Raw genomic sequence first — 57,671 nt, 5'->3', positions numbered from 1 at the left:
CGGGGTCCCATCAACCACTATTGGTGTCTGTGCACGTTACATCCACTCTCACCAAACCCTCTATGCCATGGATGATTTCTTGCAAGCACAAGCCTTCTTGCAAGCATTGGTTAAGAAATTGGATCGCTCTACAGTTGATTTGATCAAACACTATTAAGTAGCATCGATCTGAAGCCCCGTAAGGGGCTTTCAGATCGAGGATAAAATCCTCTTAAAAACTTTCCTTAGGTGAGTACGGACGTCTGCGAACTTCTCCGAAGTTCCAAGACTAATTATTGAGCCTGAGGTCTCAATAATTCCGAGTGCCTGAAACTGAGTCGTTTCAGGCACTTTTCTCACAGCGGAAAGTTTAAGTACACCCTGCAATGACCTTAATAGACTACCTCATTTTATTTGTTTAGCATCACTTAGGTTATTTTATGTAAAAAATATGCCTGAACAATCAAATTCTATGATGTCTAACCTCATCTTAGGAAAGTATCTTAGAATATTTTATCTTCCATCTGTTTTCTGATATAATATGAAAGAATGAAATGGTAGGGAACGGAACACTCATCCTTGGATTTGTGTGGTAGACCCTTCCCTTATATACAGGAGTTTTACATGAAAAAACAAGCTTTTAGTTCTGAAAAGTATTTGAACTTGCAACGTGACCACATTATTGAGCGGATCAACCAATTCGATGGCAAGCTCTACCTTGAATTTGGTGGTAAGATGTTAGAAGACTTCCACGCTGCTCGTGTCCTCCCTGGATACGAACCAGACAATAAGATCAAGTTGCTCCAAGAATTGCGCGACCAGGTGGAAATTGTCATTGCCATCAACGCCAACAACATTGAGCACTCAAAAGCCCGTGGGGATCTAGGAATTTCTTATGACCAAGAAGTGCTACGCTTGATCGACAAATTCAATGAATTGGGGATCTTTGTAGGCTCTGTCGTCATCACCCAATATGCTGGACAAGCTGCAGCAGATGCCTTTCGCAAACAACTGGACAAGAGCGGGATCGCCTCTTATCTCCACTATCCGATCAAGGGCTATCCGACCGATATGGACCACATCATCTCTCCTGAAGGTATGGGGAAAAATGACTACATCAAAACTAGCCGCAATTTGGTCGTTGTGACAGCTCCTGGACCTGGTTCTGGTAAGCTGGCAACTTGTATGTCCAATATGTACCATGACCAATTAAATGGGATCAAATCAGGTTATGCCAAGTTTGAAACCTTCCCAGTATGGAATCTTCCTTTGCACCACCCAGTCAACTTGGCTTATGAAGCAGCGACTGCAGATCTAGACGATGTCAATATGATCGATCCCTTCCACCTCCAAACCTACGGAGAAACAACGGTCAATTACAACCGCGATATCGAAATCTTCCCTGTCTTGAAGCGCATGTTGGAACGCATCTTAGGAACCTCTCCTTACGCTTCTCCAACAGACATGGGCGTCAACATGGTTGGCTTTGCCATTGTGGACAATGACGCTGCGATTGAAGCTTCCCAACAAGAAATCATCCGTCGCTATTACCAAACCATCTTGGATGTCAAAGCTGAACGCGTCGGTGAAGGAGCTGTCAAGAAGATTGAGCTCTTGATGAATGATTTGGGCATTACTCCAAATGACCGGAAAGTGACTGTTCTTGCTCGTCAGAAAGAAGAAGAAACAGGGGAGCCAGCCTTAGCCCTTGAATTGCCAAACGGCGAGATGGTAACCGGAAAAACCTCCGATCTCTTTGGCCCAACCGCAGCCCTCTTAATCAATGCGATCAAGAAATTGGCGCATATTGATAAAGAAACCAAATTAATCGAGCCAGAATACGTCCAACCTATCCAAGGCTTGAAGATCAATCATTTGGGTAGCCGCAATCCTCGTCTTCACTCAAACGAGATCCTCATTGCCCTAGCCATTACAGCTATGACCAATGAAGACGCTAAGCTTGCTATGCAAGAATTAGGCAAGTTGAAAGGCAGTGAAGCCCACTCAACCGTAATGCTGACAGACGAAGACAAGAATGTCCTTCGCAAGCTCGGTATCAACGTCACCATGGACCCTGTCTACCAGTACGATCGTTTGTATCGTAAATAAACTCAGACAAACAAAAACAATCCCTGTTTTAGGAATTGTTCAGATTGAAGACAAAGTCTTCTTAAAAAACTTTCCTTAGGTGAGTACGGACGTCAGCGAACTTCTACGAAGTTCCATGACTAATTATTGAGCCTAAGGTCTCAATAATTCCGAGTGCCTGAAACGGTATTGTTTCAGGCACTTTTCTCACGGCGGAAAGTTTCATTAGATGACTGAATAACTATAACGAGTATAATTTTTAAAGAATTGATTAGATTCTATTAAAGATTCGTTTATCTACGCTCTCAACAATCCCTGCTCGAGGGATTGTTTTTTTATAATGCAAAGAAGAGAAACTATTTGACAGCATCCCATAATTGGCGAATGGGCTTTCTTTGAACAGGGTCCACAAAATGAGGAGCAATTTCATTCAAAGATTCTAGGACAAAGGCACGTTCTGCCACATAAGGATGTGGCAAGATTAAGCTAGGACTGTAACAAATGGTGTCATCCATATAGAGCAGATCTAAATCAATCACACGTGGCCCCCACTTGATCTCACGGACACGCCCCATTTCCTGCTCAATGGCAAGTAAGGTCTCTAATAAATCCTCTGGGGTCATCCATGTTTCAACCTCTGCCACCTGATTCAAAAAGGTGTCCTGCTCCACTCCTCCCCAAGGTTCTGTTTCAATCCTTGTGGATGTCTGGAGAAGGCGAATGCCTCGATCCTTGAGTTTTTCTAGCGCCGTCTCTAGTTGCAGTTGTTTATCTCCCATATTGGTGCCAAGCCCAATAAAGGCCCGTTTTTTCTCCCGTTCGATTGTCACCGAACAAGTCTCGAGTGGCAAGGGAACAGGAGCCCAAGGTTTTTTCAACTCCAGGCGAACTTTTTCTACGAAGGCATAACTTTCGAAAATCTTTTGAACCAACTGAAAGGCCACCGTTTCAATCAGATCGATTTTTTCTGCCTGCATCCACTCGGTCAATTGTTCCGCTAAGATCCCGTAATGGATCGAAGCTTCCAAATCACCTGTGCGGGCAGCACGGGTCATTTCATAATCCACCCATAGGTCTAGGACAAAGCGTTGTCCCAATTCTTTTTCTGCTGGAAAAACACCATGATAGGCGTATACCTCTAAGTCCTTGATCCGTAATTGATCCACTCTCTTCACCTCTTATAGCCAGCCATTAGTGGCCCATGAGTTTATAGGCTTCATTTTTCAAGTCTTTATCTGTCGCAAGCAATCCACGCGCAGCAGTTGTCACTGTAGCAGTCCCAGGTTTACGGACACCCCGCATGTTCATACACATATGTTCTGCTTCTACCCAGACAAGGGCACCTTGCGCTCCAAGATATTCCATCAAGGCATCTGCGATTTCTACCGTCAAACGTTCCTGAATCTGTGGTTTTTTAGCATAAACTTCGACCGTACGAGCCAGTTTTGAAAGCCCAGCCACACGGCCATTTGGAATGTAGGCAATGTGCACTTTTCCATAAAACGGCAAAAAGTGATGCTCACACATGGAATGGAAGAAAATATCCTTCTCAACCACCATATTGTTATCAATGATTTCAAATGATTTAGACAGGTGCTCTTCTGCTGTCTGCCCTAGTCCTGAAAAGATTTCTTGGTACATCTTGGCAATGCGGGTCGGCGTTTCCTGAAGTCCCTCACGGTTCTCATCTTCACCGACTGCCTCGATGATCATTTTTACTGCTTCTTCAATTTTCTTTGTATCCATATCATCTCCTAGTTGGATTTTTCTGTTTTTAATAAATAAGGTCGTACCTGGCTAAGGAAGTAGAGCGACCCCGTTACAATGAGGAGCTCATTGCCTTCAGCTTGCCAGTTTTGTAGAAACTCTTGCCAGTTGACTTCCTCAAGCTGATGGTTTTTCGCAGCAGCTCTTATCTCTTCTTGAGAATAGGCTCTTGGATCTTCAAAGCTCGTGAGGATCAAGCGACTATTTTCTAGTTCCTGCCACTGAATGAGCATCTCTTCTAAGGCTTTGGTCCGGATGCAGGTAAAAAGAATGGTCTTATTTTGACTTGGGAACAGTTCCCGAAGACTTGCGATCAAAGGCGCAACGGCATGGGGGTTATGGGCCCCATCTAGTAAGATCATGGGATTTTGCGAGACCACTTCCATCCGGCCAGGCCAGACGACTTGATGCAAGGCCTCATCCACTAACTCTCTTGACAAGAGTTCACGCCCTTCTCTTTCAAAAAGTACATCACAGATACTGATCGCAAGAGCTGCATTTCTAGCCTGGTGATGACCTAAGAGCGCTACTTGATAGGAGGCTGTTTCTCTTTTGGAACTGTGATAAGAAAAGGATTGGCCCGATAGACAAGAGGCCTCTAGCTCAACTTGGTAATCTCTGTCATAGGCTGTTATCGGTGCCTGCTTCTGAATCGCAATGCCTTCAATGACTTGGCTGGCTTCTGCTTCTAATTTCCCTAGAACCAGAGGAATTCCTGGCTTAATGATGCCTGCCTTTTCACGGGCGATGGAAGCCAGATCTGGCCCAAGAAGGGCGACATGATCCAAGCCAATCGAAGTGATCGCAGTCAGAACAGGCTGACAGACATTGGTACTGTCTAGTCGTCCCCCCATACCGACTTCCATGATCACATAATCCAGCTCCTCGTGAGCAAAATAATCATAGGCGATGGCCGTCATCACTTCAAATTCAGTCAACCCTTGAAAGATGGCCCTTGATTCTTCAGCTTGCAGGAGCTGCTGGTAACTATCCAGGTAGGTTTGCAGGTCTTGATCCGAAATGGCTTCGCCATTAATGGTGATTTGGTCATTGTAATGGATCAGATAAGGAGAGGTAAAGACTCCAACTCGTAAACCTGCCTGCCTCAAGAGTTGGGACAAGGTGGCAATGGTAGAGCCTTTGCCATTGGTCCCCGCAATATGGATGACCCGACAGTCTAGGTGAGGATTTCCTCTCAAAGCCAAGAGAGCTTCCATGCGCTCCAAGCCGAAATGTGGATCTTGGGAACGATAGGCCTCTAGCCAACGAAGATCCAACTGATGTTCTTTTGTCTTCATTTACTTGTATTGTTTTAAATTGGTATCTGCTGCCTCTTGGGCTTGGAAAATAGCTTGGCCCAGACTGGCTGCCATCTTGTGAAGGGGAATATCATGCACCCGCACCACTTCGACTCCTTGACTGGCTGCAATACTGGTCAAATGGCTCGAAGCCAGGTCCCGATTCCAAAAACCAGTCTCCGTTGCAGGATCTGTCTCAAATCCAGCTTCCTCAATAATATTGACCACAAAACGTTTGCGGGAGACCCCTAGAAAGATCGGATACCCCTTTTGGTGAATCGTCCCGAGTTCTTGTAATAAGAGTAAGTTCTCTCGCTTGGTCAAACCAAATCCGATCCCAGGATCCAGCATAATACGATCCATCTGGACACCAGCTGCTTTCGCTACCGCAAGCGAGCGGTCAAAGAAGGTCCACATCACGTCTTGAATCGGTTCTTGAGCCATCTGTTGAAGTTCTTGCTCTGAAAAGACTGGTTCAAAACCAAAACGTGGAAAGATAGTGGAACTTGGATGATGCGGTCTTGCCATCACTGGATTAAACATGAGAACTGCGCTCGCTTCATGCTCCGAGACGACAGCAGCCATCTTAGAATCTCCAAGAAAACCAGTAATATCGTTGACTATATCAGCCCCAGCTTCCAGCGCCGCCGCCGCCACCTGGGACTTCCAGGTATCCACTGAAATCAAGACATCACTTTCTTTCCGAATGGCTTTAATTACTGGAACCACGCGGTCAATCTCTTCTTGGATTTCCACATAATGACTACCTGGTCTGGTTGATTCTCCTCCGATATCGAGGATCTGAGCTCCTTCTTGGATCAGTTTTCTCGCCTGCTGCAAGGCTGCATCCACACTCGTATACTTACCGCCATCAGAAAATGAATCCGGAGTGACATTTAAGATCCCGCAAAGAAGGGTCCCTTGGCCACTCAGCCATTTTTTATCAATCATTTTCGTTCTCCTTCGATTCCCTTCCTACAGCATGATTGCGAACAAAAGAGGCTAGAACAAGTGTTCTAAACCTCTGAGTCTACTCTCCATACGGATTTCTGACCTTCTGTAGGATGGTTCTGCATCAAAACTCATTGGTACCTACCATTTTATCATAATTTATCATGGAAGAAAACTCTCCATACTGGCAATAAACAAAGGAGTATGACCACCGGATAATAATAAGCCAGCGCATTCAAGGTCATATGAAGGCAAATGCTATACTCGATCCGCTTATAGCGATAAGCCACCCAAGTTAAGATCAAGGACATGCCTCCGTAAGCTACCCACTCCCCTAGGGTACTCGGTCCATGCAAGTACGTAAAAAAGAGAGCACCGGCTAGATAACCGATTGGTTCTGCCCCTCGAAAGATCAAACGAGGGATAATGGCCCGACAGAGCAGCTCTTCTAGAATCGGAGCAACAAGGATCACGACCATGCCCATAGCAAGAAAAGGAGCATGAGATTGTAGTTCATTCAGAGCCGCTTGGTTTGCCGTCGTACCACCTGCCTCTTGTTTCAACAAGGGATAGGCGAGCAGGTTATTAGCCATCAACAAGAGAAGAAAAAGAAAATTTCTCCCCAGAGCCGGCCAGGTTATGACCCGAACATCTAAGTTCTCCAGAGGGCTCATCTTGATGACCTTATAAAAAACAAAGAGCACCGCCACTGTTACCAAGAGAGTGAGGATAGTGACCCACCTTGCATCTACTCCTTCTTGAAGGGAATAAACCATGGTGATGAGGGGGAATTGTGAGAGAAAGAATAAGGGCACAAAAAGAAGGAGCCAGAGGGCATTCTGACATAATGGGTGCTCTCGAATAAAAGACTGTATGTTTTTCAATGGACAACCTCTTTCTTGTATAAAATAAGAAGACTGGGGCTTTCGCCTCCAGCTTTCTCACTTTATTTCAGTTTACTGATTTTTGAAACGTTCAACGTCACGCGCAATCACCAACTCTTCATCCGTTGGAATCACCAATACCTTCACACGTGAATCATCTGTGGAAATATCTCCGACAACTCCAAAGACGTTCTTTTCAGGGTCGACCTTGCAGCCAAACCAGCTGATTCCATTGATAATAGAAGAACGAACGTTTACTGCATTTTCACCGATTCCTGCTGTAAAGATGATGGCATCTGCACCATTCAAGACAGCTAAGTATTGACCGATGTATTTTTGCAAACGATCGATAAAGATATCGTAAGCCAATTTGGCTTTTTCGTCTCCATTGTGCATCGCTGTATGAATATCCCGCATGTCGCTAGAAGATTCAGAAACACCCAGAAGACCTGATTCACGATTGAGGATACGGCTGATATCTTCAGGCTTATTGAAATCCTCTGTATGCTCCATCAAGTAAGGAATAATCGCTGGATCGAGATCCCCTGTACGGGTTCCCATCATGACACCACCTAGAGGGGTGAAGCCCATTGAGGTATCGACAGAGATTCCCTTGTCAACCGCTGTAACAGATACACCATTTCCGACGTGGCAGGTGATCAATTTCAATTCTTCTAATGGTTTTCCAAGAAGTTTAGCAGCTTCACCCGCTACATACTGATGACTGGTTCCATGAGCACCGTACTTACGGACCTTATTTTCTGTGTAATATTTAGTTGGAAGAGGGTAACGATAAGCTTTTTCCGGCATAGTTGTATGGAAAGAAGTATCAAATACGACAACACTGGTAATATTTGGACAAATCTCTCTAAAGGCGCGAATTCCAGCTGCATTTGCAGGATTATGAAGAGGTGCTAACAAAGACAATTCTTCTACTTTTCGAAGGACTTCGTCATCTACCAAGGCAGAATCCTTGAAGTATTCTCCACCAGCAACGACGCGGTGGCCCACGCCTGTAATCTCATCGTAGGATTTGATAATGTCAAAGCGAATCAAATCATCCAACAAAATTTTAACAGCTTGTGTATGGTCCTGGATATCTAATACTTGTTTTTCAGAGCGTCCATCAAATTTAACAGTTGAAATAGAATCTTTCAAACCGATCCGTTCAATCAACCCTTTTGCAAGAACAGTTTCCTCTGGCATTTGGTACAATTGCCATTTCAAACTAGAGCTTCCTGCATTAATAGAAATTGTTTTCGACATATATTCACCTCATTAAGCGTTTTCACTTCCTCTATTATATCAGATCTTTGATCAAATTTCACTATCCTTTAACCAGTTTTGGAAACTTTCCATAAAGTGAACCACCTGGTCTTGATCCTGGAGATCGGTAAACGGATAAACAAAGGGCTGAACAGACTCTTCTTCTTGTTTTCGTAGGACGAAAATCGTCTTTGCATAGGCTGGATTTGAAAAGAGAGATTCTGGCAAGGTCAGCATGGCAAGGAGTTGAGCCTTGTCTGTTAGCCAAGCTTTCAACAGATCACTCTGAGGGCTTGTCAAGAGGTTATTTGGAGCTAAAAAGATGGCAACTCCTTGAGGTTTCAGGTATTTCAGAGCTTGTTCCATCATGAGGTGATGGGCATAGGTATGGCCTTCGGAGCTCGCCACCTGATAGCGCTGTGCAATCGCATCATCTGGATAATAGCCAATCGGTAAGTCACTAACGATCAAGTCACTTTCTTTCAACACTTGAGGACGCACCGCGTCTCCTTGTGCAAAGACAACACTGGATTCCATCACGTCTGCGATACTAGCAGATAGGTCAATCAAGAGATCATCCACTTCCAACCCTAAGTAATCGATCTTGAGACGGCTATTGTTGACAATAGTCTCAGCGAGATTTCCGGTTCCACTTCCCACTTCTAAGACATCCAGTTGGTCGCTTTTAGCCAACTGATCGATCAAAAATGTAATGATAAAACCAATCGCATCTGGTGTGAACTGGTGATTCGCTTGTAAAGGTTCTGTCTGAGCAGCTTTCATAAAAAGGAATTGGTAGGCTCTGCGCCATTCTTCCTTACTTAAACCTAGTTCTTTTAATTTTTTGCTATTGTTTTTAACAATGTCTAGATACGTCTTGCCATCCAAATACATGGCATTTTGTTCAATCAAGGCGTCATAAAAGTTGGTCGACAATTCATTTTGAATACTTTGAGTGTTTTCTAATAGATAGGTATAAGCTTGTTCAATTTTTTCGAAATTCATGATTTCCTCCGCACCCTATCATACCAAAAATTAGTCTTTTTCGCTATTTTCTGCTGGTTCCTTGGTCTCGTTTGGCGTCTCTTCAGAAGGCGTTTCGCTCCCTGCCTTCTCCTTATCTTTCTGTGTCTTCTTCTTTTCTTTTTGACTCTTCTTGCTTTCCTTTTCTTCCCTTACAGGAAGGACAAACTCATAGCTTTCGCCATCCATCTCAGCTTGGGCATGAAGAAAACCAGTATCCTTCTTTAGCTGAACTGTTCCAGACTTTAAATGAATCTCTGATGTCTTCTCATCACTCTTTCTCTTTTCAAGAGCCAATTGCACCAAAGCATAGGCCCGAAGGCGATCTTGACTCGTCTTTAAGATCCGTCTCTCCGCAACCTGACGATGCAGGTAAAACTGAAGCAAGAGACTAAAAATCGCTGCCATCAAGAGGGCGTAGAGCAAGACACCAGCCTTAACTTTTTTCATTTTGTATCGCTGGTACCACATGGTAGACATACTCCCTTTCTAGACCTTCTTCAAAATTCAACCGCAGATGAAGGAGCTCTCCCTCCTGCCAAATTTGGCTAGAGCGAACCCCTGAAATCATAGGCTGATAGCCTCTGCCCTTATCATCTGTTTTTCGGATATCATCTCCTTTAGATTGGCCAATAGCAATTGGTTTTTGATCCTGAACCAAGTAGATATGATTGTCCGCTACTTTTTCAAAATGACTCCGGTCCAATTCCACCTGCAATTGTTGCTGAAAAAGTACCCATTCTTCCTGCTTTTGATGCGCCTGGTAGTCCAATTCAGCATGCAGGAGCTTGGTCAAGCCTTGAAAGACCAACACACCCCCACTGAGCACCAAGAGAGCGACCAAGGCTTCGAGCAGGGTAAAGGCCTTGACCTTTCCGTTATTCCACATGCAGTACCACCTTCCCTTGATGATAGACCGTGAGCTGATCGGCATCTTTTTCGACTTGAACCTGAATACCATTGGCCTCCAGATGATTTTGCCCTGTCTGAAGCGCCATTTGAGCGACAGATAAGACCTCTACCTCTTTGAAATCCGCTAGTCGCTCCTTGCGCGAACGCCGGATCTCCGCTAACAATAAGGTCGTAATCATGGCAAATAAACCCAAGGCAACTAAGGATTCTATGAGAATACTAGCGGGAACGGATGCTTTTTTTAATTTTCCCATTTCCAAGCGACAGTTGATAGGTCACCACTCCTCTCTGTGTCTGAAAGTGAACATTGGCCAGGGATGAATTGCCACCTGCTCGGTCTAAACGAATAGTTTTAGGATCTTGCAAAATGACAGAATCAGGAATCTCCACCGTCTGGTAGGGCGTTTGAATCTTCCTTGCAGTCACTTCAACATCCAATTCCGTTTGCCTTGCCAATGCTATCTTTTGGCTTTCTTGATAGAGATGTTCAAACTCTGCAAAAAATACTTTTTCTTCCACCTGCTGAAAGCTCGTCTTGATCGATCCCGATAAGCCCAGATAGATAAAACTGACGATCATCAAGGTCAGAAGGGTCTCCACCAAAGTGAAGGCCTTAATCTGCAACCGCACGAGTTTCTCCACTATTTTTCGCATAATAGGCACGGTAGGATTCAGCTTGTTTGTTGGTAATATTTCCATCCGCAATCAGTTTTGCTAGAGTGGCTTGGTCATTGGTATGATTGAGCTCATACAATTCAGCCTGGCTTTCGACCACCTTCACAACCGCTGCATTTCCTGTCTCTTTCACGGAGTCTTTTTGCTTGGTCAAATTCGGCACAAAGAGCAATAAGAGCACACTGATGATCAATAAGACCACCAACATTTCAATAAGTGTAAAGGCTTTAACCTTATAGGTTTTTATTTTTTTCATAAATGAACCTCCATATTTTGATAAATCGGCAGCAACATGGCTGCATAGAGTAACACAATCACAAGAGCCACAAAGACAAACACCAAGGGTTGTATCACATTCATGGCCTTGTGAACCCGACGAAAGAAATCTTCCCATGTTTTTTCAGCGTAGATCTCTAGCTCACTTCCGAGCTTTGATTTGACTTCACCGTATTCAATCATAAGGGACAATTCTTTTTTGAAAAAAGGATACCCCCTGACCGTCTCTGAAAAGGACTGGCCACGATCTAAAGAAAGAGCTAAGTCCCTTCCAATTTCCTGAAAAAGCTGGGATTTTTGCCCCTGCATCATGGAAAAAATCTGAGACAATTCCAATCCTTGTCCAATCAGATTACCCCATTCTCTGGCATAATAGGCTGTCAAATAAGCTTGAATCATGCCTTTCCCGAAAGGCAGATGAGACAAGGTTCTAAAAACCTTGATCTTGCCTGACTTTCGATAATAGAGAAAGCTGAGTAAGAAGAAGATCACCAGTCCCGCTCCTAAGGCCAAAAAGAGTTGGGGGAAGGAACTGATCAATTGCGTCCCAATATTTTGAGCATCCATTTGAGGAAGCAAGTAATTGCGCAAGCCTAGCATAATCAGAACTAAAAATCCAAGCAAGATGAGAGGATAGGTGCTCACCTCAATCAGCTTTTTCTTGACCTTGCGCATGTTTTCTAGGTAAGCACTGATTTTCTCCAAGCTCAATGCAAGATTGCCATGGAGTTCAGCGAGAGACAGCTGTGTCATGGCCGCATCTGAAAAACCGATCCCCGCCATCATCTCTGAAAAACTCCGGCCCCGCGAGAGATCCTCTCGCATCTGGGAAACCAAACGACTCTCCACTAGGTGAGAGCGATCCAGAAAATCAACGATCTCCGACAGATGAAAACCACTCGAATAAAGATTCAAAAACAATTCAATGATTTGCTTTTGTTTAGCGGTAGATAATTTTTTCGGCTTGGGCCTGAGCCAGCTGGATATATCCCGATTGAGCCAAGAGATCCATTTGTTGGTTCCAGCGGCTGGCTGAGTGCTCTTGGTAGTTTTCCGTCGCAAAATCGACCACACCTCCTCCTGCAATTAATCGTTGGTAGCAAATACCTTGTAAAACAATCTTGAGCTCTTCCTCACTCACTCCAAGCTCTAAAAGGCGCTCATAAACACCTCGAACGCTCTTGGCATGAATCGTAGAGAAGACGGTGACCCCTGTCAAACTAGCTCGTACGACTGCACGAGCTGTTTCCTTATCTCGGATCTCTCCAATAATGAGAAGGTCCGGCCGATGGCGTAAGGAGAGTTTGATCAGGTTGTCATAGGTCATGCCGATCTGGTCATTCAGCTGAAGCTGAAGCATATTGTCCTGCTTGATTTCGACAGGGTCTTCAATAGACATGACTTGCTGGTCCGCAAAGCGCTCTTGCGCTAAAGCATGCATGAGAGTAGTCTTTCCCGAACCAACAGGACCTGCAAAGAGATAGAGCCCACGACCAGCCAATTTCTTCTTCAAGTCTGGCAATTGATCAAACCAAAACCGCAATTCACGTTCCTCATCATGCAAGAGCCGAATGACCAAGCTTTCATAACCACGATAATCCCCCACCGTCGACAAGCGAATCGAAACCACTCCATCCTCTAATGGGTAATCACACGACCCTAGCTGGCTGCGCCTTTTTTCTCCCACATTCATCCCTGCTACAAACTTAAAATGGCTAATCATAGCCGTCATCTCCTCAAACGGAAAGGATTGTACAAAGCGCCTCTCATCTCCGACCCTCATAAAAACCTGGTACTCCTCCTTTCGAGGGATGAAATAGAGATCCTGGGCTTCTTCCTTTTTCCCCATGCGGATCAATTTTTTTGCAATTTCTTGAACCATAGTTCCTCCTCTCACTTATACTATTCGAAAAAGAAGACAAAAAAAGAAGACTTTCTAGATCGCTCTAAAAAATCTTCCGAATTTCTCTTATGACAGGGTCGTCCCCTTTTTTGAATCGAGTGTATATTGACAAGAACGGTGTTTGCGACTGCCTCTTTCCTTTTCGTAGCCTGGGCGGAGCTTGCTTTTAGGGATCTTATGCTCGTCTTCTAGGAGGACAATCGAATGGAAAAACTGCACATCTTCACTGCAGTCCTCACACCACTCTTGCTCCTTGGTATCCCAAAAGATCGTCATGAGGTCACTCCGACTCTTATAACTTGGAAAGTGCTCATTTAACTCCAACCACTTCTGCTTGTAGTATTTCAAAGCCTGGTAATAGTCTTCAAACTTCCGACTACTCACGATATCTTCTTCCCAACCTTCTAAAAACCACCAGGGTTCACAGTCCCCGTACATTTCAATCACTCGATACATAAACTCTTCCATCCTTTGTATCCTCTATTATATAGAAAATCCTTTGAGAATAAAAGTTTTCTGCTCAGAGCATGATTTTTCAGGTAGTTTTCAGGTGATTTTCACAATTATTTTTCAAAAATAGACTGCCTAATTGCTATTGGTTCCTTTTTTCGAGAATCAAAAGAAGAGAGTCCCAACAAAATGGACAGACCATCCTGGGGAACTCTCTTTTCTCAAGTATTTAGAACAATTCTAGTGCAATCATAGTTGTCATGGTTGCATCGTAATAGTTATTCAGAGGTAGATCTTGTGTAAAGATATACTTGTTCTGTTGAACCAACTTCAAATAGCCTTTTTCATGTTCAGAGGCATAGACAATCGGTGCCAAAAAGCTTGCTGCCTGATGATTGTTCAAGGCCTTCCCTTTCAAGTCATAACCTGCATACAGGTTTCGTTGACTCTTGAAAAAGTTAAGCATCTTTTTCACCAATTGTTGACTGGTTTTGTCCTTACTTTGAACAAGGTTGTATGGAAGGCGACAAGCGTTATACGAGTAGGCACCATCATACTTGGATTCAATCGTCTTGGGATCCGCTACACGCGTTCCTTGCTCATCTACCCAGATGAAATCAGGTAGTAAACCTGTTTTGGTTTGGGAGCTGATCGTTTGGAGTTGCTGCAACATCTTTTCTTTGATATCCAACCACTTCGAATCTTTTGTCACTTCATAAAAGATCTGGAATTGCGCTGGCAGTGTATCAGACGTCCGCATCAAATGATAAAACTCCGAGTCCTGATTGGCCCAATTCCCCACCGTTAACACACCAGTTTCTTCATTGTAGTTGTGTGCGAGAATATCTTCTAAAATCGCTTTGGCTTGAACCTGGTAGTCTTTGGCTTGCTTTGGCCATTGCTGAGCAGCTTTTAGAAGAGCATAGGCGATGTAGAGATCCCCATCTGTGGCGTTATGATCCTCATCTTTTGCTTTTCCATTGCTGATGGTTTGTTTCCAAGACATCAATTGGGTACCTTCTAAGCGATGATTTAGATAATAGTGATAGAGTCGGTCAAAGTCTGCTTGTTGGGCTTGTCCTTTTTCAGCAGCTGCAACAGTAATGAGCATTCCATAACTTTGCGCCTCGGATAACACTACTGTTTGATTGCTATCATTGGTGGTTCGAACATAGGATTCTTTCCCTTTTGAAACAACAAAATGCTCATTCCACTGACGATAAATTCGATTTCGCATCTCCACTTTACTTCTCGTTCTCGCTAAAAACAAGGTCAAACAGAAAATGCAAAGGATGACTAGAAACCATACATATCTCATCTTTTTCGTATTCATAATCTCTCCTATCCTGCGAATCGTTTTGTTTTAACCCATTTGGTTTCTTTCCGGTGCAATAGTTTATCCATCACAATCGAAGAGATGGCATCAATCGACACAATGATAAACAGTTGAGAATAGGTGAAATAGGCAGCCAAGGCCAACCAAATTTGCTTGGTAGTAGCTTGACCAAATTGTGAGGCAAGAGCCACATTAATCTGAAGCAGATAAAGCCCAATCATCAAGATCCAATTGAAGAGCATCAATTGCGCAATGTAGATATTTTCAGAATCAAAGGCAAATGGAATTTGCACACCTGGCACCACTGTATGGATACACATGGCCAGAATATTGGCAAAAAAGATCAAGTCCGATAAGACGATGGCTGCGTTAAACCAGAAGAAGACACAGGAATAGTTGGTCACTTCCAACTTCACGCGCCAATTTCCCTTACCAAATAAATGCTTGAAGTTGGAAAGAACCACTTCATAATTCCCTTTGGCCCAACGTTTCCGTTGCATATAGTAACTCTTCAGAGTCTCTGGCTCTTGTTGGAAGGCTTCTGAATTATAGGCTAGCGCAATCAACTTCCCACTTTGCATAATCTTGAAGGAAATATCTGTATCCTCAGTCAAGGCACCGTTTTTCCATCCTCCAATACTCTTGACAAATTCGGTTTGAATAATGAAGTTAGTTCCTGGAATCCGTCCAATCTTAAAGAGATGCCACATGCCCACATGATGAACCCGTTGGGTAACGACAATTTCTTGGTTGATACAGCGAGTCAAGAAGTTTTGATTGGCATTCCGCGTTTTATTGCGGCCGAAAGAAGCCACATGACGTTCTGGATCTTTGAGGACTTCTTTCACAAGGAAATAAAGAGCATTCTTTTCAGGCATGGCATCTGCATCATAGACGCAGATATAGTCTCCGGTTGCCATCGCCAAAGCGTCATTTAGCACACCGGCTTTCCCACCTGTCCCGCTTCGATTGATAATGGTCAAATCACGTCCTGCATACTCTGGCAATGCTTTAACCGCCAAACACTCTTCATAGGTTCGATCAGAACAATTATCCGCAAAGAGCAGTAATTCAACACGATCATGTGGGTAGTTCATATCAAGGATCGCTTTAGCTGTTTGTGCAATGACCACATCCTCATTATGGGCGGGCACGACGATCGTCACTTTTGGATAATAAGGAAGCGGATCCGTATTAACACGAAAATCACTGTGTTTAAACCAAAAATGAACGGCTGAAAAGAGGATTACTAAGCCCCAGGCTAAGGACAACCAAATCGAAATCAAGGCAATAATCATCACAATCTGACTAATCATGGTCCACCGCCTTAAAATTTTTATTGACACGGTGGTAAATCACCGTATAAGCTACAAATAATACAATAAAGCACAAGGCAAAAAATACACTGATGCCTACAGCTATATTAAAAAATATATTTGTAAGAGACATGTTTTCCTCCTAATATTCCACAATAATATCTGTTTCAAGTTGACGTTTTAAGTAACGAATCATTTCTTTATAGCGATGGTATTTGGTTCGATTGGATTGATCCACTACAAGAAATCCTGACTGAAATTGGATGCCCTGAACCCCATCTTCTCCTTGGAAAACCAGTCCTTCCAACTGTGGTTTTAAGACCGTCATATAATCGCTCTTCAGATCCCGCTCGCTATCAGAAGATAAGATCAAGAAATTACCGTCTGATACATAATACAAGCTTTCATTTGGCTTCAGATGATGCGTTAACAAATAGTTGATTTGGTTCAAGGTCCGATTGTACTCTCTCGGTTGCAATTGGAAGAACAATTCCTCGTGCGACCAGTGAATGAGTAAGGCCTGAATTGTATCATTGGTTTGTCCGCCATAAGAAGCGATGCGGTTGCGGTAATCTGCGTAAGCTTCTGGCTCTTGATCCTTCACTTTTGCAATCTCTTTAAAGAGGTGGTAGCGAATTTGGGTCAAAATTCCAATCAAGATTGGAAAACTAAAGAGCAGAAGCAAGGCTTGATGAAATGGGATATAGACAACACCCGCCACCAAAAAGACAATCCCTAGGGCAAATGACAACAGGATGGTCCATGTCAACAACAAATCTGATAAAACAATAGCAGAAAATAATCCTAAAACAAAGAATAATCCTTCTTCAATCAGAATCTCTCTTGCAAAAAACAAGCAGTAAAGTAAAAGAAGTACTTCGAAAACAATCAAAATTAGCAACCATCTACTTAACTTTTCCGTTTTTTTCATTTATTCTTTCTCTCCCTCATGAAATTCTTCAGCAGCATCTCCCTGGCCAAAGTAATGTTTAATAGCTTGCACGATTCGCTCAGAAGCTCTTCCATCTCCATAAGGATTTCGGGCATTTGCCATTTCTAGATAAAGATGTTCGTTGGTTAAGAGCTCCGTTATCGTGGATTTGACGACGGCAGGATCCGTACCAACTAATTTCAAAGTCCCTGCTTTGACCCCTTCTGGGCGTTCTGTTGTATCACGCAATACCAATACCGGTTTCCCCAATGATGGCGCTTCTTCTTGTACCCCACCTGAATCCGACATGATGAAGTAACTTCTCGAAGCCAAGTTGTGGAAGTCAAGCACATCTAAAGGTGCAATGAGATGGATCCGATCATGATCTCCTAATAGATCGTTTGCCGCCTCTTGTACCGCTGGACTAAGGTGCACTGGGTAAACCACTTCAATAGTCGGTTCTTGATCCACCATTTCTCTCAGAGCTCCAAAGACCGCTCTCATGGGAGCTCCTTGATTTTCTCTTCGATGCATAGTGACAAGGATGATTTTTTTAGCTGGATCTAATTGATCCAGTACTTCGTGATGATAGTTCTCTTGAACCGTGAGTTTCAACGCATCAATGGCAGTATTTCCCGTCACTACAATAGAGGATTCCGGATGATTTTCTTTTAAGAGATTGGCCTTACTTTCGCCTGTCGGCGCAAAATACAGATCCGCTAAATCATCCGTCATTTGACGGTTCATCTCTTCTGGATACGGTGAATATTTATCAAAGGTTCTCAAACCAGCTTCGACGTGACCAATGCGGACTTGATTGTAAAAGGCAACCAGACTCGCCGCAAAGGTGGTTGTCGTATCTCCATGGACGAGCACCATATCCGGCTTTTCTTTTTTGATAACTGGATCTAATTGATTCAGAATTTTAGAGGTAATGTCCAATAAGGTCTGGCTTTTTCCCATAATATCCAAATCGTAATCAGGTACGATGTTAAAGGTTTCTAAAACCTGGTCCAGCATTTGACGGTGCTGGGCAGTGACCACCGTAATGGTCTCAATAACCTCTTTTTGCTTTTGCAACTCCAACACCAAAGGGGCCATTTTAATGGCCTCCGGTCGCGTCCCAAACACAACCATTATTTTCAATTTTCCCATAAACTTCCCCCGTCGACATGCATGTAATTCGACATTTTTTTAATTTGTGTACATCTTTTTTCATTCTACCGCCAATGACTTTAAATGTCAAACCGATTTTGGGTTTTATAAAGAAATTACTAATAGTTAGTCATTTTATTATTTTGGTGTTTAGAATACATATCCATATAATCACTAATTGTAAGTATTTACAGCACGACTTTTACCGGGCTAATATTTTTGGTAAAAAAATAATTCAATAATTATACAATTATTTTTCAAATAATAAATTTTTATAATTTTTTCAAAAAAAAAGCCGGAACTTGTAGTTCCGACTTATTTTCTTATTCTTCTACGACTTCAGCTGTTTGAACTTCATCGACTGTTCCATCTGTTACTGGCACTTCTTCGATAATTTCAACTTCATTAATCGCTTGTGGTTCCAAGTTACGGTAACGAGCCATACCTGTACCTGCAGGAATAATCTTACCAATGATAACATTTTCCTTAAGTCCAAGGAGATGGTCTTTCTTACCGCGGATCGCTGCGTCTGTAAGAACACGAGTTGTTTCCTGGAAGGAAGCCGCAGACAAGAAACTGTTGGTTTCAAGTGAGGCTTTGGTAATTCCCATAAGGACTGGACGAGCTGTCGCAGGAACTCCACCAGAAATAAGGACGTCCTTGTTGGCATCTGTAAAGTCTGTAATGTCCATCAGAGTACCCATGAGAAGGTCTGTATCTCCTGGATCCATGACACGTACTTTACGGATCATTTGACGCACCATTACCTCGATGTGTTTGTCGCCGATTTCTACCCCTTGGCTACGGTATACTTTTTGTACTTCTGCAAGAAGGTAAGTTTCAACAGACAAGACATCACGAACGGCAAGGAGACGTTTTGGTTGGATAGACCCTTCTGTCAGAGCATCACCACGAGAAACTTGATCTCCCACTTCGACTTTCATGCGGGCAGTGTAAGGGACAACGTATTCGCCCTCACCAGTTGCTCCGCTAACAAAGACTTTCTTGGTGCGTGTAGAAGCATCTTCTTCGATCGCTGTGACTTCCCCTTTGACCTCAGTGATGACCGCTTCCCCTTTTGGATTGCGGGCTTCAAAGATTTCTTGGACACGAGGAAGACCCTGAGTGATATCGGTATTTGAGGCAACCCCACCCGTGTGGAAGGTACGCATGGTCAACTGTGTACCAGGTTCCCCGATAGATTGGGCAGCGATAGTTCCGACTGCTTCACCCACTTCAACCGCATCACCAGTCGCCAAGTTGATACCATAACAGTGACGGCAGACACCATGGCGGGTGTTACATGTAAAGACAGAGCGGATAGTGACTTCTTCAACACCAGCTTTGACAATTTCACGTGCTAGGTCTTCTGAAATTAAGGTATCTGGACCAACGATGACTTCACCTGTTTCAGGATGTTTAACAGATTTCTTGGTATAACGACCAGTCAAACGTTCTTCGAGTGGCTCGATCATTTCCTTACCATCAGTAATGGCACGGATCACAAGTCCACGGTCTGTTCCACAGTCGTCTTCACGGATAATGACGTCTTGGGCCACGTCAACCAAACGACGCGTCAAGTAACCTGAGTCGGCTGTCTTCAAGGCCGTATCGGTCATCCCTTTACGGGCACCGTGAGTTGAGAAGAACATTTCGAGTACTGACAAACCTTCGCGGAAGTTTGACAGGATTGGCAATTCCATGATCCGTCCGTTTGGAGCGGCCATCAAACCACGCATACCGGCAAGTTGCGAGAAGTTTGAGATGTTACCACGGGCTCCAGAGTCCATCATCATAACGATTGGGTTCTTCGGATCTTGGTTATCCACCAAGCGTTTTTCCAATTTCTCACGGGCTGCACGCCATTCAGCTGTAACGGCATTGTAGCGTTCGTCATCCGTGATCAAACCACGACGGAATTGTTTGGTGATTTGTTCCACACGTTTGTGAGATTCTTCAATAATTTCTGCCTTATCTTCAACGACCGGAATATCGGCAATCCCCACTGTCAAACCAGCAAGGGTTGAATGATGATAACCCAAGTCTTTCAAGCGGTCCAAGAATGCAGAAGTTTCAGTTGTACGGAAGCGTTTGAAGATTTCTGCGATGATATTTCCAAGATTTTTCTTCTTGAATGGAACGTTTAATTCCAATTTCTCAATCGCTACTTTGACATCTTGACCAGGTTCCAAGAAGTACTTAGCTGGAACGCCTTCTGTCAAGTTGGCATTATTTGGCTCTTGAAGGTATGGAAGTTCTGCAGGCATGATATCGTTAAAGAGGATCTTACCAACAGTCGTCAAGAGAATCTTGTGTTGTTGTGCTTCTGTCCATGGTTTGTTCAAGCTATCCGTCGCAATTCCGACACGTGTATGCAAGTGAACATAGCCATTGCGAAGAGCCATCACGGCTTCATCACGGTCTTTAAAGACCATTCCTTCACCTTCACGACCAGCTTCTTCCATAGTGAGGTAGTAGTTCCCCAATACCATATCCTGAGATGGCGTAACGACTGGTTTACCATCTTTAGGGTTCAAGATATGCTCAGCAGCCAACATCAAGATACGAGCTTCTGCTTGAGCTTCTTCTGAAAGCGGTACGTGGATGGCCATTTGGTCTCCATCGAAGTCGGCATTGTAGGCTTCACAGACAAGGGGGTGCAAGCGAAGGGCTTTCCCGTCAATCAAGACAGGTTCAAAGGCTTGGATCCCCAAACGGTGAAGGGTCGGTGCGCGGTTCAAGAGAACTGGGTGTTCTTTGATCACTTCTTCCAAGATATCCCAGATACGTTCATCTCCACGTTCGACCAAGCGTTTTGCAGCTTTGACGTTTTGCACGATATCACGCGCAACGATTTCACGCATGACAAATGGTTTGAAGAGCTCGATCGCCATTTCACGTGGCACACCACATTGGTACATCTTCAGAGTTGGACCAACGGCGATAACGGAACGTCCTGAGAAGTCCACCCGTTTACCGAGCAAGTTTTGACGGAAGCGTCCTTGTTTCCCTTTGAGCATGTGGCTCAATGATTTCAGTGGACGGCTACCTGGTCCTGTGATTGGACGACCACGACGACCGTTGTCGATCAAAGCGTCAACCGCTTCTTGGAGCATCCGTTTTTCGTTTTGCACGATGATACCTGGGGCATTCAATTCCAACAAACGAGCCAAACGGTTGTTCCGGTTAATTACCCGGCGATAAAGGTCATTCAAGTCAGAGGCAGCAAAACGGCCACCATCCAATTGGACCATCGGACGAAGATCTGGTGGAATAACGGGAAGGATGTTGAGGACCATCCATTCTGGCTTGTTGCCAGATTTGTAGAAGGCGTCCAAGACATCCAAACGACGCACAGCCTTCACACGTTTTTGACCAGTTGCAGTCTTCAATTCTTCTTTCAAGAGAGCAATTTCAGCTTCCAAATCCACTTGTTTCAAGAGGTCTTGGATGGCTTCTGCACCCATCTTAGCTACAAAAGAACCTGGTCCGTATTCACGCAAGCGTTCACGGTATTCACGTTCCGTCATGATGGATTTGTGCTCAAGTGGAGTATCTTTTGGATCGATCACCACGTAAGCTGCGAAGTAAATGACTTCTTCAAGGGCACGAGGGCTCATATCCAAGGTCAATCCCATACGAGAAGGGATGCCTTTGAAGTACCAGATGTGTGATACAGGCGCTTTCAACTCGATGTGTCCCATACGTTCACGACGAACCTTGGCACGTGTTACTTCAACCCCACAGCGGTCACAAACGATCCCTTTGTAACGGATCCGTTTGTATTTCCCACACGCACATTCCCAGTCTTTTGTAGGTCCAAAGATGACTTCATCAAAGAGACCTTCACGTTCTGGTTTCAATGTACGGTAGTTGATTGTTTCAGGTTTCTTGACCTCTCCATAAGACCATGAACGGACCTTGCTTGGAGAAGCTAGGGTGATTTGCATACTTTTAAAACGATTTACATCAACCACTATTTCTTACCTTTCCTTGTTTTCATACTTGTTTCATTTGGATACAGCTTAGGTGGGGAAAGAAAGAAAACTTTCTTGCCACCTCCTTGTGTCTGTATCTTGTTATCGAATCATCCTGTCAGAAGCATTGGTTTCTCACAAGACAATCATTTTTACTGATTATTTTTCTGATTCTTCAGCATCAAAGGCTGCTTTTGCTTCCTTGGCTGCTTTTTCACGTGCTTTTTCAAGGTCATCCACATGAATCACATCATCGTCTTCCCCTTCATCGAGGTCACGAAGTTCCACTTCTTGATCATCTTCGTCCAAGACACGCATGTCAAGACCAAGAGATTGCAATTCTTTGACAAGAACGCGGAAGGATTCTGGTACACCTGGTTTTGGAATTGGTTTACCTTTGGTAATTGCTTCATAAGCTTTCAAACGTCCGTTGACATCATCTGACTTGTAGGTCAAGATTTCTTGAAGGACATTTGATGCACCATAAGCCTCAAGGGCCCACACTTCCATTTCCCCGAAACGTTGTCCACCAAATTGAGCTTTCCCTCCGAGTGGTTGTTGGGTAACCATTGAGTAAGGTCCGACTGAACGGGCATGGAGTTTATCATCAACCATGTGGTGGAGCTTGATCATGTACATGACACCGACAGAGACACGGTTGTCAAATGGCTCACCTGTACGTCCATCGTAAAGAATCGTCTTGGCATCACTATCCATACCAGCTTCTTTTACAGTATCCCAGAGGTCTTCTGAGCTTGCTCCGTCAAAGACTGGTGTTGCGATGTGGATACCCAAGTTACGAGCGGCCATACCAAGGTGAAGTTCCATAACCTGACCGATATTCATACGTGATGGCACCCCAAGAGGGTTCAACATGATATCAACTGGTGTACCGTCTGGAAGGTAAGGCATGTCTTCAACTGGAACAATACGAGACACAACCCCTTTGTTTCCGTGACGACCGGCCATCTTATCTCCGACGCGGATCTTGCGTTTTTGTGCGATGTAAACACGAACCAACATGTTGACACCCGATTGCAATTCATCTCCGTTTGCACGTGTAAAGATCTTAACATCGCGAACGACTCCATCTCCACCGTGAGGCACACGAAGAGAAGTATCACGCACTTCACGAGATTTATCTCCAAAGATCGCGTGAAGGAGACGTTCTTCAGCAGAAAGGTCTTTTTCACCCTTCGGTGTTACCTTACCGACAAGGATATCGCCTTCTTTTACTTCCGCACCAATACGGATAATACCTGTTTCATCCAAGTCACGAAGAGCATCTTCCCCAACGTTTGGAATTTCACGGGTAATTTCTTCAGGGCCTAACTTGGTATCGCGTGTTTCTGATTCGAATTCTTCCAAGTGAACAGATGTGTAGACATCTTCTTTCACCAAGCGTTCGCTCATGATAACGGCATCCTCGAAGTTATACCCTTCCCATGTCATGTAAGCGACGATTGGGTTTTGACCAAGGGCCATTTCCCCTTTTTCCATCGATGGACCGTCAGCGATAAAGTCGCCTTTTTCAACGACATCGCCAACTTTTACAAGGGTACGTTGGTTGTAAGCCGTACCTGAGTTTGAACGACGGAATTTTTGGATATGGTAAACATCAAGAGCTCCATCTTCCCGACGAACTTCTACCTTGTCTGCATCTGCATAAGTAACTTTACCATCATGTTGAGCAATGACTGCAGCTCCTGAGTCATGGGCTGCTTGGTATTCCATACCAGTACCCACGTAAGGGGCTTTTGGATCAATCAATGGCACAGCCTGACGCTGCATGTTGGCACCCATGAGGGCACGGTTGGAGTCATCGTTTTCCAAGAAAGGAATACATGCTGTCGCAACGGCAACTACTTGTTTTGGAGATACGTCCATGTAGTCGACTTGATCAGATGGGAACTCTTGGTTGTTACCACGATGACGTCCCATAACGATCGGCTCAGCAAAGCCACCTTTTTCGTTCAACTTAGAGTTGGCCTGAGCGACGATGTACTCATCTTCTTCATCGGCTGTCAACCAAACGATTTCGTTGGTCACTACACCTTTTTCACGGTCCACTTTACGGTATGGCGTTTGGATGAAACCATATTTGTTCAAGTGTCCATAAGATGACAAGTTGTTGATCAAACCGATGTTTGGTCCTTCAGGTGTTTCGATTGGACACATACGACCATAGTGGGTATAATGCACGTCACGCACTTCATATCCGGCACGGTCACGTGTCAAACCGCCAGGCCCTAAGGCAGACAAACGACGTTTGTGAGACAACTCAGAAAGCGGGTTGTGTTGGTCCATGAACTGGGACAACTGTGAAGAACCAAAGAATTCTTTAATTGCTGCAGTTACTGGGCGGATGTTGATGATTTGTTGTGGTGTCAAGACATCGTTATCTTGTACAGACATGCGTTCGCGAACGTTTCGTTCCATCCGTGAAAGTCCAAGACGCACTTGGTTGGCAAGCAATTCACCAACGGCACGAATCCGACGGTTTCCAAGGTGGTCGATATCATCTACACGGCCAAGACCTTCTGCAAGGTTCAAGAAATAGCTCATTTCTGCCAAGATATCAGCAGGTGTGATGATACGCACTTTGTCAGATGGGTTAGCATTTCCGATGATGGTGACAACGCGGTCTGGATCTGTCGGAGCGACAACTTTGAATTTTTGCAATTCAACTGGCTCTGTCAAAACAGCAGCATCATTTGGAATGTAAGTGATTTTGTTCAAACCATTATCCAATTGTTCAGAGATGCTGTCGATTACATCACGCGTCATGACAGTACCAGCTTCTACAAGGATTTCCCCTGTTTCAGCATCTACCAATGGTTCTGCGATTGTTTGGTTCAACAAGCGGTTCTTGATATTGAGTTTCTTGTTGATCTTGTAGCGACCAACTGGTGCCAAGTCATAACGACGTGGATCAAAGAAACGGGCTACCAACAAGCTACGTGAGCTTTCCGCTGTTTTTGGTTCACCTGGACGAAGACGCTCGTAGATTTCTTTGAGGGCTTCATCTGTCCGTGAATCCATTGGGTTTTTGTGGATATCTTTTTCAATGGTATTGCGAACCAATTCGCTGTCCCCAAAGATATCGATGATTTCATCATCTCCAGAGAATCCAAGAGCACGCACAAGAGTTGTAAATGGAATCTTACGTGTGCGGTCGATACGTGTGTAAGCAATGTCTTTTGAGTCGGTTTCAAGCTCTAACCAAGCCCCACGGTTAGGGATAACAGTTGATCCATAACCAACCTTACCATTCTTGTCCACCTTATCATTGAAGTAGACACCTGGTGAGCGGACCAACTGAGATACGATAATCCGTTCTCCACCATTGATGATGAAAGTTCCCATTTCAGTCATGATTGGGAAATCACCAAAGAAAACTTCTTGGGTCTTGATTTCACCTGTTTCTTTGTTGACCAAACGGAAGGTCACAAAGATTGGTGCTGAGTAGCTGGCATCGTGGATGCGCGCTTCTTCAAGCGAATACTTAGGTTCGCGGATTTCATAACCCACAAATTCCAATTCCATTGTATCCGTGAAGTTTGAGATGGGAAGCACATCTTCAAATACTTCCTTCAAGCCATGATCCAAGAAATCTTTGAATGAGTCTGTCTGGATTTCAATCAAGTTTGGTAAATCAAGAACCTCTTTGATTCTTGAAAAACTACGACGGGTCCGATGTTTCCCGTATTGAACGTCATGTCCTGCCAAAGTTTTTAGCTCCTTTTTCCATACTAGGATAGCTTGGTAAAATGACTTTCACCACCTATCCGGTTTTAACTACAATTGTGTGATTTGCATCACGTGAAGAGCTGTCTCTTCACCTCATTCGTCGCTTTTTGTAATTTTTAGAAAAATTAAATTTGTGTAACAAACTAGGATTTTTCTGAAAAATAGGCACAAAAAGAGCAGCTAAATCGACTTATTCAAGTAAGATTTAACTGCTGTAAGCTCTTATTTGGACAATATTTCAAATAAAGCACACGACAAATTAGTTATCACTATTATACCGTTTTTTGCTCCAAAAATCAAGGCTTTCTCTAGGTTTTCTACTGGATCAGACTAGCGTCGATTGCCACGATTTGAGCTGTTTCGATTTGAACTATTGCTGGATGAACTATTGGTTGTCGAATTGTTCTTATTATTCGACTGATTTCCACTGCTATTACCGAGAATGGCCGCCCAAGCACTTTGATAATCGCTATCCGATCCCCCGATGGCAAAGCGGTATTGAGTAGTTGGCGCTCCGTTTTTGGCCCAAAGACTTGTCACCGTTTGACCGCTCACATCGATATCCCGGCCATTGACATTGACGCGACCCGGTCTTTCACCCGTCGATTTGAGCACTTCAGAACGGATCACACTCTTATCGAGAGTGAATTTATCCTGAATTCCGAAGAGACTTGGATCTGCTTGGTAGATCGCATTCGCCAACTGCGCCATGTATTGGGCATTGTTGTTGTACCCAGTCAAGGTCTGCATGGAAGCATTGTTGTCATGGCCAATCCAACCTCCTAAAGAAACATTAGGGGTGGACAGCATGAGCCACATATCCCCATTTGAGTTAGTGGTACCGGTTTTTCCAATCCAGTCAGCACCTGCCAGCGTTGGATTGACTTGGCTAATCCGTGACTTAAAGGTCGTTGTAGCACCAGACGTAATAACCCCGCGCAAGAGATCCTGCATAATCGTTGCCGTCGCTGGAGAGTAAACACGAACAGGATCTGCCTCGTGCTTGTATACTACATCCCCATCTCGATCAATGATTTGCTCTACCATGTAGCGTTTGAGGTAGTTCCCATTGTTAGCAATGGTTTGGAAACCATTGGTATGTTGGGCAACAGTGACCTCAATTCCTCCCCCCATTGGCAGACTCTCAATGCCATATTCAGGGATATCATAGCCCATTTTCTTCATGTAGGATGGGACATCCACACCCTTTTCACGAAGGGTCCGGTAAGTCCAGTAAGCTGGAATATTCCATGAGGTATTGAGGGCCTCACGGAGATCCATCATGGCTGTCCCTCGGCTATCCACGTGCATGATTGGCTCACCACTTGAGAAATTAGTCGGGTAGTTAGAAAGGATGCTATTGCTTCCCATCAAGCCTTGGTCGATGGCAATCCCATAGGCCAACAATGGTTTGATAGTAGAACCTGGGGAACGCTCTGTATCAAAAGCATGGTTGTTTTGGTTGCCGTCAAAATTCCGTCCACCGATAAATCCTAAAACGGCACCCGTTCGGTTGTCCATAAGGACATTCCCAACTTCTACAAGACCCGTCCCATCATCCAAGACGCTTCCAAAATTCGCTACTGCCGCCTGCATCGCATTGTGAACCGGTTTGTTAATCGTGGTTTGAATGGTGTAGCCACCTTCGCGCAACTCGCTCTCAGCTAATTCCTGGTAAGCCTTGACGGTTTCATTATTTTTCAAGTCTTGCTTGGTGACATTGTCTCGCTTGATCAAGTAATCATACATGGCCTCTTTTGCTTCTTCCATGGCTTGGAAGTAGAGGTAGTCATGCGGTGTTTTCTCGATGCCATCTGGAGCCATGAAGTCTTTGGTCAAGTCGTATTGAGCATAGGTCTCATAGTCTTTTTTCGACAAGACTCCCGTCCGGTACATATTGAACAAAACGTCTTTGGCACGCGCCAGACCTAACTCGAGATTCTCCTTGCTCTTTAGGCTACCGTCTGCAGCATAAGGGGAATAGACAATTGGACTTTGTGGCAAGCCAGCGATAAAGGCTGCTTGTGGAACAGACAAGTCTTTCGCAGAGACGCCAAAGATCCCTTGAGCTGCGGCTTCCACACCTGCAATATTTTGCCCCCGATTGTTTCGTCCAAAAGGCGAGACGTTTAAGTAGGTGGTTAGGATTTCGTTTTTATCCATTCCCCTCTCTAAAGCTAGGGCGTCGACAATCTCTGTCGCCTTACGAGTAAAGGTGGGAGCATCTCCTACGACTTGCTGTTTGATCAACTGCTGGGTCAGGGTTGATCCCCCACTAGAGGAACCCACGCCGGCTACAGATCCAAGTGTTGCCCGAAGAACGGCTTTAGGTACAACCCCCTTGTGGCTTTCAAAATTCTCATCCTCAGTAGCGATCACAGCCTTCTTGACATTGTCCGAAATGGCGTCTCCTGCTACTGGCGTACGGATCAAATCACTGTCCACTTCTGCAATCAAGCTCTTATCGGAATAAGTCAGTTTTGAAACACTGCTGACGTTGCGGACCTGCTGGACCAATTCTTCTGTCTTTGGAACCTTGACGTTACTAAAGAGGCTCGCCGCATAACCAATCCCGATCCCTGCGCCAAATAAAAAGAGGCACACGAACAGGGCGATCATGACATCCCACAAGAGTTTGAGGGTTCGTAAAAAGGTCGCAAAAATATCACCGACAGACCAGCTACTTTCCTCATTTTTTTCCTTATTCGGAGTTTCTGTATACATCTTTGCAAAGAATTTTTGAATCTTCGTCCAAAATTCTTGCAGCTTCTCTTTTAATTGATTCACTGATTCTTTCTCCTTGTTCCCTATATTATAGCAGATTAGGCCCTTTGTTTTCAATCACAAGAGCGTAGAAATCGTCACTCAATCTTCTTGAGTAAGGTCAAGAAAATGATGGAAACCATTGCCATTTCCGCGGTTTATGGTAGAATAGAGAAATGAATAAACTTATAAAGGAGAAAAGACACATGCACATTTTTGATGAGCTAAAAGAGCGTGGTTTGGTATTTCAAACGACGGATGAAGAAGCCTTACGCAAAGCACTGGAAGAAGGTCAGGTTTCTTATTATACTGGTTATGATCCAACTGCTGACAGCCTTCACCTTGGTCACTTGGTTGCCATCTTGACGAGCCGTCGTCTTCAACTAGCAGGCCACAAACCTTATGCGCTCGTTGGCGGTGCGACTGGTCTCATTGGAGATCCGTCCTTCAAAGATGCTGAACGTAGTCTCCAAACAAAAGAAACTGTACAAGAATGGGTTCGCTCCATTCAAGGGCAATTGTCTCGTTTCCTCGATTTTGAAAATGGTGACAATAAAGCCGAAATGGTCAACAACTACGATTGGTTCGGAAGCATTAGCTTTATTGACTTCCTTCGTGATGTCGGAAAATACTTTACAGTCAATGCTATGATGAGTAAAGAATCTGTTAAAAAACGGATTGAAACAGGGATTTCTTACACAGAGTTTGCCTACCAAATCATGCAAGGCTATGACTTCTACGTCCTCAACCAAGAACACAATGTAACCCTTCAAATCGGTGGATCTGACCAATGGGGAAACATGACAGCTGGTACTGAGTTGATGCGTCGTAAAGCAGATAAAACTGGTCATGTTATGACTGTGCCTTTGATCACAGATGCAACTGGTAAGAAATTCGGTAAATCAGAAGGCAATGCAGTCTGGCTCAATGCAGACAAAACATCTCCATACGAAATGTACCAATTCTGGATGAATGTGATGGATGCGGATGCTGTGCGCTTCTTGAAGATCTTCACATTCTTGTCACTTGATGAGATTGAAGAGATCCGTAAACAGTTTGAAGCTGCTCCTCATGAACGCTTGGCTCAAAAGATCTTGGCGCGTGAAGTGGTTACCCTTGTCCACGGCGAAGAAGCCTACAAGGAAGCCCTCAACATCACAGAACAACTCTTTGCAGGAAACATCAAAAACCTTTCTGTTAAAGAACTCAAACAAGGACTTCGTGGTGTGCCAAACTACCAGGTCCAAGCAGAAGACAACCTCAACATTGTTGAACTCTTGGTTACAGCTGGTGTGGTCAACTCTAAACGCCAAGCCCGCGAAGATGTTCAAAACGGAGCTATCTACGTCAACGGCGAACGCATCCAAGACCTTGATTATGTCTTGAGCGATAGCGATAAATTAGAAAATGAATTGACCGTTATCCGTCGCGGTAAGAAAAAATACTTTGTTTTGACTTATTAAGAAAGTAAAACCACGAAGTTTCGTATGAACTTCGTGGTTTTCTTATACACATTTTTCTGGGACTATTTCCCTTTTCTGCGATGCAACAAAGCTTGGTTGATTCGTTGAGTTTTTTTATGGAGCTGCCAAATCTGATAAAGCCAGATCAGGCCGTAAATGGCTAGAAAGATCAACCAAGGAATCGGGCTCCGTAAGGCTGCCCCCCAGCCAAAAAATAAGTAGGTCAATGCTAAGATGGTAGCTGTCACAACTAAATGCAGGACCACACGCAAACTATAGGTCAAAAACTCTTCTTCCTCAAGAATGAACGTCAAGACTCCCATTGTTCCACTCATTAAAAAGATCGCTAGAATGTTGCGTACATTCACAGCAGGATAGACGATGTTGGGATAGACATGGGATAATAACACCAAACACAAATAAAAGAAGGAACCTGTCCTCATACCAGATACAAAATAAGCTATAAATCGTTTCATCACTTTCTCCTATACCCCTAAATAATCCATCAAGGATTTGACATATTTCCGACTGACACTTGATTTCACTCCGCGTGTCAGTTTAGCCATCATATTGCCTGAAAAACTATCCGATAGCGATTCTAAATGGTCGATATTCATCACCGCGTGGCGTGATATCTGTAAAAAATTACGACGATTAATCCGATGTTGAAAATTTGTCAAAGTATCTCTGACGGTGAACGTTTTGTCTGTCGTATAAATGGTTAGCTGATTCTTATCAATCTCGGCTAGAATAATGTCATCAATTTTCACCATAATCAAATGATCATCTGTTTTGATAGGAATCACTACTTGATTCACTGTCGAAAACTGTTCGAGATAGTCCATCACCTCTCGTGCTTGATCAGATAATTGCTTGGCTTGAATGACCACACAAGGGTCGTTTTCTGGGATATCCTGTTTTTCCTCAAAACGAATCTTCATTCCTACTCCAATTCTCACTTACTTTCTTTTACTCGATCTTTTTGCTAAGGGAACCCAAATCCCCAAAGCTAGAAGAATACCACCTAACACTATAAGGTATGTTTGTTCCTTTGTCAATAAGGCTTGCCATTTGAGCTGAACACCCATTTTTTCTTGAAATTCTCGAAGAAGATCATCTCGCCCCTTAAAGGTTTCGCTCACTGCTTCTTTCATGAGTACTTGTCGATAAAGTGCAGCAATATAAGTTGCTGGAGTACATTTCATTAGTAGTTGTGCAAAATCAGGTAGAACACCTAAAGGTACATAAGTCCCTACCAAAAAACCGGAAGCTGTACCCACTATGGTCGCAAACTTTCCAAGACTGTCTACGGATTGGAAAAAATAAACAAAAATGGCATTTACTAAGCTAGAAAGCAGGCTACTAAGCAACATGATGAGGAGCACTTCAGGTAATAGAGAAAGGGTTGGAACTTCTCTAAAATAGCCACACATCAGCACATACATAAGGACTTGCATGAAAAAAGAGATGATGATTGCGCTCGTTAGATACGAAAATGGTAACCGCCACTTTCCTTGATCCGATAAATAAAGATCCTGATCTACTTGATGTTCACGGTCCTTTACTAACTGAGTCAGGGCAGCCAGACTTGTCGTAATCCCTGTCACAGCCAGCGTCCCACTCATTAACCAATTATTTAACACAGGACCACTATTGGGGAGCTGAGCCCAAGCATCTGTTAGATTTTTTTGAAGAAAAATAATATAAAGAATAAAGGAAATCAAGGCTCCCAACAGAGAGAAGAAAACTCCTGAACGATTTCTGAAGTACAATAAAAAATTTCGCTTTAGTAAGGCTAGCATTAGCGAACCTCCCTTCCTGTAAGTGCAATAAAGGCATCATCCATGGTCCCTGGACGAAACTCAAAATGGGCTAGATTATCTCTAACTTGCGCCAGGTAATCAATGGCTTCCCTTTCACTCTTGGGTTGAAAAATATACTCCAATTGACTTTGTTGCTCTACTGACATTCCCGAAGATTTGAGACTTTCTATCTGCTGCATCTCCTTGAAACGAATCTTCAAGATATTAGTAGCATACTGACTCTTAATATCTAGTGCCGATCCTTGAGCAATCACTTCCCCATGGTCTACAATATAAATCTGATCAGCTTCATCTGCTTCGTCAAGATAATGCGTGGTCAAAACAACAGTCATCCCCTCTTCTTTCTGCAATTGATAGAGCAAATCCCAAATAGACTTTCGGGTTTGGATATCCAAACCTGTCGTTGGTTCGTCTAAGAACAGAATATCTGGTTGTGAGAGCAGGGCACGCGCAATGTCAACCCGACGCTTTTGGCCACCTGAAAGCGTCCCGTATTTCTGCTTTTGGAAAGCTGATAGACCTAGCCGATCAATAAGATCAGACACACGATTTGGTTTTAGGTCTTTGTACTGTCTCGCACGAATGGTCAAATTTTCTCTAACCGTTAGCATCTCATCTAAAACACTGGTTTGGAAGACCACACCAATTTTAGTACCTGGTTCATAGATGATTTCACCTTGCGTTGGTTGTTTCAAACCAATCAACATGGAAATCGTCGTTGATTTCCCCGCCCCATTTGGTCCTAGAATCGCATTAAAGGTTCCCTTTTCAAACTGTAAATGAATATTGTTTACGGCTAAATGATTTCCATATCGTTTACTGATGTTTTTAGCTTGTAATATCATGTTCTCTCTCCTTTTGATAAAACCAGTCTAACAAAAAAGCCGCTTAAAAAATGGCTTTTGGGGATAAGTGGTCAAAATGAAGAGATGAGTGGCGAGATAGAAGAGATTAAAATGAGGAAAAAATTTATTGCAGCCATTCTTTTCCCCATTGATTCAAGTCCTTTAAAATTGGCATCAGTGAATTTCCTTTTTCTATCAGCTCATATTCTGTTTGGTACTCTATTAGAGCATCGGTTGCTATCTAGAGGCTCTTTTGTTACACTACTAATATGAATACACCGATTAAACCAAAATTACAACGATTTCAAACAGCCACTGCTTTTGCCTGTCCCATCTGTCAACTGGACCTAGAACTTGTGGAGACCAGTTTTAAATGTCCCAAGGGCCATTCTTTTGATTTGGCTAAATTTGGCTATGTCAACCTGGCTCCCCAGATCAAACAATCAAAGGACTATGACAAAGAAAATTTCCAGAATCGCCAGCTAATCCTAGAAGCAGGTTTTTATGAGCCGATTCTAACAGCGATCGGACAAAAAATTCCGACCAGTGATGCCAAGATTCTAGATACCGGTTGTGGAGAAGGCTATTACTCCCGAAAGCTACAAGAAGCTTATCCCGAAGCTACTTTCTATGCCTTTGATCTTTCAAAGGAATCTGTGCAACTAGCTGCCAAGAGTGACGCTAGCTGGAAGGTCAATTGGTTTGTAGGAGACTTGGCTCATTTACCCATTCAATCCAAGAGTATAGAGGTCATTTTGGACATCTTCTCCCCGGCTAATTACGCTGAATTTGAGCGTGTCTTAAAGGCTGAAGGGGTGATCATTAAAGTCGTCCCAACCTCTTCTCATCTGAAAGAAATTCGTCAGTTGGCCCAAGATCAATTGACCAAGCAATCCTACTCCAACCAGGAAATTTTGGAGCACTTTGAAGACCACTGCCAAATTCTCTCATCCGAAACAGTCAGCCTCACCAAGAGTTTAACTCCTGAAGAACGCCAAGCGCTCCTCGCTATGACCCCTCTTCTATTTCACGTTGACCAAGAAAAAATCGACTGGACCCAACTCACAGAAATCACCATTGAAGCTGAGCTTCTAGTTGGGAAAATCAAGATACAAAGGACTTAAAGTAAAAAGGCTGAGACGATTTGTCTCAGCCTTTTTACTCATCTTCTGCATGCTCTGTCATGACTTGTAAAGCACTTTTTAAATCCTTTTTGCTATTTGTGCGATTTTTTCGAGTTCTTCTTTCCGTTGACGATCACTCATATATTCCACTCGTGTAACTTGTGTCACTTTAACCGGTTTAATACCACAGGGTTTCAAGATTTGGGATTTTAGAACCTTTGCGTAGTCTTGAGAAAAAGGAAGAAAAATTTTTGGCGTATTATGCGTCGTAATGATCCATGCTTTTCCATCTAGTTGCCCCACCGGACCTCGAGGTCCATTCTGATAAGCAAAACCTGCAACAAAAACACGATCAATAAAACCTTTTAAAATAGCTGGCATTCCACTCCACCAAGTAGGGAAAATAAAAATCAACTGATCCGCCCAACTCAATAAATCTCTATACGGTTTCATGTCTTCATTATGCTGTAAATCTCTCCTTTTATGCCTTTCATCAAAACGTAAAACCGGATCAAAGTTTTCTTTATATAAGTCTACTATTTTAACCCTATGCTCTGGTGCTAAATGCTTTTGCACAGTTTGAAGGATTGATGCATTATAACTTGTTTCATTCGGATGTGAATAAATTATTAAAACATTCATCAGCTATCTCCTTTTATATAAATATCAAGCATCGTTCTGACGGTCTTTTGAACATCATTTTCTTTAAAGCTTTCTCCAACGGGACTCCTTACCAATAGAGCCAAACCAGCAATAAAACTCCAAAAATGGATCAAAATTTCTGCGTCACTACTAGAAAGATTTTCCTCATCTTTAAGTCTTAACGCTACCGACTTAAAATGTTCAAATCCTGGTAAAGAGGAGTTGACTGAAATAGTTTCATGGGATAACTCCATATAGTTATATGGAAATTTGATAAATAATGCTTCAAATAGATAGGTTTCCTCTTGGGCAAACCTTACAAAGTTACAGCCCATCAGAGTTAGTTGAGTTCTTGCATCTATGGAAGTATCAATCCCTTGTATCATATTTTTCAAAAAGAACATTGATAAGTGTTCCATAACCACTTGAATATATCTATCTTTACTTCCAAAATGCTTATAGGGAGCTCCATGAGTCACCCCACATTTTTGAGCTATTGTACGCATAGACATCCGGTCAATCCCGTTAGTTCTGATTTCTTCAATGCCGACCAAAATTAACTTTTCTTTCAGTTCTTCCGTATTCCGTTTCATTTGACCACCTTTCCTTATCAAAGTATACGCCGTCTACTTTTTGTAAAGTATACACTGTCTACTTATATTTGTCAAATAAAAAATACTCAAAACTTAGCTTCAGGGTCTCTGACCTTCTGTCACGTACTCACCTAAGGAAAGTTTCTAAGAAGACTTTATCTTCAATCAAAAGGCTGAGACAAATCGTCTCAGCCTTTTACTCATCTTCTGCATGCTCTGTCATGACTTGTAAGCGATAGGTTTTAGGCGATTTTCCACAGAGTTTACGGAAAACCTTATAAAAATAGCCTACATTACTGTAACCGACCTTATAGCAGATATCTTCAATACTGTCATTGGTCGATAAGAGGAGCTGCTGGGCGGCCTTAATCCGCTGTTTGTTGAGGAGTTCTGCGAACGTTGCGTTGGTTTCTCGTTTAATCAATTGGCCTAAATAGACTGGATTGATAAAGAGAGCCTGACTAATGTCCTTGAGTGACAGCTCTTTTTGGTAATCACGGCTAATCACTTGGAGGACACTCGCTACATTTTCGTTCATCCGATAGTGGGATAAGAAACGGGACAACTCTTCCTGGATGAAGCTAATCATCTCGCTAAAGGTAGCAGCTTCTTGGACTTTCTTGACCACATCGGCCAAATCATCTCCCTGCAGGTATTCAAACAAATGAAAGACATCCATCAAAAATTGGATAAAGAGTTGCTTGGTCAACGAAACCTTGGGTGTCTTCTCAAGGATCATTTTTTCCAACCAGTCCAGTTCTTCTAAGATCTGTTGGATATTTCCTTGCATGATCACCCGGTAGGCCGGCTCGTAGTAGTTAAAGACTTCCTCATCTTCATTGAGAGGGGTCGCTCCATAAAAGAGGCTCCGCTCCACTAGGTCCTTAAATTGACGAAAGTGCTCCTTATAAAGGGGCTCAAAGGCCTTCTCAATCATGGCTTCTTCTTCTTGATCTGAGATAAAGAGTTGAAGATTTTGCCCGAGAACTTGGTAAGACGAGCTGATAAAGCCTTTTTTCTCCTTAGCAACCCCAATCCACAGTGAATTTCGTCCTGCGATATACCGACAAAACTCTTCCTCAGAGATATCATCGTGAATCAAACGGTTGGCTAACTCTTGGCTTGGTTGCTGGATTTGGTGCTGAATTTTTTCTAAGATATTGCCCATTTCCACCTTATTGACCGGTTTGAGCAGGTAGTCTGCCACGCGCAAATTGAGGGCTGTCTTGACATATTCAAAATCCTGATAGCCTGACATAATGATAAAAGCAGCATCTGGAATCAAATCCTTCATCTCTGCAATCATCTGAAGTCCGGTCTTTCCAGGCATATTGACATCCGTGATCACCACATCCACTGGACGTTCTCGCACATAATCAAGGGCCTGGTCTGCATCTTCAGCAGTTGCGACCACTTCCATATTCCAGTGGTCAAAGGGGATTAATTTTTTTAACCCTTCTGTAATCATATACTCATCGTCTACTAATAAGACTTTGTACATTCTGTCTCCTTTATTCATCTTGAATGGTTATCGTATAGGTCACTCCATGGTGAGGTTGGGAGAAGACTTGGATATGGTAGCGATCTCCAAAATAGAGTAGCATGCGTTCATGAACATTGATAATTCCGATGGACTGCCGCCCACTCTTTTCTTCGATTTCTGAGCGTGGATTGCGATTGGCTAGTATCTCTTGAATGCTTTCTAGCTGTTCTTCTTCCATCCCGCGCCCATTATCAGTAACTAGAATCATGACTTGCCCTTCTCCTTGCAAGACTTTGACACTAATCACATTGTCCTTGCGTTTGTGATCCACTCCATGTGCAAAATAGTTCTCGACCAAAGGCTGGATGGTGAATTTTGGAATCTTCATTTTTTCCAAACCTGGATCGATCTTAAAGCCATAGGCGATCGATTTGGGATAACGTACCATGCAGAGGTAGCTGTATTTGCGACAAAATTCGAGCTCATTTTCAACCGTCGTCACTCGCTCATCTGAGATATTATTGCGCAAGAGACTACTAAACTCATAGATAATATCACCCAATTCATCCTGCTCTTGCATGACGGCATACATCCGGATAAATTCCAGTGTATTGTACATGAAATGGGGATTGATCTGGGCTTGTAGTGCCCGCATATTGGCATCCTTTTGGCTGAGCTGTAGCTGATAGATATCCCGAATATTCTTATCCATATTGTCCAACATGGTATTGATCATATTACCAATAACCAGCAGTTCTTGGTCCTTGGTCGAGGTATCAATCCGTCGTTCACTATCGCCTTGACTGATTAGATTCATGGTATCGACCAGATCAAGGACTTGGCGACGGTAATTTTTGAAAATTTGTCGCATTAATAAGTAAAGGATCAAGAAAATCAAGAAAGCAATGGAGAGAAAAGTGGTCAGGTTGGCTAGACCTTTCTTGACCAAATAACTTTCTGAAACAGCTACATCCACCTTGTAGCCATAGATCGTGCTACGAGTTTGCCATTTAATATCCTTTGATTGCCCCTTATCCCCTTCATGGTACATCTCTTTTCCAAAAGGGGTGAAGATCCGTACAGCGACCGGAAGATCGCCTCTGGCATTATCAATCGCTGCCGTCAAAATTTCCTGGTCCAGCGTCATATAAGCGATCCCAACTCCAGCACCCGTAGTCGGATCTGTCAAAGGAACCGGAATGGCTGTCGCAGGAGCCTTGTAATGGTCCGCTGAGACTTGCTTGCCCCCCTTCGATTGCCGGGTAGAGACAAATACCGTCTTGTAATCAGACAAGGTGACATCGATGCCCTCGATGTTTTTATTGCTCAAATAGAGGCTGTCAATATTCTTATGTAGGGACAATTGGATATAAGAAGGGAATTGGGCATTCAATCGCCAAGTCTCATACTCCGATGGTGACAAGGTAAAATAGCGATAAACTCCTTCTAATTTTGCAGGGTTTTCAACGAGGCTACGACCTTCTTGTGTGACCCGTTGATAAGAGGTCTCAAGATCCGTCACCACTTCGGTCAAGACCCGTTGGGCGATCCGGTCGGCTTCAGCTTGCTGGTTTTTCCAAGAGATCCCCGCGACAACCAGGCCCATAATGGTCAAAATGACCACCATGACATAGGCGTAGAATTTTAAAAGCGTACTTAACCAGATTTTTTTCATCGTTAGGATACCAATTTTTCGTGGATGTTTTGATAAACAGGGTCAAAGATATCATTGACAAAGAAATGCCATACACCGATCAAGACGAAAAAGAGAAGGGCTGGCATATAGTAGCTAATGACGCCAAGTAGCACGGTTCCAAGGATGAGCTTCAGAACCGGACGAATGTCCAGCAACATTCCGATCAAACTGAGCTTGATACTGTTGGCATAAGAGAGGTCAAAATACACTTGCAATTTCAAATAAACGGCATAAGCTAGAGGCGCAACCAAGAGGAAAACCAGATTAAACAAGAGAACCAAAATTTGGAAGAAATTCAAGTGAGGGATCTGGATCATGAGGTACATGCCATAGAGGAGAACCCCTTCAATGGCAAAGAAGGTATAAAAGACTTGATTAGCCGGGCGTAGATTTTCTTTGAAGAGTTCCCAAGCGCGTGACCAATGATAGTCCTTGTAGGTCATGCCATTTTCCGCATAGAGGCTCATGATAGTGGCACTAGCCGGTCCTACTCCTAGCAGAACACCCCCACAGATCGTCAAGACCCAAAAAATCCCTGTTACCAGCATAGCAACATAGACTCTCGTAAAAATGAACTCGATGATTTTTCCCATCATTCAGCCTCTTTTCCAATTAGTGATTCTATTATACCATAAAAATAAAACGCTTTCCCTTATTTGCATTGGTAAATTGAAATATTGATTTTCATTTACAGTTCTATTTTCATAAAGACATGAAAAGGCTCTGGAGATTCCTCCAAAGCCTTTTTCGAACTACCTGTTCTTATTTTTTAGAAGCAAGGAATTCGTCGTATTGTTTTTGCATTTCGTCAAGCACTTTTTGGTAAGCACCTTCTGATTTCAATTTTTCAAGCATCTTAGGAACTTCTACTTCAGGATCCACAGTACCAGTATTGATAGCACCTGCAAATTGGTTCAAAGTATTTGTAAGAGCAGTGATTTCTGATTTCACTTTATCTGTGTTAAAGATGAAGCCAAGTGCTGGAGATTCTTTTGCAGTTTCCAAATCTTTCTTAGATTGTGCAATTTGTTCATCAGTTACGTTTTCGTTGATGTAAAGAATCCAGTTGTTACCAGTGTTCCATCCAGACATGTGAGTGTTTCCGTTGTAGCCATCCAAGACTTTGACACGGTTTTCTTTGCCGGGAACTTTTTCCCAGTTCTTGCCTTCTGGTCCATAAACAAGGCCGTTCAAGAGTTCTGGATCAGTGTTCAAGAGGTTCAACACTTCCATTGCTTTTTCTTTGTTCTTAGAGTTGTTTGAGATAACAAAGTTAGCTACTTGAGTAGTATTGTTCTTCTTGTACAGTTCAGTAAATGGTTTGATTTCGATCTTACGGTTTGCTACACGAGAAAGCAAGCTGTTACCGTAGTCAGCTGGCCCTACTGTTTCTTCACGAACCAACCATGTATCTTGAGAAAGATCATAACCAGTGTCGCTCGTTGCTACGTCTTTTGGAATGTATCCTGCTTCGTAGTATTTGTGAAGAGTCTTCAAGTTTTCTACATAACGAGGAATTGTGTAACGGTCAACGATCTTAGTAGTGTCACCTTTCAAGTCAACAACGAATGGAAGTCCATCAACAGCCACATAGTCAAAGTCATCTGAAGGTCCACCGTAGCTCTTGTTCATTGCAAATGGAACAACGTTTGGATCTTTTTCTTTGATGGCTTTCAAGACTGGTTCAAGAGAAGCATAGTCTTTCACGTTTGAAACGTCGATACCATATTTTTCAAGAAGTGGTCCGTTAAATGCAAAGTTTTGAGAAGATGCAACGTTAGCTGCTACTGGAACAGCATAGATCTTGCCGTTTACAGTGTTCCCTTTGATGTAAGCTGGGTCAAGTGCTTTGTAAAGGTCTTTCCCTTCTTTCTTGTACAATTCTGTCAAGTCAGCATAAGCACCTTTTTGAGCGTTAATGACATAGTTATTAGCAAAGGCAATATCATAGTTTTCACCAGATGAGATGATAACGTTCATTTTTTGTGCATAGTCACCCCAACCAAGATATTGGATATCCAATTTTGCGCCAACTTTCTTTTCAATGATCTTGTTGGCATTTTTAAGAAGAACATCCAAGTTATCTGGTTTATCACCGATTTGGTACATCTTGATGATTGGTTTACCGTCTTCAGTTGTTGCAGACTTCTTGTTGTTCCCTGTAAGGTTTCCACAAGCAGCAAGAGTAGCTCCAAGAGCGATGACACTAGCAGATGCTAACGCGTATTTTTTCCAATTTTTCATAAGAAAAATCTCCTTTATGTTATTTTCTTTTTAGACTAAGTTATGAGTTGAAAATCCTGCTGATTTTCAATAAACGATGTTATTCTTTCACACCACCGATGGTCAAGCCTTTTACAAAGTAGCGTTGGAAGAATGGATAGAGAATGGCGATTGGCACTGTTGCCACAACCACCATGGCCATACGTCCTGTTTCCCGTGGGATGGATTGTACAGCTCCTGCCAATTGGCCGGATACCCCGACGTTTTTAGCGATGTAATCCATATTGTTTTGGATTTGCATCAAGAGGTATTGCAATGGGTAAAGGTTGTCACTCTTAATATAGAGGAGGGCGTTGAACCAGTCATTCCAGAACCCTAAAGCGGTGAACAAACTGATGGTCGCAATCCCTGGAAGAGACAATGGCAAGCAGATTTGGAAGAAGATCCGTGTTTCACTTGCCCCATCGATCCGAGCGGATTCAAGGATAGCTTCTGGAATGGTCCGTTTAAAGAAGGTCCGCATCAAGATGATGTTAAATGGACTGAGCAACATTGGGATAATCAAAGCCCCGATGGTATCACCTAACTGCAAGAGTTGAGTGGTGACAATGTAGCTTGGAACCAACCCTGCACTAAAGAGCATACTAAGGAGTGAAAATACGGTAAAGAACTTGCGGTATTTAAAGGTACTCCGTGAGATAGCGTAAGCATAAGTTGTGGTGATAAAGACATTACATGCTGTTCCCACAATGGTCACAAACAAGGTAATGAAGAGGGCTTGCAAGATTTTGTCTTTGAACTGTACCAAGAAGAGGTAACCATCAAATCCAAATTTTGCTGGCCAGAATTGGAAGCCATGGACTGCCAAACTTTGTTCGTCTGTCAAAGAGATCATGACAACGAAGATGAAGGGAAGCACACAGGTCAAGCCGACCAAGGTCAACAACAAGGTAAAGAAGAAGTTGCTCTTCTTACTGAAAGAATGGATCCCGACATTATCAATTTTTTCTTTTTGAATGGTTGATTTTTTCATACGATCCTCCTTTCTAGAAGAGAGCGGCATTCTTATCAATGCGACGGGCAATGATATTTGAGATTAACACAAGAACCAGCCCGACTACCGATTGGTAAAGACCGGCTGCTGCTGTCATCCCGATATCCCCTGACTTGGTCAAACCGTTGTAGACATAAACATCAATAACGTTGGTTACACTATAGAGAGCTCCAGCATTATGCGGGATTTGGTAGAAAAGACCGAAGTCTGCGCGGAAGATATTTCCGACTGCAAGAATGGTCAAGACTGTAATCAAGGAAGACAACTGAGGAATGGTGATGTTGCGAATGCGTTGCCACTTAGACGCACCATCCACGGTCGCTGCTTCATAGTAAGTTGGGTCAATTCCCATGATGGTTGCATAATACATGACACTGCTATAACCAAAGCCTTTCCAGATTCCTAAGAAGAGGAGAAGCGCTGGCCAGATCCACAATTCCGAATAGAAATTGATGGCTTTCATACCAAATGAAGTTAAGATGTGGTTGACCAATCCTTTGTCCACGTTAAGGAAGGCATCGGTGAAGAAGCTGATGATAACCCATGATAGGAAGTACGGGAAGAGCATGGAGGTTTGAAGCACCTTGACCACTCTTTTTGATCTCAACTCACTAAAGATGATGGCGATCCCAACGGAAACAATCAATCCTAAGAAGATGAATCCTAAGTTGTACAATACCGTGTTTCTTGTAATAATGTAGGCATCTTTGGAACTAAAGAGGAATTTGAAGTTGTCAAAGCCAACCCACTTACTCTTCATGACACTGTCAATGAAGCCCTCTCCTGTGATATGATAGTCCTTAAATGCTACGATATTCCCAAAAACCGGAATATAGAAGAATAAGATTAACCACGCTGCACCAGGTAAGACCATTAAAAGAAAAATGAAATTTTCTCTCAGAGTCCTTACAAACTTTTTCATTTAACTCCCCCCTTTGAGCCTTGAGCGTGTTTATTTACTTTGGTAGCGTTTACATCACCTATTATAAGATAGCCCATTTACATTTTCAAACTCCTAATTATAGAAAAAATTCTACAAATTTATGACATAGCTTTAAAAAAGAGTAGAAAAGGGTGGTCGTAAAGACAGTTCCTCTTCTACTCCTATCCCACCGTGGATGAGATACCTGTCATCCAACTTGGCATTTTTTACGTTGTATAAATGGTCGAAGCTGTCGCAATGGTGTGCCATTGATTAGCTGTTGTGGCTGCGAAGTCCTGATCCCCGTAGAAATCGTTGAATGGTAAGATCTCTTCTTCTAGTTCATCGATACATGTGATGGAACCAGCTAGGTAGTTTTCAATCCGACTTTCTGCTCGCTTGATGCGTTGCAAGAGTCCACCCATACGGATATCTACGGTATCCAAGCCGAAGACCTTGTTTTCTTTCAACCATTGGTGACTAAAGAGGTCATGGAAGTGTTCAATCTGGCTTCTGAGTTTTGGCAATTCTTCCTGAGCGATTTGTTGCAAGCTCTCTTTATCACCTGCGTGATAGGCCTCACGGATGCGTCGTCCTACATCGACCTTGCTACTTAAAATAGCATTCAACTGTGCCTGAGTTTCAAAGAGATAAGCGTAGACGCCCGCTTTTTCTTTAATGTCAGAAAGAATCTCAGCTGCTTGGGCAAAGTGTGGCTTGTCCTGTTCAGGTGTCATGTGCTTGTCAAGAATTGGGCAAAGAACATCCTGATAAAAGACATAGCGGTTAGGGTTAATCCCACTGAGATTGTCTGGTAGGTCTGGCAAGAGGTTGGCCAGATCCAGCTGCATAAAGTCCTCAACGGATAGGCCTGTATTGGTCTTAAAGTGAGCTGACAGACGCTCTAAATCATTGCAATAGCTGAGTTCTGCCCAAATTTGTAAACTTGGGAGAATCGAGAACTGGGCTGTTTCACCACCATTGTCCCCCCAGCCCGTCACAATGACTTCCTTGATCTGATTAGCACGGCAGGCTTTATTGGCTTCAAGAGCGACGAGGCGACTGAAATGGTTGTGGGGCGTAAAACCAATCCACTTCCAGGCACCACCAGCAAAGGCAATATCCTGACTAATCTTATGGTGATTACGGAAGTTTCGGTTGTATTTTTCCTCGCTATCCTGATAATAATCCCAGTAAACCAAGGTCACACGGTCTTTAAGACGGTCTAAATAAACTCGTGTTTCTTCTGGAATTTCTACCTCACGGTCGTACTGGCCATCTGCTGACATAAGCTTGAAGAACATATCACTCCACATCTGGCAGTGGAAACCATACTTGTCTGCAATATCCAGCACGCGCTCCAAATGTTGGCACATAAGGAGACTCCGATCCACAATACCGTTCAAGATAAGATAACGACCCAAACCGACCAAGTGAGCTTCGTCCATCCCGATGTTGACCTTGCGAGTTTGTAATTTAGATAACATCGCAAACATACCGTCAATCAGGTCGTAGACTTTTTCTTCACCGATGAGGAGAATATCCTCTACATCGCGGAGTTGCTGGACTTCCTTAACCCCCCATTTAACAAAGGCTGATAAATGAGCCAAGGTCTGGATGCATGGGACAAAGGTCATGTCAAACTGCTGGGCATAGTCTTCGATTTCCTGTAACTCTTCAGCTGAGTAGGCTCCACGGAAATAACCAAAGTAAGGTTGCCCCTCAATCTGATAGGTGTCCTCCATATAGAGCTCAAAGGTTGAATAACCCATCAGAGCCAAGAGTTCAATCATCTGTTTGGCTGATGCGACATTGAGCACGGCGTTGCGCGAACAGTCGGCCATATAGGCCAAATCTTCATAAGCCGCCTGTTCTTCAATCTCTACTTTGTCTCCTTCTGCTAAAGCTGTTGCTAGCACAGACAAGGCGCGGTAGAGTTGATGAGGTTTGCGGTAGGTCAGTTGATACTGCCCATTCTCACCCTTGATAGAGATAGAAGCTTGGTCAGACTGAGCGACCGCCACCTCTACATCTGGTAGAGAAATGTGATTGTTTAATACTTCAACAGCTTGGGCTTGTTTGGGACTAAGTCCTGTAAAACTTACCATTGGTTTTCCTCCTGTAACCAGTTGACAAGGGCACCGTAGAGATTGGCATCTGCCTGATAGGTGCAAGCTTGAATCACTGGAGCAATTGTATATTCTTCATATCTTTCCACAAAGATGTCTACTGCTTTTTGCACCCCTTTGATAAAATCTGGGTTTTGACTGATAGAGCCACCTAGGCTAATCACATCTGGGTCAATGAGATACTGGATATTGAGCAGTCCTTGAGCAAGATTACGATTCATGCGCTCAATGGCTTCCTGGCAAAGGGCATTGCCGGCTGTAGCCTCTTGGTAGACCTTACGTCCATCCCAGTCAGACTGACCTGATTTTTCAATCACATAGCGAACCATGTTTCCTGTAGAAGCGAGTTGTGACCAGTTATTGAGCTTTTCTGCAGGCTCGATAGTTGTCATGTAGCCAAACTCACCGCCCAAGCCATGACGTCCACGGTGAAGCTTGCCATTGATAATCATGGCTCCACCGATTCCGGTACCAATCACGACACAGGCTGCATTTTCAATCTCAGGATGCGCCAGCAATTCACTCAGTCCAACACAGTTGGCATCATTTTCTAGATGGACAGGTAGCTTGTGATGAGAAAGGGCCTCATACCATGAAAAACCATGGATATAAGGAATGGCACTGATCCCTTCAATTACCCCTGTTTCTTGGTTAACAGCCCCTGGCACACTCATAGCAATCCCACGGTAGTCACGTTCTGACAATCGCTGGTCCAGCCAAGCTAGCAAATCTTCTAGAGTTTCTGGAGTTGGGGTGCTGGCCTTATCTAAAATCTTTCCATCCGGAGTGAGACTAGCAAACTTAATCCCAGTCCCTCCGATATCAATCGTTGCAATGGTCATTGCTTTTACCTGTAAAAAGGAGCGAGTCAGCAGTTGGTTCTTACTTTTTCGCTCCTCCTTTCCTTTTATTGTTTCTTCAGCTGCAACCAGCTATACTTCTTCTTTTTTAATCCATTCTGTCCGGATTTCTTGCGGTGCCAATAAACCTGTATGGACCGGATACGGTTGTTCCAGAAGATCGACAACCGTTTGTTGTCCTTCTGACACGCGCACATTTTCTTGGCTCATGTTGTAATAGCGAAGGATGTAACCTTCTTCATTTTCTGCTACCTTAAAGGCTGTTGGACAAACCTGAGGATGCGTCAAGGCTGTATGCTTGAGTAAGCTACCAGACGCTGCTACACTTCCTTCTTGTTTTTCAACTTGAAGGCTGGTCATCGGTGTCTGCAAAGCTTTGGCCCGGCGATAAGCAGAGAAGCGCCCCTGAGCTTGATGGCATTCTACTGCATATTCAACCTCAAAGTCCCGCAAACATTGTGCTTCTGGTGTTGGGAAATAGCCCCAGTCACCAAGTTCCCCTGAAGCACGGAGAAGTGTTACAGCTATCGTATCGTCTCCAAGGATTTCGTATTCATGCAATCCTTTATTGGCCACTGTTACCCCTTTGACGTCATCATACAAGCTGACGAAGGCTTGTTGGTGTTGGGGATTTTCAGGATTTTCCCAAGAAGCAGCCGGTTTATTTGGCCGTGTCACAACTTCATAGATACTTTCAGAATCGTTGCTCGGACGTGTATTGTGAGTCTTGACCAAGAGACGGATGCGGTGATCCTTAGCTGTATTGGTAAAGCGCGTCTTGAAGCGAATTTGCGGATCATCTACAAAGATGGTCATCTCTGTTTCAAGAGAGAGGGTTGTCAGCTCTTCTGAGCGACTTGCCTTGCGGTTCATAAACTCGATAATGCCTCTTTGCTCCGCATCCAATTGTTCATCCGCACTGACCGGGATCGTCAAGTCATGCTTGAGCAAGATTTTGGCATAGCGGGCATTGTTTTCCAAGACCTCATAAGCTGTTAACTCCGCATAGATCGGCTCTGTTCCTTTTGGTTGGAAGTAGATATATTCATTTCCGATATCACCACGATCTTCAAAGCGAAGGAAATCCTCATAAGCCTCATTGGTCGTTTTATCATAGAGGGTCAAGCCATCATCGATACTAAGGGTTACAAATGGCGTATCGATCACCCCATTTTGGAACAGACCATCATGATGAGGTGCTTTGCCTTCCAAGAGCTGGAAGGTCGTCCAAGACAAGGCTGCCAAATGAACAGGAACCGTCACGCGCACTTGACGTGCAATATAAGGTTGACGGAATTTATCCTTAGGCAGGGTATAGCCAAAGCTTGCTCCCAAGTCCTCAATCTCTGCTTCTACAAGATGTCCATCTAAATCCTCTACATGGTAGTCTGGCAAGCTCAAAGCAGCCATTTTCTTGAAGCCTTCTGTCGGATGCAATTCCTTAAATGGACAAACCGCAACATCGACAATCGTGCTGACGGTGTCCACCTTATTATGCAAGCCAGTGTTGATGACCGTAAAGAGGTGCTCACTCTGGGCTTTTTGAGTCGCTAGTTTACCCTTCCATTCGTTCAGAAGGTTAGTCTTGACAAAGTTTCCAACTTGGTTGACCTTGGCAAAACGAACTTCCATTTCACGGTGAACATCATCTACGCTACATCCACAAATACTATCGTGTGGCGCATTTTGTAAGAGTGTCTTCCAGGCATAGGTCAATTGATCCTTATGGTTATGCCCACCAGTAATGATGGTCAAAGGTTCCACCACTTGCTCGAGCAAGTTGCTATTCTCTTGGAAGGCTTGCTTGAGATAAATCCGAGAGGAAGACGTATTTGCCAGTGTGTACCAGCCATCGGTTTCCTGACTGGTCAATTCCCCCGTAACCGTTGATAATTGTTCAGGAAGCGCACTTTCCACTGCTTGCACATAGTCATCAAAGGAGCTGTGAACAAAGGTCACGTCAGGGAAAAGTTCGTTTGCCACACGAATGGCTTCACTCAAATTTCGTTGAACTGGTTGGTGATCACATCCGTTCATCATCAACCATTGATTAGTCGATGCATAGTCACGAACATCTGACAATTTTTGTTTCCAGAAAGCCAAAGCTTCATCTTTATCCACTGGAATTTCGTTCCCGTTACTGTACCAGTTAGCAAAAAGAATACCCAGCACACGGCTACCATCCGCCCCTTGCCAGTACATTTCAGAAAATTGAGAGGTAAACTGCTCATCTTCGAGGACCTGGTTGTCAAATCCGATTGGTTTGACACCACGCCCAAAAGCTGCTACGTGAATGCCTGATTTTTGAAGGATTTGAGGAGCTTGCCCCATATTTCCAAAGGTATCTGGGAAATAACCAATCTGAGTAGATTTGCCCCATTTAGCGCATTCAGCCTGTCCAATCAAGGTATTGCGGACATTGGCTTCGCTGGAGATCAAGTAATCATCCTGCAAGATGTAGAAGGGACCAATCTTGAGCTTGCCCTCGTCGATATAGCGCTGCACCTTGTCGCGATTTTCAGGGCGAATTTCTAAATAGTCATCGAGGACGATGGTTTGTCCATCTAAGTGGAAACTTTTGAATTCAGGGTCATTTTCAAAAAGATCAAAGAGATTGTCAAAAAGTTCCACCAATTGCATCCGGTGACTTTCAAACGGTAAATACCACTCACGATCCCAGTGACTGTGAGAGATAATATGTACAACAACATTTTCCATGAGTAAAACCTCATTCTAACTTAAATTTTTAATGTTTTAAATATAAACTTGTGATTCTAACAAGAATCAGTGAAGCTAAAGCGTGCTCCTTATACTCAATGAAAATCAAAGAGCAAACTAGGAAGCTAGCCGCAGGTTGCTCAAAGCACTGCTTTGAGGTTGTAGATAGAACTGACGAAGTCAGTAACATATATACGGCAAGGCGAAGCTGACGTGGTTTGAAGAGATTTTCGAAGAGTATTAGCGAATATCCAAGTAATCCAAGACTAATTCGCAGAACATCATGTTGGCCCACGAGAACCATTCACGCGAGTATTTAGTTGGATCATCTACATGGAAACTTTCGTGCATGACACCCGTGCCTCCATCGCAGGCAACCAACTGGTCCAGCAAATGTTTTTTCTCAGCTTTATCATTTGTTGTCAATCCTTGAATAGATAAAGCAATCGGCCAGATATAGCGATAAAAGGTATGAGAACTTCCGAGCCCACTTGCGTACTTCCCTTCATAGAAGTAGGGATTTTCAGGACTCAAAATCGTCCGACGAGTAGCTTGGTAGACTTCATCGTCGATGGCGCAGTAGCCCAGATAGGGAGCCGCCAACAAACTTGGTACGTTCGGATCATCCATGATGCTAGCATTTCCCAAACCGTCTACTTCAAAGGCATAGATCTTCTCGCCCTTGCTGTTAGTCGTGTAGGCGTAGTTTTCGATTCCTTCTTGAATCTCCGCTTGCAGGCGTTTGGCATCTGCAATGATCCTTTCACTATCGGCTAGATTCAATTCTGCAAAGATTTCTTGGACATAACCCAAAACAACCACTGCAAACATATTGGACGGAATCAAGTAGCTATACTGACAGCAATCATCGCTTGGACGAAAGGCTGACCAGGTCATCCCTGTCACGGCGAAATCTGGCCCAAAGCCGTCATTCACCAGCGTGTCTTCCTTACGATCTGTATCCCGAACAAAGCGATAAGGGGAATTCTTGTGGTCTTGTTCCACTGTCCAGAGATGAAGGATTTCCTTGGTCGCAGTGATAAAGGTTTCATCAAATTGGCTAGTCTCACCAGTTTCCTTCCAAAGGAGGTAAGCCAACTGCAAGGGATAGCACAGCGAATCCACCTCATACTTGCGCTCCCAAATCCAGCCATTGAGATCTGTATGGTCAGTCTCGTGATGGCCTTTCCAGTTCTCCTCAATATTAAAAGAGTTGGCATAGGGATCTTTGAGAATCAAGGTCATCTGGCGTTTGACCAAACCAGCAATGGTCTGACGCAAACGAGGGTCTCTTTTTGCCACATGAAGATAGGGCCTCAATTGAGCCGTCGAGTCACGCAACCACATAGCTGGGATGTCCCCTGTTAACACAAAGGTTGAACCATCTTCTAAAATTTCAACTGTATTGTCCAAAGTGTCTGTATAACAACGTTCAAAGACATCCACCCACTCAGGGTACTCCTTAGCTCGCTCAGCCACTTGATCCAACCATTCTCGCACAATTTCTTTTGAATAGGTCATTTATTTTCCTCACACGTATCGATTCTTTCCTATTCAGTATAAAAGATTTCAAAGGGGAAATACATACGCAAACTATAGCCCTTTTTCTACAAAATTTTCCATTTGATAAAAACGCTATCATATTTGACAACACTTTGATACAATGAAGAAAATACCACCGCGTGTTCCAAGAAAAACACAGATCATTTAAGGTTGATGAAGAAAAAGGAGACAAGATGCGCACAACTTGCCAGACCATCGATACCCGCTGGGGAAGCGAGAATCATCCCCACTATTCCCACGGAAATACCCTCCCTTATACTGGAGTCCCTTTTGGAATGAACTACTTCCTTCCCCAGACGACACACGAACAAGGGGCTTGGTTTTTCAACCCCAATCTTCCTATTTTTCAGGGTTTTCGCCTCACCCACCAGCCTAGTCCTTGGATAGGAGACTACGCTTGGTGCCTCATCACGCCCATCACAGGAGAAGTTACAAGTTCCGACCTCTTCCGTCGCCAAAGCAGTTATTCAATGAAAGAAGCTCTTTTCCAGCCCCACTACCTTCGTATTTTTTCGGAACGTTATCAGATTCAAAGCGAGCTGGTTCCAAGTCGCTACGGGGCTGTCATGCGCTTTCGAGCACCAGAAAAGCTAACACTCTGCTTTCATGCAGCAAAGGAACTAGAGGACTTGACTCTGACAGACCAAACCTGCCACTTCCACATTCTGGATCAGGCCCATACCGCAGATACTTTCTACTCTTTCTTTCTCCAGTGGCAATTTAGCCAGCCGATCGAGAACGTCACTCATATCGATCAAGATCTTTTTCTCACCTTTTCTAGCAATGAAGTGACCGTCCAATTAGGAACTTCTTATCTGTCCCAAGACATGGCTCACAGCCATCTTCCCAACCCTTCCCTAGAGGAAGCTAAAAAAGAAGCAACCGATCAATGGAATCAGCTGCTAAAACGAATTGAAGTGAAGGATACCGGAGGGCGTGACCAAGCCTTTTTCGACCATTGCCTTTACAGACTCCTCCTTTTCCCTCAAACTTTTTATGAAACGGATACTGAGGGAAATGACTGGCACCTGGATGTCACCCATAATGAAATCAAATCAGGAAAAGCTTATACGAATATCGGATTTTGGGACCTCTTTCGGACCTCTTTTCCGCTCTTTAGCCTTGTCTACCCCGATTACTACCGTCACTTTCTCGAAGGATTTTTAAACACTTACAAGGATACTGGTTTTCTACCAAAATGGTTGGCCCCAGATGAACGAGGGATGATGCCAGGCACCCTCATCGATGGCGTCTTTGCGGATGCTGTCACAAAAGGGATCGCACCAGACCTACATGAAAACATCCTGACAGCCATGCTCCAGACGGCTCAAAAAACAGACCCCACTCAACATTTTGGTCGCCATGGTAATGAAAGCTACAAGGCCCTTGGCTACCTACCCGATGATTTTCACGAAAGTGTGAGCCATAGCCTCGATTATGCCTATAGTGATTTTTGCATTGCTACCGTTGCCAAGCAATTGGGTCAGACAGAAACGGCTACTCAGTATGCTACTTCCAGCCTCTCCTACCGAACATTGTATGATACCCAAACAGGCTTTATGAGAGCACGATCCACCAATGGAAACTTTAAAGAACCCTTCTCTCCTACTAGCTGGGGAGGAGATTATGCAGAATGCTCTGCCACCCAGGCTACTTTTGGAGCCTTACACGACCTCTCCGGCCTGATAGAGCTAATGGGCGGTAAAAAAGCCTTCACCCAACGACTGCTGGATCTGGCCAATCAAAAACCTCAATTTGATGTAAGAGGATATGGCTATGAAATCCATGAAATGAGTGAAATGGCCCAAGCCCCATTTGGGCAGATCGCCATCTCCAATCAACCCAGCTTCCACATTCCCTACCTCTTCCGTTACAGCCTTCATCCCGAATACACCAATCTCCTGATCCACCAGATCCGTTCCCAAGCTTTCCATCAAGATTTCCAAGCCTATCCAGGTGATGAGGACAATGGTAGTCTATCTGCTTGGTACATCTGGTCAGCCCTTGGGCTCTATCCAACCTGCCCAGGAAAACCAATCTATGATCTGGGACTCCCTCTTTTTAAAGAAGTCCTTCTCCATCTTCCTAAGCAAGAGCTCAAGATTTGCGCCAACTCACACACTGCAGGCGCCTATTTCATCCAAAAAGCCCTATTAGATTGCAAAGAGAAACAAGAGGTGTCCCATCAAGATCTCCTTGAAGCCCAATTGCTCCAGTTTGAGCTTTCTTGGCTTCCCCCACATGCATAAGAAAAAGAGAGTGGGACAAAAGTCCTAGCCTCTCAATTATTTTTAGATTGTCGAGCAAGACGCAGTGGTTGAGTGGGCTCTACTACGCTGATTTCATCAGCTTTTACAGCCCTACTCAACTGTGCGGAGGTGGGACGACGAAATCGAATTCTAACGAATTACCGATTTCTGTCCCACTCTCTTTTTCCATTATTCATCTCCTACATGATAGTAGATCGAGCCTTGTTCCCCAAAACTAGCGATACCAACACCAGACCACAAGCGGTTTTTAGAGGCATCTGATGTATCCTTAAAGACCACTTGTCCTTGATCATCGACCTGATCACCAATGGTCACTCCCGCAGGAATATACTCCAACAAGAAGCCTCCATCACGACCACCATAAATGCCTTCTGATGCTGTTCCATAATCCGTCAAAGAAGCTCCATAGCCCTCTAACTCTTGTGAGACCAACCCTTTGTCGTTAAAGACTAGCTTGTTTCCTTTATCATCTTGCCAGACACCAGCAATACTGCTGTAATCTCCATTGGCAATAGCCTCAAGATCCATTTTCTTCACTTCTTTTTTCTCTTCTTTTTTTTCTTTCTCCTTCACTTCCGAACTAGAAGCATCCGTCTTTTTGACTTCAGAAGAGGTCGTCGTTTGACTAGAGGAAGGGGTTGATTTTTTGCTCGTTCCCTGTTGCGAACAAGCTACCAACAGGACCACACTGAGAAGACTCACAAGAATTGCACCAACTTTTTTCATTTAAAATTCCCCATACATTTTTTAATTTAAAGCCCTTTCATTGTAACGTATTTTCAAGCATTTGACAAGCTTCACTCCCCATTTTTAATCAAAAAGAGACCGGGATAATCAGTCCTAGTCTCTCTTTTGATACAACTCTTAATGAGCCAGCATTTCCTGTGCCACTTCTAAACCAGATAAGTTCGAAGGATAATAAGTTGGCCAATTTTCCAACTCATCATAAAGCGCTTCTTGACTCTTTCCTCCATGGAAAATGTGGAAGTGAGCTGCCTTTACCGGAGTAATTTCATGGTCACTAAATTGAACATATTTGAAGTCTCCCGCATCGCTCTCCTTGGCTTCAAAGAGATAACGAACACCACGATTTCCCTTCTTATAAGTCAAAATGTGCTTACCTACGTATTTATAGGTATATTTCTTAGAAGATCCTTTTTGATAAAACTCCATTGAATCCTTATCAATCTTAATCCGATCAATATCTGTTTGGTAACCCTTTGTATAATATTCCTTATACTCAGCAGCCGTCATAGTTGGATTTAATTTTGCCTTATAATCAAAGACCTGATCCAAGGTTCCATCTTGCAAGTATGGATAAACTGATTTCCAATCACCCGCATAATTTGCCAAGCTACGATCCTTCACTTGACTATCCTCGAAATAGCCCTTTTGAACTGTCTTAGCATCTTCCTCATGTTCCGGTTGAATATCCTTACCAGCTTGTGACGTAGTTTTCTCTAGCGCCTTCAGATTTTCCTTCATAACAGACACGTAGTCTTCGCCATCTTTCATTTCTTGATCCGTCAAGCTTTCCAAAGGATTTAAGACAGCTAACTCAACACCAGCTTCAGAAGACAAGGTTTTCGCCAAGGACTTAGAAGCATTTTCCTCAAAGTAAATGACCTTGATCTCATTTTTCTTGATATACTCTGTCAATTCACGCAATCGTGCAGCAGAAGGCTCGCTATCAGGTGAAATCCCTGAAATGGCCACCTGGTTTAATCCATAATCCAAGGCCAAGTAACGGAAAGCCGCGTGTTGGGTCACGAAATTCTTTTGTTTCGCATCTTTCAACCCATCCTGATAAGCTTGATCCAAAGCCTGTAATTTCTTCAGATAGGCTTGGGCATTTTTCTCAAACGTCTTTTTCTTATCTGGATAAGCTGCGACCAACTGATCACGAATCGACTCTACCATCTTCATGGCACGATGTGGAGAGAGCCAAAGGTGAGGATCATATTCATGATGGTGTTCTTCGCCCCCTTCGTGTTCATGTTCCTCTTCCAATCCAGGAAGCAAGACCATACCCTTGGTAGCATCGATCACTTTGGTTTTCTTATCCTTCATGGATTTCAAAAGATTTGGAACCCACGTTTCCATGTTTTCATTCTCATAAACGAAAACATCCGAATCTTGAATCATAGCCCGCCCCTTAGCAGACAATTCATATTCATGAGGCTCTGATCCCGCTCCAATGAGCAAGTCTACCGTTCCTTCATCTCCAACAATATTTTTTGTAAAATCATAAACAGGATAGAAAGTGGTCATCACTTTTAATTTCCCATTTTGACTCTGACTTTTGCCACAAGCTGTCAAAACAAGTGTTAAAGCCACTAACAATAACCAACCAAATTTTTTAAAGTTCATATCTACTTCCTCAAACGTGATCCAAGATTCACAAGCAAGAACAGTGCCACAAATAAAAGCGTAATACTGGCACTCGCTGGTGTATCTGCAATATAAGACAAAATCAACCCACTAAACATCCCGATAAAGCCAATAATGACCGCAAGCAACATGACCCCACGGAAGTTCTTCCCTAATTTCAGCGCAATACTAGCCGGTAAGACCATGATGGTTGAAACCAATAACGATCCTGCTGCAGGAATCATTAAGGCGATAGCAACCCCCGTTACCACATTAAATAAGATAGACATGGTCCGGACCGGAAGCCCATCCACAAAGGCCGTATCTTCATCAAAGGTCAAAATATACATAGGCCGCAAGAATAAGGCCGTCAGCACTAATACAACGAAAGCAATCACAAACAAGGCGATCACCTGTTCATCCGTAATGGTTAGGGTAGAACCAAACAAATACTGATCTAAGCTCATGGAGCTCTTCCCACCACCACGCATCAGTACCAAAGCTAGGGCAAGACCTGTAGACATTAAAATTGCCGTCCCGATCTCCATAAAGTCCTTAAATAAGGTCCGCAAATACTCAAGAAAAACCGCAGCAATAATGACAATGATCATGGTCGAGAGCGTTGGAGAGATCCCAAGGAAAAGCCCAAAAGCGACACCCGCAAGAGAGACGTGACTTAGCGTATCACTCATCAGACTCTGCCGTCTTAAAATCAAGAAAATCCCTAATACAGGAGAAAAAAGACTCATGGCAACCATAGCCAACAAGGCCCGTTGCATAAAATCATACTGGAATAAATCAAGCATGGTCACCCTCCCCTTCAGTATCATGGACATTAAAACATCTCCAAGGAGAGCTTTGGTCACGAACCAAATGAATATTCCGATCCGCAAATTGGCTAACCTCTTCAGGATCATGCGTAATCATCAAAACAGATTTTTGATGGTGATGCGCACTGTGATGCATCAACTCATAAAAATCACTCTTTGTCGTCGCATCCATCCCTGTCGTAGGTTCATCTAAAACAAAGATATCCGGATCTGAAGCAAACATCCGAGCAATGACAGCCCGCTGTTTCTGACCACCAGACAAAGAACCAATCGCCCGATCCTTGAACTCCAGCATCCCAACAGATTCTAAACTCTTTAGAATATGCTTTTCATCGTGCTCATTCAACTTTCGAAACCAGCCTTTACGAGGATACCGACCTGACTTCACAAATTCATAGACCGTACTTGGAAATCCAGCATTAAAACTAGCAATCTGTTGTGGCAAATAAGCAATCCTTAACTTCTTTCCCTTAACATTCGTCTTTGAAATCTCAACTGTCCCGACCTTGGGCTGTAAAATCCCAAGACTAGCCTTAATCAAGGTTGACTTAGCAGCACCATTTTCACCGGTCAAAGTCACAAACTCCCCACTATCTAAGTAGTAATTGATCCCTTCTAAAACCGGTTCCCGATCATAATAAAACGATAAATTCGAAACCGTAATATACCTCAAACTATAACTCCTCTTCCAATAGATCTAAAAACCGCGAAATGACCCCTTGCTCATTCTTAGTAAACTTCGACAAAACATCCTCATAAGTGTGAAGGGTATGCTGATGGTGGTGCTGATGCTCCAATGCAATCGGCTTACCAATCTCTGTTAAGCGATAATAGAGAACCCTAGCATCATTTTCATCTCTATAAGTCTCCAGCATCCCCTGACTTAATAACGGTTTCACAGCCTTTGTGATCGCTGCCTGACTAACATTCAATTTCTTAGCTAAGACAGAATTGGTAAGAGCTTCATCAGCAACCAGCATCAAAATATGTTCCTGAGTGTTGGTTAATGAAACACCACTTGTACAAGAACCAACTAAAATCTCATGCTGATTTTCTGATAACAATAAAATAGAATTTAAAAATCGATCGATTTTATTTGCAACTTCAGACAAAATTAACTCCTTCTAATTCATTAAAAGAAACTTTACCGGTTAATTATATCACAAAAAAGAAAAAAAATAAACAAAAAAAGGAGTAAAACTCCTTTTTAATCTATACCGGCGGCCGGGGTCGAACCGGCACGTCCTTGCGGACACTGGATTTTGAGTCCAGCGCGTCTGCCAATTCCGCCACGCCGGCATAAATTTAACTGGGGTAGCTGGATTCGAACCAACGCATGAGGGAGTCAAAGTCCCTTGCCTTACCGCTTGGCTATACCCCAATAATAATATTAATAAATAGGCGAGTGATGGGGATCGAACCCACGCATGCCAGAGCCACAATCTGGTGTGTTAACCACTTCACCACACCCGCCATAAGTATTAACACGGGCAGTAGGAATTGAACCCACACTGAAGGTTTTGGAGACCTTAGTTCTACCTTTAAACTATGCCCGTAAAGGATGGAAGGGGAGGGATTCGAACCCCCGAACCCGAAGGAGCGGATTTACAGTCCGCCGCGTTTAGCCTCTTCGCTACCCTTCCTAATTATTGAATTGATGGCGCGAGACGGAATCGAACCGCCGACACATGGAGCTTCAATCCATTGCTCTACCAACTGAGCTACCGAGCCAAATTGCGGGAGCAGGATTTGAACCTACGACCTTCGGGTTATGAGCCCGACGAGCTACCGAGCTGCTCCATCCCGCGTTAATATTAAGGAGGATGTGGGATTCGAACCCACGCACGCTTTTACACGCCTGACGGTTTTCAAGACCGTTCCCTTCAGCCGGACTTGGGTAATCCTCCAAATATATAGTCCGTACGGGATTCGAACCCGTGTTACCGCCGTGAAAAGGCGGTGTCTTAACCCCTTGACCAACGGACCATACTATTAATGGGCACGAGTGGACTCGAACCACCGACCTCACGCTTATCAGGCGTGCGCTCTAACCACCTGAGCTACGCGCCCAAGTTAAAAACTTGGTAATGAACAAAAGTTCAAAGCGGGTGACGAGAATCGAACTCGCGACAACAGCTTGGAAGGCTGTAGTTTTACCACTAAACTACACCCGCTTAAATGGGAGTTAACGGGATCGAACCGCTGACCCTCTGCTTGTAAGGCAGATGCTCTCCCAGCTGAGCTAAACTCCCAAATGAGCCTAGCATCTACTAGGCTCAATCTCTTGCTAAGCGACTACCTTATCTCACAGGGGGCAACCCCCAACTACTTCCGGCGTTCTAGGGCTTAACTGCTGTGTTCGG

At 43.6% G+C, this 57,671-nt stretch carries 49 protein-coding genes, 12 tRNA genes and 1 pseudogene (1 of these 62 running past the window's edge); 5 read left to right on the top strand and 57 right to left on the bottom strand.

Annotated features, from left to right (window positions below; translation table 11 throughout):
* On the top strand, positions 1 to 157 hold the final stretch of the coding sequence (gene pepA, locus I2F76_RS05050; protein ID WP_014712788.1) for a glutamyl aminopeptidase. The gene continues 908 nt to the left of window position 1, outside the view; only the last 157 of its 1,065 coding nucleotides appear in the window; the start codon falls outside the window, past its left edge; it ends in the stop codon at positions 155 to 157.
* A gap of 446 nt (positions 158 to 603) precedes the next feature.
* Positions 604 to 2,088: a DUF1846 domain-containing protein gene (locus I2F76_RS05045; RefSeq protein ID WP_021154294.1), complete on the top strand. Its 1,485-nt coding sequence runs from the start codon at positions 604 to 606 to the stop codon at positions 2,086 to 2,088.
* 335 nt (positions 2,089 to 2,423) lie between these two features.
* Here I2F76_RS05045 and folK read toward each other — a convergent pair whose 3' ends face one another.
* From folK to pbp1b, 23 genes are all read right to left on the bottom strand, one after another.
* Positions 2,424 to 3,233: a 2-amino-4-hydroxy-6-hydroxymethyldihydropteridine diphosphokinase gene (gene folK / locus I2F76_RS05040; RefSeq protein ID WP_195487368.1), complete on the bottom strand. Its 810-nt coding sequence runs from the start codon at positions 3,231 to 3,233 to the stop codon at positions 2,424 to 2,426.
* A 25-nt stretch (positions 3,234 to 3,258) separates the two neighbouring features.
* Positions 3,259 to 3,813, bottom strand: coding sequence for a GTP cyclohydrolase I FolE (folE, locus tag I2F76_RS05035; protein ID WP_049483599.1), 555 nt, complete (start codon positions 3,811 to 3,813; stop codon positions 3,259 to 3,261).
* A gap of 8 nt (positions 3,814 to 3,821) precedes the next feature.
* Positions 3,822 to 5,132, bottom strand: coding sequence for a bifunctional folylpolyglutamate synthase/dihydrofolate synthase (locus I2F76_RS05030; RefSeq protein ID WP_195487367.1), 1,311 nt, complete (start codon positions 5,130 to 5,132; stop codon positions 3,822 to 3,824).
* A complete protein-coding gene (folP, locus tag I2F76_RS05025) occupies positions 5,133 to 6,083 on the bottom strand; it encodes a dihydropteroate synthase (protein ID WP_195487366.1) in 951 nt (316 codons plus the stop codon). It lies immediately after the preceding gene.
* Between the two features lie 152 nt (positions 6,084 to 6,235).
* The gene (locus I2F76_RS05020; RefSeq protein ID WP_195487365.1) at positions 6,236 to 6,967 is read right to left on the bottom strand and encodes a CPBP family intramembrane glutamic endopeptidase; all 732 of its coding nucleotides are present in this window, start codon (positions 6,965 to 6,967) and stop codon (positions 6,236 to 6,238) included.
* 72 nt (positions 6,968 to 7,039) lie between these two features.
* Positions 7,040 to 8,233: an acetate kinase gene (locus I2F76_RS05015; protein ID WP_070594726.1), complete on the bottom strand. Its 1,194-nt coding sequence runs from the start codon at positions 8,231 to 8,233 to the stop codon at positions 7,040 to 7,042.
* A gap of 51 nt (positions 8,234 to 8,284) precedes the next feature.
* A complete protein-coding gene (locus I2F76_RS05010; RefSeq protein ID WP_195487364.1) occupies positions 8,285 to 9,238 on the bottom strand; it encodes a class I SAM-dependent methyltransferase in 954 nt (317 codons plus the stop codon).
* 30 nt (positions 9,239 to 9,268) lie between these two features.
* Complete coding sequence (gene comGG, locus I2F76_RS05005; RefSeq protein ID WP_229289687.1) at positions 9,269 to 9,736, bottom strand: competence type IV pilus minor pilin ComGG; 468 nt, start codon at positions 9,734 to 9,736, stop codon at positions 9,269 to 9,271.
* A complete protein-coding gene (gene comGF / locus I2F76_RS05000) occupies positions 9,693 to 10,145 on the bottom strand; it encodes a competence type IV pilus minor pilin ComGF (RefSeq protein WP_031572613.1) in 453 nt (150 codons plus the stop codon). Before comGF ends, comGG begins: the two co-directional genes overlap by 44 nt.
* Positions 10,135 to 10,422: a competence type IV pilus minor pilin ComGE gene (comGE, locus tag I2F76_RS04995; protein ID WP_195487363.1), complete on the bottom strand. Its 288-nt coding sequence runs from the start codon at positions 10,420 to 10,422 to the stop codon at positions 10,135 to 10,137. Before comGE ends, comGF begins: the two co-directional genes overlap by 11 nt.
* Complete coding sequence (gene comGD, locus I2F76_RS04990; RefSeq protein WP_003004513.1) at positions 10,388 to 10,792, bottom strand: competence type IV pilus minor pilin ComGD; 405 nt, start codon at positions 10,790 to 10,792, stop codon at positions 10,388 to 10,390. The genes comGE and comGD overlap by 35 nt, the downstream gene beginning before the upstream one ends.
* Complete coding sequence (comGC, locus tag I2F76_RS04985; protein WP_003013558.1) at positions 10,782 to 11,099, bottom strand: competence type IV pilus major pilin ComGC; 318 nt, start codon at positions 11,097 to 11,099, stop codon at positions 10,782 to 10,784. Before comGC ends, comGD begins: the two co-directional genes overlap by 11 nt.
* Positions 11,096 to 12,127, bottom strand: a complete 1,032-nt coding sequence (gene comGB / locus I2F76_RS04980) for a competence type IV pilus assembly protein ComGB (RefSeq protein WP_324250402.1) — start codon at positions 12,125 to 12,127, stop codon at positions 11,096 to 11,098. The genes comGC and comGB overlap by 4 nt, the downstream gene beginning before the upstream one ends.
* Positions 12,060 to 13,001, bottom strand: a complete 942-nt coding sequence (comGA, locus tag I2F76_RS04975) for a competence type IV pilus ATPase ComGA (protein WP_049489152.1) — start codon at positions 12,999 to 13,001, stop codon at positions 12,060 to 12,062. Before comGA ends, comGB begins: the two co-directional genes overlap by 68 nt.
* 87 nt (positions 13,002 to 13,088) lie before the next feature.
* Positions 13,089 to 13,478 carry a DUF1033 family protein gene (locus I2F76_RS04970; RefSeq protein ID WP_031572596.1) on the bottom strand — a complete coding sequence of 130 codons (390 nt, stop codon included), beginning with the start codon at positions 13,476 to 13,478 and terminating at the stop codon, positions 13,089 to 13,091.
* Between the two features lie 223 nt (positions 13,479 to 13,701).
* Positions 13,702 to 14,805 carry a glycosyl hydrolase family 8 gene (locus I2F76_RS04965; protein WP_045758997.1) on the bottom strand — a complete coding sequence of 368 codons (1,104 nt, stop codon included), beginning with the start codon at positions 14,803 to 14,805 and terminating at the stop codon, positions 13,702 to 13,704.
* 8 nt (positions 14,806 to 14,813) lie between these two features.
* Entirely contained in the window at positions 14,814 to 16,124 is a 1,311-nt protein-coding gene (locus tag I2F76_RS04960; protein ID WP_045758996.1) for a glycosyltransferase family 2 protein, read from the bottom strand.
* The gene (locus I2F76_RS04955) at positions 16,117 to 16,257 is read right to left on the bottom strand and encodes a hypothetical protein (RefSeq protein WP_003009749.1); all 141 of its coding nucleotides are present in this window, start codon (positions 16,255 to 16,257) and stop codon (positions 16,117 to 16,119) included. The genes I2F76_RS04960 and I2F76_RS04955 overlap by 8 nt, the downstream gene beginning before the upstream one ends.
* Positions 16,258 to 16,266: 9 nt before the next feature.
* Entirely contained in the window at positions 16,267 to 17,055 is a 789-nt protein-coding gene (locus tag I2F76_RS04950; RefSeq protein ID WP_045758995.1) for a hypothetical protein, read from the bottom strand.
* Positions 17,056 to 18,210, bottom strand: coding sequence for a non-hydrolyzing UDP-N-acetylglucosamine 2-epimerase (wecB, locus tag I2F76_RS04945; RefSeq protein WP_195487362.1), 1,155 nt, complete (start codon positions 18,208 to 18,210; stop codon positions 17,056 to 17,058). It abuts the gene before it with no gap.
* 323 nt (positions 18,211 to 18,533) lie between these two features.
* Entirely contained in the window at positions 18,534 to 22,187 is a 3,654-nt protein-coding gene (gene rpoC, locus I2F76_RS04940) for a DNA-directed RNA polymerase subunit beta' (protein WP_129824444.1), read from the bottom strand.
* Between the two features lie 159 nt (positions 22,188 to 22,346).
* Positions 22,347 to 25,916: a DNA-directed RNA polymerase subunit beta gene (gene rpoB, locus I2F76_RS04935; RefSeq protein ID WP_021154278.1), complete on the bottom strand. Its 3,570-nt coding sequence runs from the start codon at positions 25,914 to 25,916 to the stop codon at positions 22,347 to 22,349.
* A 351-nt stretch (positions 25,917 to 26,267) separates the two neighbouring features.
* Positions 26,268 to 28,724 (bottom strand): penicillin-binding protein PBP1B, encoded by a 2,457-nt coding sequence (gene pbp1b, locus I2F76_RS04930; RefSeq protein ID WP_195487361.1) that lies wholly within the window; start codon positions 28,722 to 28,724, stop codon positions 26,268 to 26,270.
* A 182-nt stretch (positions 28,725 to 28,906) separates the two neighbouring features.
* Here pbp1b and tyrS point away from each other — a divergent pair, with 182 nt between their 5' ends.
* Positions 28,907 to 30,163 (top strand): tyrosine--tRNA ligase, encoded by a 1,257-nt coding sequence (tyrS, locus tag I2F76_RS04925; protein ID WP_003004779.1) that lies wholly within the window; start codon positions 28,907 to 28,909, stop codon positions 30,161 to 30,163.
* A gap of 62 nt (positions 30,164 to 30,225) precedes the next feature.
* Here the strand turns inward: tyrS and I2F76_RS04920 are convergent, their stop codons facing one another.
* From I2F76_RS04920 to I2F76_RS10545, 5 genes and pseudogenes are all read right to left on the bottom strand, one after another.
* Positions 30,226 to 30,639 (bottom strand): DUF3021 domain-containing protein, encoded by a 414-nt coding sequence (locus I2F76_RS04920; RefSeq protein ID WP_003009732.1) that lies wholly within the window; start codon positions 30,637 to 30,639, stop codon positions 30,226 to 30,228.
* Between the two features lie 9 nt (positions 30,640 to 30,648).
* On the bottom strand, positions 30,649 to 31,104 hold the full coding sequence (locus tag I2F76_RS04915) for a LytTR family DNA-binding domain-containing protein (protein ID WP_031572580.1): 456 nt from the start codon (positions 31,102 to 31,104) through the stop codon (positions 30,649 to 30,651).
* An 18-nt stretch (positions 31,105 to 31,122) separates the two neighbouring features.
* Positions 31,123 to 31,965: an ABC transporter permease gene (locus I2F76_RS04910; RefSeq protein WP_195487360.1), complete on the bottom strand. Its 843-nt coding sequence runs from the start codon at positions 31,963 to 31,965 to the stop codon at positions 31,123 to 31,125.
* Positions 31,965 to 32,831, bottom strand: coding sequence for an ABC transporter ATP-binding protein (locus I2F76_RS04905; protein WP_070674615.1), 867 nt, complete (start codon positions 32,829 to 32,831; stop codon positions 31,965 to 31,967). The genes I2F76_RS04910 and I2F76_RS04905 overlap by 1 nt, the downstream gene beginning before the upstream one ends.
* A gap of 124 nt (positions 32,832 to 32,955) precedes the next feature.
* Positions 32,956 to 33,042: pseudogene (locus I2F76_RS10545) on the bottom strand (winged helix-turn-helix transcriptional regulator); the annotation flags it as partial.
* A gap of 58 nt (positions 33,043 to 33,100) precedes the next feature.
* On the opposite strand from I2F76_RS10545, the gene I2F76_RS04895 reads away from it, so the two are divergent.
* Positions 33,101 to 33,955, top strand: a complete 855-nt coding sequence (locus I2F76_RS04895; protein ID WP_118096004.1) for a putative RNA methyltransferase — start codon at positions 33,101 to 33,103, stop codon at positions 33,953 to 33,955.
* Between the two features lie 78 nt (positions 33,956 to 34,033).
* On the opposite strand, the gene I2F76_RS04890 is transcribed toward I2F76_RS04895, so the two are convergent.
* The 12 genes from I2F76_RS04890 to I2F76_RS04835 all read right to left on the bottom strand — a co-directional run bounded on the left by I2F76_RS04890 (position 34,034) and on the right by I2F76_RS04835 (position 49,796).
* Positions 34,034 to 34,597, bottom strand: coding sequence for an NAD(P)H-dependent oxidoreductase (locus I2F76_RS04890; RefSeq protein ID WP_014712763.1), 564 nt, complete (start codon positions 34,595 to 34,597; stop codon positions 34,034 to 34,036).
* On the bottom strand, positions 34,597 to 35,190 hold the full coding sequence (locus I2F76_RS04885) for a TetR/AcrR family transcriptional regulator (protein ID WP_070594712.1): 594 nt from the start codon (positions 35,188 to 35,190) through the stop codon (positions 34,597 to 34,599). Before I2F76_RS04885 ends, I2F76_RS04890 begins: the two co-directional genes overlap by 1 nt.
* A gap of 196 nt (positions 35,191 to 35,386) precedes the next feature.
* On the bottom strand, positions 35,387 to 36,691 hold the full coding sequence (locus I2F76_RS04880; RefSeq protein WP_070594711.1) for a response regulator transcription factor: 1,305 nt from the start codon (positions 36,689 to 36,691) through the stop codon (positions 35,387 to 35,389).
* Positions 36,692 to 36,701: 10 nt separating this feature from the next.
* Entirely contained in the window at positions 36,702 to 38,348 is a 1,647-nt protein-coding gene (locus tag I2F76_RS04875; RefSeq protein WP_118096010.1) for a sensor histidine kinase, read from the bottom strand.
* 2 nt (positions 38,349 to 38,350) lie between these two features.
* On the bottom strand, positions 38,351 to 38,962 hold the full coding sequence (locus I2F76_RS04870) for a YesL family protein (protein WP_118096012.1): 612 nt from the start codon (positions 38,960 to 38,962) through the stop codon (positions 38,351 to 38,353).
* Positions 38,963 to 39,131: 169 nt separating this feature from the next.
* Positions 39,132 to 40,613 (bottom strand): ABC transporter substrate-binding protein, encoded by a 1,482-nt coding sequence (locus I2F76_RS04865; RefSeq protein WP_003009706.1) that lies wholly within the window; start codon positions 40,611 to 40,613, stop codon positions 39,132 to 39,134.
* Between the two features lie 79 nt (positions 40,614 to 40,692).
* Positions 40,693 to 41,625 carry a carbohydrate ABC transporter permease gene (locus tag I2F76_RS04860; RefSeq protein ID WP_003004100.1) on the bottom strand — a complete coding sequence of 311 codons (933 nt, stop codon included), beginning with the start codon at positions 41,623 to 41,625 and terminating at the stop codon, positions 40,693 to 40,695.
* 13 nt (positions 41,626 to 41,638) lie between these two features.
* Positions 41,639 to 42,568 (bottom strand): ABC transporter permease, encoded by a 930-nt coding sequence (locus I2F76_RS04855; RefSeq protein ID WP_003009701.1) that lies wholly within the window; start codon positions 42,566 to 42,568, stop codon positions 41,639 to 41,641.
* A gap of 227 nt (positions 42,569 to 42,795) precedes the next feature.
* Complete coding sequence (locus I2F76_RS04850; protein ID WP_195487359.1) at positions 42,796 to 44,676, bottom strand: beta-N-acetylhexosaminidase; 1,881 nt, start codon at positions 44,674 to 44,676, stop codon at positions 42,796 to 42,798.
* Complete coding sequence (locus I2F76_RS04845) at positions 44,670 to 45,539, bottom strand: ROK family protein (protein WP_195487358.1); 870 nt, start codon at positions 45,537 to 45,539, stop codon at positions 44,670 to 44,672. The genes I2F76_RS04850 and I2F76_RS04845 overlap by 7 nt, the downstream gene beginning before the upstream one ends.
* Positions 45,540 to 45,629: 90 nt before the next feature.
* Complete coding sequence (locus I2F76_RS04840) at positions 45,630 to 48,275, bottom strand: alpha-mannosidase (RefSeq protein WP_195487357.1); 2,646 nt, start codon at positions 48,273 to 48,275, stop codon at positions 45,630 to 45,632.
* Between the two features lie 240 nt (positions 48,276 to 48,515).
* On the bottom strand, positions 48,516 to 49,796 hold the full coding sequence (locus I2F76_RS04835; RefSeq protein ID WP_195487356.1) for a glycoside hydrolase family 125 protein: 1,281 nt from the start codon (positions 49,794 to 49,796) through the stop codon (positions 48,516 to 48,518).
* A 215-nt stretch (positions 49,797 to 50,011) separates the two neighbouring features.
* Here I2F76_RS04835 and I2F76_RS04830 point away from each other — a divergent pair, with 215 nt between their 5' ends.
* Positions 50,012 to 52,087, top strand: coding sequence for a GH92 family glycosyl hydrolase (locus I2F76_RS04830; protein WP_195487355.1), 2,076 nt, complete (start codon positions 50,012 to 50,014; stop codon positions 52,085 to 52,087).
* Positions 52,088 to 52,276: 189 nt separating this feature from the next.
* Here I2F76_RS04830 and I2F76_RS04825 read toward each other — a convergent pair whose 3' ends face one another.
* The 17 genes from I2F76_RS04825 to I2F76_RS04745 all read right to left on the bottom strand — a co-directional run bounded on the left by I2F76_RS04825 (position 52,277) and on the right by I2F76_RS04745 (position 57,560).
* Positions 52,277 to 52,834, bottom strand: coding sequence for a DUF6287 domain-containing protein (locus tag I2F76_RS04825; protein WP_195487354.1), 558 nt, complete (start codon positions 52,832 to 52,834; stop codon positions 52,277 to 52,279).
* Positions 52,835 to 52,972: 138 nt separating this feature from the next.
* Complete coding sequence (locus I2F76_RS04820; RefSeq protein WP_049483548.1) at positions 52,973 to 54,478, bottom strand: zinc ABC transporter substrate-binding protein AdcA; 1,506 nt, start codon at positions 54,476 to 54,478, stop codon at positions 52,973 to 52,975.
* A gap of 2 nt (positions 54,479 to 54,480) precedes the next feature.
* Positions 54,481 to 55,284 carry a metal ABC transporter permease gene (locus tag I2F76_RS04815; protein WP_049506201.1) on the bottom strand — a complete coding sequence of 268 codons (804 nt, stop codon included), beginning with the start codon at positions 55,282 to 55,284 and terminating at the stop codon, positions 54,481 to 54,483.
* Positions 55,277 to 55,981: a metal ABC transporter ATP-binding protein gene (locus I2F76_RS04810; protein ID WP_118397159.1), complete on the bottom strand. Its 705-nt coding sequence runs from the start codon at positions 55,979 to 55,981 to the stop codon at positions 55,277 to 55,279. The genes I2F76_RS04815 and I2F76_RS04810 overlap by 8 nt, the downstream gene beginning before the upstream one ends.
* A gap of 1 nt (position 55,982) precedes the next feature.
* Positions 55,983 to 56,420: a zinc-dependent MarR family transcriptional regulator gene (locus I2F76_RS04805; RefSeq protein ID WP_003004547.1), complete on the bottom strand. Its 438-nt coding sequence runs from the start codon at positions 56,418 to 56,420 to the stop codon at positions 55,983 to 55,985.
* A 103-nt stretch (positions 56,421 to 56,523) separates the two neighbouring features.
* Positions 56,524 to 56,607: transfer RNA gene (locus I2F76_RS04800), tRNA-Leu, on the bottom strand.
* A gap of 10 nt (positions 56,608 to 56,617) precedes the next feature.
* Positions 56,618 to 56,689: transfer RNA gene (locus tag I2F76_RS04795), tRNA-Gln, on the bottom strand.
* 19 nt (positions 56,690 to 56,708) lie between these two features.
* A tRNA-His gene (locus tag I2F76_RS04790) sits at positions 56,709 to 56,781 on the bottom strand.
* Positions 56,782 to 56,793: 12 nt separating this feature from the next.
* Positions 56,794 to 56,864, bottom strand: a tRNA-Trp gene (locus I2F76_RS04785).
* A 6-nt stretch (positions 56,865 to 56,870) separates the two neighbouring features.
* A tRNA-Tyr gene (locus tag I2F76_RS04780) sits at positions 56,871 to 56,951 on the bottom strand.
* Positions 56,952 to 56,966: 15 nt separating this feature from the next.
* Positions 56,967 to 57,039: transfer RNA gene (locus tag I2F76_RS04775), tRNA-Phe, on the bottom strand.
* Between the two features lie 3 nt (positions 57,040 to 57,042).
* Positions 57,043 to 57,116, bottom strand: a tRNA-Met gene (locus I2F76_RS04770).
* Between the two features lie 9 nt (positions 57,117 to 57,125).
* Positions 57,126 to 57,215, bottom strand: a tRNA-Ser gene (locus I2F76_RS04765).
* A gap of 7 nt (positions 57,216 to 57,222) precedes the next feature.
* Positions 57,223 to 57,294, bottom strand: a tRNA-Glu gene (locus I2F76_RS04760).
* Positions 57,295 to 57,304: 10 nt separating this feature from the next.
* Positions 57,305 to 57,378 (bottom strand) — tRNA-Ile (locus I2F76_RS04755).
* Positions 57,379 to 57,411: 33 nt separating this feature from the next.
* Positions 57,412 to 57,482: transfer RNA gene (locus I2F76_RS04750), tRNA-Gly, on the bottom strand.
* A 5-nt stretch (positions 57,483 to 57,487) separates the two neighbouring features.
* Positions 57,488 to 57,560: transfer RNA gene (locus I2F76_RS04745), tRNA-Val, on the bottom strand.
* Positions 57,561 to 57,671: the final 111 nt, after the last annotated feature.

It is taken from the genome of Streptococcus parasanguinis (assembly GCF_015557775.1).
Lineage (GTDB): Bacteria > Bacillota > Bacilli > Lactobacillales > Streptococcaceae > Streptococcus > Streptococcus parasanguinis_AA.
Note: the sequence above shows the minus strand (reverse complement) of the source record. Positions and strands in the feature narration are given on the sequence as shown.

Coding starts and splice junctions, on each gene's coding strand:
- I2F76_RS05045 (WP_021154294.1), top strand. CDS start 604: ATGAAAAAACAAGCTTTTAGTTCTGAAAAGTATTTGAACTTGCAACGT.
- folE (WP_049483599.1), bottom strand. CDS start 3,813: ATGGATACAAAGAAAATTGAAGAAGCAGTAAAAATGATCATCGAGGCA.
- I2F76_RS05030 (WP_195487367.1), bottom strand. CDS start 5,132: ATGAAGACAAAAGAACATCAGTTGGATCTTCGTTGGCTAGAGGCCTAT.
- folP (WP_195487366.1), bottom strand. CDS start 6,083: ATGATTGATAAAAAATGGCTGAGTGGCCAAGGGACCCTTCTTTGCGGG.
- I2F76_RS05015 (WP_070594726.1), bottom strand. CDS start 8,233: ATGTCGAAAACAATTTCTATTAATGCAGGAAGCTCTAGTTTGAAATGG.
- I2F76_RS05010 (WP_195487364.1), bottom strand. CDS start 9,238: ATGAATTTCGAAAAAATTGAACAAGCTTATACCTATCTATTAGAAAAC.
- comGG (WP_229289687.1), bottom strand. CDS start 9,736: ATGTCTACCATGTGGTACCAGCGATACAAAATGAAAAAAGTTAAGGCT.
- comGF (WP_031572613.1), bottom strand. CDS start 10,145: ATGTGGAATAACGGAAAGGTCAAGGCCTTTACCCTGCTCGAAGCCTTG.
- comGE (WP_195487363.1), bottom strand. CDS start 10,422: ATGGGAAAATTAAAAAAAGCATCCGTTCCCGCTAGTATTCTCATAGAA.
- comGC (WP_003013558.1), bottom strand. CDS start 11,099: ATGAAAAAAATAAAAACCTATAAGGTTAAAGCCTTTACACTTATTGAA.
- comGA (WP_049489152.1), bottom strand. CDS start 13,001: ATGGTTCAAGAAATTGCAAAAAAATTGATCCGCATGGGGAAAAAGGAA.
- I2F76_RS04970 (WP_031572596.1), bottom strand. CDS start 13,478: ATGTATCGAGTGATTGAAATGTACGGGGACTGTGAACCCTGGTGGTTT.
- I2F76_RS04965 (WP_045758997.1), bottom strand. CDS start 14,805: ATGAATACGAAAAAGATGAGATATGTATGGTTTCTAGTCATCCTTTGC.
- I2F76_RS04960 (WP_045758996.1), bottom strand. CDS start 16,124: ATGATTAGTCAGATTGTGATGATTATTGCCTTGATTTCGATTTGGTTG.
- I2F76_RS04955 (WP_003009749.1), bottom strand. CDS start 16,257: ATGTCTCTTACAAATATATTTTTTAATATAGCTGTAGGCATCAGTGTA.
- I2F76_RS04950 (WP_045758995.1), bottom strand. CDS start 17,055: ATGAAAAAAACGGAAAAGTTAAGTAGATGGTTGCTAATTTTGATTGTT.
- wecB (WP_195487362.1), bottom strand. CDS start 18,210: ATGGGAAAATTGAAAATAATGGTTGTGTTTGGGACGCGACCGGAGGCC.
- tyrS (WP_003004779.1), top strand. CDS start 28,907: ATGCACATTTTTGATGAGCTAAAAGAGCGTGGTTTGGTATTTCAAACG.
- I2F76_RS04920 (WP_003009732.1), bottom strand. CDS start 30,639: ATGAAACGATTTATAGCTTATTTTGTATCTGGTATGAGGACAGGTTCC.
- I2F76_RS04915 (WP_031572580.1), bottom strand. CDS start 31,104: ATGAAGATTCGTTTTGAGGAAAAACAGGATATCCCAGAAAACGACCCT.
- I2F76_RS04910 (WP_195487360.1), bottom strand. CDS start 31,965: ATGCTAGCCTTACTAAAGCGAAATTTTTTATTGTACTTCAGAAATCGT.
- I2F76_RS04905 (WP_070674615.1), bottom strand. CDS start 32,831: ATGATATTACAAGCTAAAAACATCAGTAAACGATATGGAAATCATTTA.
- I2F76_RS04895 (WP_118096004.1), top strand. CDS start 33,101: ATGAATACACCGATTAAACCAAAATTACAACGATTTCAAACAGCCACT.
- I2F76_RS04890 (WP_014712763.1), bottom strand. CDS start 34,597: ATGAATGTTTTAATAATTTATTCACATCCGAATGAAACAAGTTATAAT.
- I2F76_RS04885 (WP_070594712.1), bottom strand. CDS start 35,190: ATGAAACGGAATACGGAAGAACTGAAAGAAAAGTTAATTTTGGTCGGC.
- I2F76_RS04880 (WP_070594711.1), bottom strand. CDS start 36,691: ATGTACAAAGTCTTATTAGTAGACGATGAGTATATGATTACAGAAGGG.
- I2F76_RS04875 (WP_118096010.1), bottom strand. CDS start 38,348: ATGAAAAAAATCTGGTTAAGTACGCTTTTAAAATTCTACGCCTATGTC.
- I2F76_RS04870 (WP_118096012.1), bottom strand. CDS start 38,962: ATGGGAAAAATCATCGAGTTCATTTTTACGAGAGTCTATGTTGCTATG.
- I2F76_RS04865 (WP_003009706.1), bottom strand. CDS start 40,613: ATGAAAAATTGGAAAAAATACGCGTTAGCATCTGCTAGTGTCATCGCT.
- I2F76_RS04860 (WP_003004100.1), bottom strand. CDS start 41,625: ATGAAAAAATCAACCATTCAAAAAGAAAAAATTGATAATGTCGGGATC.
- I2F76_RS04855 (WP_003009701.1), bottom strand. CDS start 42,568: ATGAAAAAGTTTGTAAGGACTCTGAGAGAAAATTTCATTTTTCTTTTA.
- I2F76_RS04850 (WP_195487359.1), bottom strand. CDS start 44,676: ATGGTAAGTTTTACAGGACTTAGTCCCAAACAAGCCCAAGCTGTTGAA.
- I2F76_RS04845 (WP_195487358.1), bottom strand. CDS start 45,539: ATGACCATTGCAACGATTGATATCGGAGGGACTGGGATTAAGTTTGCT.
- I2F76_RS04840 (WP_195487357.1), bottom strand. CDS start 48,275: ATGGAAAATGTTGTTGTACATATTATCTCTCACAGTCACTGGGATCGT.
- I2F76_RS04835 (WP_195487356.1), bottom strand. CDS start 49,796: ATGACCTATTCAAAAGAAATTGTGCGAGAATGGTTGGATCAAGTGGCT.
- I2F76_RS04830 (WP_195487355.1), top strand. CDS start 50,012: ATGCGCACAACTTGCCAGACCATCGATACCCGCTGGGGAAGCGAGAAT.
- I2F76_RS04825 (WP_195487354.1), bottom strand. CDS start 52,834: ATGAAAAAAGTTGGTGCAATTCTTGTGAGTCTTCTCAGTGTGGTCCTG.
- I2F76_RS04820 (WP_049483548.1), bottom strand. CDS start 54,478: ATGAACTTTAAAAAATTTGGTTGGTTATTGTTAGTGGCTTTAACACTT.
- I2F76_RS04815 (WP_049506201.1), bottom strand. CDS start 55,284: ATGCTTGATTTATTCCAGTATGATTTTATGCAACGGGCCTTGTTGGCT.